We start from the raw sequence: 57671 nt of genomic DNA, 5'->3' as shown, positions 1-57671 counted from the left end.
AGAGGGTTGCTTTCCCATCCCCAAATTTTTCTGTCACGTAATTTGCAACAGAGGCAATTTGGGCATTATTGAGCCATGAATAGATTTCTGTATATTCCTCTGCAAATGCTGGCATGAGTGTTGTCACTTCATGGGTTTTTCCATCTTCGCGCATGACCCCTTGCATAATTTTCATGACAAGGTTGGTACGGTCTGAACGTCCAACGGTACTGTTATGTGTCAGTGCAGGCGTATGATGATCTAATGAACCTTCTCCATTAATGCCATGGCAGCTTGAACACGCTTGGTTATAGAGAATTGCACCGTCTAAGGTGGAGTGATCTCTATTAGCCTCTGATTGATTGTCCGTTGAAGGATAGTTCTCATAATCCGTCCAAATAACTTTCTCTCCCTTAAAGCTATATGCCGGAGCTTGTTGTGCTTTATTTGAGATCGCAGGTGTTTTTTGTAAATAGGCCACAACTGCCTCTAGGTCGCTATCAGTCATAAGAGAGAAACTCTTATCAATGGCTTCTGCCATAGGGCCGGCCGCCGATGATTTCCCCTCAGCTTTCCCTGTTTTGAGATAAGTAAAGAGTTCATCAAAACTCCAGCTACCAATTCCTGAGATTTTATCAGAGGTAATATTAGGCGCATGCCAACCACCTGCATCTCCACCTGATAGATATTGGCTGTAATCCTCTGCTAACATCTGATTGCGTGGAGTATGACAAGTAGAGCAATGCATTAAGCCATCAACAAGATATTTACCACGATTTTCTATTTCTGAAAGATTTGGATCCGGTGCAAAAGGTTTATTGTTGGCAAATAAGCTATTCCAAACAGTCATTGCTCCTGGAAGATTGAATGGAAACTTAAGTTTCGTGACTTGAGTCGGTGCTTCCTCAATAGGCTCTACTTGCTGCATAAAGTAAGTATAAAGTGCTTTAATATCTTCATCTGTCACGGTTGCAAATGCAGTGTAGGGCATTGCCGGATAGAGATGACTACCATCAGGGCGAACACCTTTACGAACAGCATTAGCAAATTCCTCTAATGACCAATTACCAATCCCAAATTCTTTGGATGGTGTGATATTGGTAGAGATAATTTCACCCATTGGCATTGCAAAAACAAGACCGCCAGCATAGGGCTTATCGGGAGATGTTGTATGGCAAGCGACGCAGTCACCGGCGATAGAGATCTGTTCCCCTTTTTTGATGAGCGCAGAATCAAGCCCATTATTGGCTTGAGCAAAAGAGAGACTCAGTGTTGATAAGCCAATGAGAGCGGTACCGGTTATCAGTTGTGTCAGTTTTGAAATTTTCATCGTTTATACCTCCCTTGCAATGATATCTGCGGTACGAATGCCGAGGGCAATTGCTGTTAATGTGGGATTAACAACCCCTCCTGCAGGAATTAACCCAACAGAGGCGATAAAGAGATTGTCATGATCAAATGTACGGCCTTCATGATTTGTGACAGAATCTTTCGGATTATCTCCCATAATGAGTGTTCCCATTAAGTGATCATGATTTTCCCAATCGGTATTAATCGTAAGAGATTCTCCACCCATTAAGCGCGTAATTAAGCGATATTGATCTTTTGCTGCTTCAGCACCACGCTGTACATAACTATCCACGTCATAATGGATCTTAATGCCTGGTAGACCAATACTATCTTTCCAATTTGGATTTGGCATAATTCGATTCTTAGGATCTGGTAATTGTTCAAAGAATGTGTAGATAGAGACCCAACGAGATGACCAATCCATGATCTTTTCATCAAGCTCTGTTCCCATATAACCTTGCGCAATTAATTTAGACGCAATATCTACCTGAGGGTTATTATTCGCAAAACTATGTTTATTCGCAGAGTATTGAGATCTAAAATCTCCTTCACGCCATTGATTAACAGTGGCTTGCTGTACAGGTCCACGCCCCATCCACATTGGTTCTTTTGCGAGGAAATTCATAGAGATACCGACGTGGTCCATGAGGTTTCGGCCGACCATATCTGATGAATTTGCAACATCATTCATCATCAGTAATTTAGCTGACTCAAAACTATGTGCCGCAATAACAAAGGCTTTAGCGGTTAAGGTATGTTCACTACCATCGGGTTTTAGATATTGAATTGCTTCAATTTTGTTATCTTTACCGACAATAATTTTATGAACAACAGCTTCTGTAATGAGTTGTGCGCCATTACGTACAGAACGCATTGCATGCACTGAGCCATTGTATAGCGTACCGATCGGGCAGATCTGATCACAGTTGTTATTACCTTGACAACCAGGACGACCATCGTAAGATTTTGGAATTCGCACAGTAGGCTCATGAATCACAGCAATACCTGCAGGCTCAAGCGCTTCTTTGATCTTTGTGGTCATATAGATATCTGCTTCAGGCTCAATTGGATAAGGTTTTGAGCGAGGTGGGAATGCTTTTCCCGGATTAACGCCAGATTGATCTTCAATATCATTGCCAGCAACACCGATCGCATATTCAGCACGAACATAATAAGGTTCTAAATCGTCATAGGTCATTGGCCAATCGCGACCGACACCATAGAGCGTTTTGATTTTAAAGTCACTAGGTGTATAGCGCCATGTAGCACCGCCCCAGTGAGCTGTTGTACCCCCTACAAGTTTGAGCATGCCCGGCATCATATTAAATGAACCGATATTCTCAAGATAGCCTTCTTGATTACTCGTAGGTGCCCAAGGATTATTGGGATAAGCGTTGTTACGATCATAGTGGCGACCAGAGTTTTTAAAGTTTTCAAGCAGCTTCCAGCGAGGAATACTCGGGCCTGCTTCTAGTAAAATAACCGATTTTCCTTTCATTGCGAGTTCATTCGCCACATTTGATCCCACTGCTCCGGAACCGATGACGATCACATCAGCATCATATATTTTTGTACTCATTGTTTCTATCCTCTATTGAGATTACTTAAGCTTTAGGCAATGTTGCCCAATAATTGGTCGTCCAATGGGAGTAGCCGGGAATGGGGGTATACTTCTGCGTTAGCTTATAGGTTTCAATTTCGGTATAAGTGACGAACTCGACACCATCATGGGCCCGTTGTTGAATAGGGGTGCCGGCATATCCTAAATAGAAAGTTGAGATAATATCTCTTGCAGTGTTTACATAACGCTGCTTAAATAGCGGGTCATTTTTTAAAGTATCGATACTAGAAAAACCTTTATCTTGAATATAAGCTGAAAGCTCTGCCGCATCTGTTTTGAAAGTACTGCTGACTTTTGAGAGAGCATCAAAGGCTCGAGCGACCAATTGAGGATCGAGTTGTTTATTAGTGAGGAAGTTAGCGAGCTTGAGATCTGCCTCTTGATGGACAAGATTTTGGGCGAAGGATAGAGGGCTTATTAACATTAATGCAGAAACTGCACAGCCACTCATCAAAAATTTCCGGCGGGAAGGATCGTTTGGAATATATTGATTCATAATTCATTATTCTCCATTTGTTGCAATTAAAATAATTAAAATTTTGTATGCATACATTAACAAGAGAAATATTGACCTTTGTCAATCAAAGGTAAATTAAAATATTTTTCGGTATGAGGGGATCAGCTCTTACTTATTTTATAGATAGAAAATAATCTTTTTCCTGTCGGGAATAAGAGATTTTCCCTCGAAGACATGCGAGTTGAGAATGCATATGCTATGCTGTTAACTTATTTAACTTTTTTGTTATAAAAAGTAATTTCATTAAAATATTGAATCACCCAATTGAATTCCGCCACTTTATATAGTGGTAGATTAAAACTACATTAGATTAGGAAGGCTCATTATGAAAAAACTAGGAATAAAGAGTATTGTAGCGACTACATTAATGTCGTTAATGTTAACGGCTAATGCGCAGGAAGTAACGACAGCAGTAGAAGTTATTGAAGTGGCACCGACGGCACTTGAAGCGCAAGCGGGGAGTTTTCGCTATACTTTAGAAGAGATGCAAGATATTGCGAGCGATACGAAATTAAAACATCGCGTATTCTATACAACGCCATCAACAGGGCCTGATGCGAAGTGGTTTGATGCGGTGAAGCAGGGCGATCTTGAAACAGTGAAGGCAATGGTTGCCAATGGGCAAGATATTGAGGCGAAAGATGTGGGAAGCCTTGATCAAACGGCACTTGGTTGGGCCGCATTTATTGGTTATGAAGATATGGTGGATTTCCTATTAGCGAATGATGCGAATCTTTGGGCGACCGATAAAGGCGATGTCTACCATACGCTTAAATCAGCGGTATTAGGGAAAAATGTCAATATCGTGAAAAAGCTACACGAAGCATTGAAAGATCAATATGATATTAATGATACCTCTTATGAAGATGATGGTGAATCATTAGTGATGGTGGCGGCGAGCAATAACCGGTTAGATGTGGTGCAATATCTCATCGATCAAGGGGCTGATCTCAATAAAGTGACTAGTGAAACAAACCCCGCGCGGCCCTCTTATAATCAGAGTGCATTAAGCTATGCATGTCAAAATGGTCATCAAGAGATGCAACAACTCTTAATTAAAAATGGTGCGATTAATCATCGTACCGGCGATGCCTCTTGCCAAGCGCAATGATTTTATCTGAATGAGTGTTGATCGATGATTTTATAGTCAATTTGGTTTAAGAAAATAAGAAAAATGTTTTTTATGTCGCTAGTGGCGCTTTAAAAGAATATCAAACCGTATTCAACAACACTTGCAAAATGCCGGATAGAATAGCTTCCTCGCCTAGATCAGCTGATGCGCCGGCGTTTGAATCAACTTATTTTGAACCGATATTACTATAAGTCGAGAAGTTTAAGGGCACCTTAGGGTGCTCTTTTTATGTAATGAGTGATGTCATAAGGCTGATCAAAGGCAGGAATCGTGATCGGTATCAGAGCGATTTATAATAGTCAGATCAAACCCCTGTTCTCTGAAATAAGGGTGTTATAATAGTGTGCTTAATGGATTAATTTTATAGTAAATTTGGTTTAAGGAAACTGATTTTAAACAACACTTGCAATATGCCGGATAGAATGGCTTCCTAACTTATTACAGCCGATTCGCCGGTATTTAAATAAGCTTATTTTGAACCGACATTACTATAAATCACATTTTACCGTAACGATTGATAGACCTAATCTCCGATTAGGTATCAGAGGAAAAGGAAAATAGATGGAACAGCAACCTCAAGCATCTCGTATAGAACCTGAAGATTCGGCTTTTGCCGTAGGGATGATTCGCCCAGATCTTTGGCGACAACTATTGGAAACAGTACAGCAATGGCAACATCAAACCATTACTAATGAAGCTGTGTTACGGGAGTTTGCCAAATTAGCCAATCTTGAGACATTTTATGCTTTCCCCGGCGCGAAACTGCTTGCGCAAATCGAAGAAGCGATTGAGGAAGATGATAGTGAATTAGCGGAAACCTTGATCTCTGAAGTCTCTTTGGCGATTTTAACGCGGGATTATAAATCAGAAGATTACACGCCCAATGAGTTTCAGCTTCATTCAGAGGAGCGGGAGCGTAAAAAGCAGGGGCATCATAATCGCCCTTACTTTGAAGTTTTAGTCGTGGCGAGTAATCAACATCGCTATGCAGAATCGTTACTCGAAGATTTTATGGAGCAACGCCGAAATGAAGATGATTTTATCTATGAAATTGTCTACGTAGAGAGCTATCAAGATGCCTATTCTGCGGTGATTCTCAATGGCAATATCAATAGCGTGATTATCTACGATAATATTGATTATGAAGCTAAGCATCCGGTTCCTTTTTTATTGCCGGCCTTGACCCATTTAGATGGGCAAGTAGATCAAACGGATGAAGCGCATTTAGCCTTGCAATTAGTAGATACCTTGAGCCATTATCGCCCTGAGTTAGATCTCTATCTCGTTTCTGATCGCTATTCAGAGGAAGTATCAAGCGATGAGAGAGCACAGCAGATTCGCCGAATTATCTATGCTTCTGAAGATGTGTTAGATCTGCATCTTTCGATTTTGGAGGGCATTCGTGATCGTTATCAAACGCCTTTCTTTGACAATCTCAAAGAGTATACCAAGCGGCCGATTAGTACTTTCCATGCATTACCCATTGCCCGAGGGAAGTCGATCTTTAATTCCGATTGGATTAGCGATATGGGAGAATTTTATGGTAAAAATCTCTTCTTAGCGGAATCCTCGGCGACAACAGGCGGGTTAGATAGTCTCTTAGAACCTACCGGTAATATTAAGATTGCCCAAGAGAAAGCGGCGCGAGCCTTTGGTGCCGATCATTGCTACTTTGTCACAAATGGTACAAGTACCTCTAATAAGATTGTGCTAATGGCGATAGCGAAGCCCGGCGATATTATTGTAGTGGATCGAAATTGCCATAAATCTCACCACTATGCGATGGTGTTAGGCGGATTGAAACCCTATTATGTGGAAGCGTACCCAATGAGGGAATACTCGATGTATGGGGCAGTTCCGCTAATTGAGATTAAACGGGCGCTCTTAAACCTCAAACGAGAAGGGAAGTTAGATCGAGTCAAGGCGGTCGATTTAACTAACTGTACTTTTGATGGTCACGTCTATAATACGCGCCGAGTGATGGAAGAGTGTTTAGCGATTAAGCCTGATTTGGTTTTCCTTTGGGATGAAGCGTGGTTTGGATTTGCGCATTGGTCCCCATTTTTACGGCCTCGTACGGCGATGGGCGCGGCAGAAGATATCGAATATTGGCTACAAACAGCGGAAGCAGAAGAGAGCTATCAAGCACAGCAGTTGCAATTAGGGGAGAATCCTAATGAGGAAGTATTGCTCAATACCCGACTAATTCCTAATCCAAAGCAGGTTAAAATTCGAGTTTATCAAACAAACTCAACACATAAATCGCTCTCGGCACTGCGACAAGCATCGATGATATTGGTAAAAGATGTGCAATTTTATGCTATTGAACCGCAATTGAAAGAAGCGATTTTTACCCACGCAACCACAAGCCCGAATCAGCAGATTATAGCAACACTCGATCTTGCCCGCCGGCAGATGGAGCTTGAAGGGTATCGCTTGGTATCTAATGCGTTACAGATCGCCTTAGATATTCGGACCCAAATTGCCAATCATCCTGTGATTGCTAAATATTTCTCAATCTTAACGCCGGCAGAGATGATTCCGCCAACGCTTAGGAGCACAGGTTATGAGGATTATTTTGCCACGAAAGATAATTGGCACAGTTTAGCGCAAAGTATTGCTGAGGATGAATTCTTCTTAGATCCCACAAGAATGACTTTAGTATGTGGTCGCGCAGGCTTAAATGGGACGGAATTTAAGAATCTCTTAGCCGATCGCTTTAATATTCAGGTGAATAAAACTTCTCGAAATTCGATTTTGATTCAATCAAATATCAATAATACTCGGAGTGATGTGGCGCATCTCATTAATGTACTCTTAACGATCTCGCTTGAGATTGAGGAGCAGATACGGCATTCCGGCCCTGATTTTGTGGCGCTCTTTGAGGAGAAAGTGGCAAGTTTAATGGAAGATGTGCCTGATCTACCTAACTTTAGCCATTTCGCCTCGCAATATCGGAAAGATGTCGCCGGCGCTGTTGCTGTCGAGGGAGATATTCGTACCGCCTTTTTCGCGAGTTGGGATGCCGAGCAGTGTGATTATATTAAGCTTTGTAGCGAGGAGTGTGATCAGCGCCTGATCAATGGACCTGAGATGATTTCCGCGAAGATGGTCATCCCTTATCCGCCGGGGTTCCCGATCTTAGTGCCGGGGCAGGTAATTACCCAAGATGCGATTGATTTTATGCGTAAACTCGATGTGAAAGAGATTCACGGCTATGATGAAGCGCGTGTTTTACAATTAATTCAAGCTTATCACAAGGTTGATTAACAGCATTTGATGGGCAGGATTGATAGATGGGGCGCAGAGTATAAAAAAAGTGGTTCAAAATAAGCATTATTTCAATGCCGGTGCATCAGCTGATCAAGGTAAGGAAGCTGTTCTATCCGGCATCTTGCAAGTGTTGTTTAGAACAGCTTTATCTTCTTTTTAAAATCGCATACGAATTGCTTAAAAACCATTTTTTATAAACCCAATTGACGATATACGAGAGCTAAAGATCTTCACGATTTTTAGCTCTTTTTGTGGATGATGATAAAAGGGGAATAAAAATATCTCAATCATTTGCGATCATTCTCAAATATTCTCAAATAAAATTATGAATCGCTCTTATTATTTATTAAAAATTGTTTTTATAAAAAGATATTTAAAAATATATAGTTATAATGGTATTTCGATGTTTATTTTAAGTATTTCTTAAGATTCACGCTTTAATCTAAAACTTCAGAAAATACTTTTGAAAATCACAATAATAGAGAGACCCTTATGCGCCGTGAGAAAACAATCATTATCGCCATTTTCCTATTTGCACTACTACTGTGGGGCGTAGATGTGCTGTTTCGGTTTCAAGCTTCTGATTGGGGCGTTTGGCTTTGGCGTAAGGAGTTGATCAATTTAACGGGGATACTCGCCTTTATTCCGATGGGGATTATTATGATTTTAGCGCTTCGTCCGCCGAAATTAGAGTGGCTCTTTGGCGGGATGGATAAGATCTATTATGCCCATAAATGGCTCGGAATTTGGTCCATTGTCTTTGTGATATTGCATTATGGGATGAAGCTCAGTAAAGGAATCTTAAAACCTTTTTTTGAACAAGGCCCCAAGCCGAAAGATCCGAAACTATGGATTTTTGATGGAATGCAATCTCTAGCAAAAGATATGGGGGAGATTCTCTTCTACGCCTTTGTCATAATGTTGGTAATGACGCTCTTAAAACGTTTCCCTTATCGCTTTTGGCGCTTGCTTCATAAATTGATGGGGATCTTTTTTATCGGCGTTGTCTTTCACGCTTTAGTCTTATCGCCGGCGCGCTATTGGACTGAACCGGTTGGGATTGTGATGTTGCTCTTAATGGCGTTTGGGATCTATAGTGCGATCATTGCGATATTGGGGCGAATTGGTCAAAAACGCCGTTATCAAGCGACGATTACGGAGCTCGACTTTGTCGCTAAAACGGCGGTAGTCACTTGTGAGATGCCGAGAGATTGGAATCATCAAGCGGGGCAATATGCCTTTGTACAGCACCCACAATATCGGGAGAAACATCCTTTCACAATCGCATCGATGACCCGAAAAGATCAGACGATCTGTTTTGCAATCAAAGCGTTAGGGCACTATACGCGGAAAATCGGCAAGCGTTGGCAAGTGGGCGATCAGCTGATTATTGAAGGCCCTTATGGCCGATTCTTCTCGATGAACTCAGATCTTCCCAAACAGCTCTGGATTGCCGGCGGTGTTGGAATTACACCCTTTATCGCTTGGTTAGAATCCTTGCAACGAGAGAATCGACAGAAAGAGAGTCGTCAAAAAGCCATTACCCTCTATTATTTGGTTCGTAATTCAGAGGAAGCACTGATGTTAACGGAATTACAAGCGCTTGCGGAAAAGGCGAATGTGACATTACATCTGCACTATAGTGATGATCAAGGGTTTTTAGATTTTGCAACACTACCTTTTGATGCCGATACTTCGGTTTGGTTCTGTGGCCCGACCGGCATTGCCAAAGCGATTAGTCGACAACTATCCCTTAAAGGATTAGCGCCTCATCGTTATCTACATTGTGAATATTTTGAAATGCGGTAATGGAGATCTCTCAATTAGAACGGATTGGTAAAGAATAGGATCTCTTGAAGGTGTCTAAAAATCTGCAAATTTTCTCGATTCTTAGTATCCTATAGCGCAGAGTATCAGTAGAAGATCCCGCAATTTGTGGGATCTTTCTAATTGATCTATCACTATTTTATTTTGAGTGTTGTTTGAATCCTATTTGAATTGTAGCGAGAAAGATGAGCCTTTTATCCCACGAATTAGAGTTATTAAGTCCTGCCCGTAATACTGAGATTGCAAGAGCGGCGATTATTCACGGCGCTGATGCAGTCTATCTTGGCGGCCCTGAATTTGGGGCTCGGCACGCGGCGGAGAATGATGTTGCCGAGATTGCGCGTTTAACGGAATTTGCTCATCGTTTTAATGCGAAGGTCTTTATTGCACTCAATACCATTTTGCACGATAACGAGTTGGAATCGGCCCGTAAATTGATCTATGAACTCTATGATGCCGGCGTAGATTCGCTCATTATTCAGGATATGGGCTTGCTTGAACTTGATCTACCGCCGATTGAACTGCATGCCTCGACCCAAACAGATATTCGCACACTGGATAAAGCGAAATTTATGGCTGATGTGGGCTTCTCTCAATTGGTACTTGCGCGGGAATTGAGCCTTAAAGAGATACGGGCGATTCACGAGGCGCGTCCTGATACCGCATTAGAATTTTTTGTTCACGGCGCGCTCTGTGTGGCATTCTCGGGGCAATGTTATATCTCACACGCAGAAACAGGACGTTCGGCCAATCGGGGTGATTGCTCACAAGCCTGTCGTCTTCCTTATACCCTCAAAGATAGTGAAGGGCGGGTGATTGCTTTTGATAAACATCTATTGTCGATGAAAGATAATAATCAATCGAATAATATTGATGCGCTTATTGAAGCAGGGATTCGCTCATTCAAAATTGAAGGGCGTTATAAAGATATGGCGTATGTGAAAAATATCACAGCCCATTATCGTCGCCTATTAGATCGCTATATGGAACAAAATCCGGCCTTTACGCGAGCCTCTTATGGCAAAGTGGTTCATCATTTTGAGCCTAATCCTGATAAGACCTTTAATCGTGGCAGTACCGATTATTTTGTCAATGCTCGTAAGGAGGATATTGGGGCTTTTGATTCGCCTAAATTTGTGGGCTTACCTATTGGGCATATTTTGGATGTCAAAAAGAACTTTATCGAAGTGAAAACCACAGAACCGCTGGCCAATGGCGATGGACTCAATATTCAAATTAAGCGGGAAGTAGTAGGATTTGCCGTTAATCGAGCGGATAAAATTGGGGAGAATCATTATCTTGTATATCCCAATGAGATGCCGGCAGAGTTTGTTACAGAGCGAGCGAATATTCAGAAAAAACATCCGCTTAATCGCAATCACGATCAAGTCTGGAGTCAGCTATTAACCAAAGATTCAGCAGAACGCCTGCTAGAAGTCTCTCTGAGCTTTAGTCAAGATGAGGCGGGCTATCGCCTTGAGCTCTTTACGCCGGAAGGGCATTATGGTTATGCAAGTCTGTCAGGGGATTTTGAATTAGCAAAAGATCCTGAAAAAGGGCTTGCGACGTTAGAGAAGAATTTACAGAAATTTGGAGGAAGTGGCTTCTTACTGCTCGATTATCAGATTCAGCTCTCTGAAATTCCTTTTATTCCGGTCAGTATGATTAATCAATTACGCCGGGAAGCCATTGAGGCCTTAGAGGCGGCGATTCGTCTCAATTATGTTCGTGGAAGTCGTAAAGCACCGGTTGATCCGCCGGCCATTTTCCCCTTTGAGGAGCTCAGTTTCCTAGCGAATGTCTATAATGATAGAGCGAGAGAATTCTACTTTAAACACGGCGTGAAGATGATTGAACCGGCCTATGAAGCCCACGAAGAACTTGGTGAAGTGCCGGTAATGATCACTAAACATTGTCTTCGCTTCTCTTATAATCTCTGTCCTAAACAGACAATCGGCGTAACCGGCGTACAAGGGCAGATTAAACCAACACCGCTAACCCTCTCGCACAAAGGGGAAGAGTACACGCTCAAATTTAACTGTCGCCCTTGTGAAATGCACGTAATGGGGAAAATGAAACCGCATATCGCTAAGCAAGCGCTATTAGGTGCGGAGTTGAAGTAGGGAGTTTCCCTCAGGGAGGATAAATCTACTATAATAAAACTCAGAAGTAACTAATGGATAGAGATATCTATCAATAGGCTAGGGTTTAGTATGAATTTAAGCCCAAATATTATATTCACTACAGATATAAGGCATGGAAGATTTGAAACAAGTATCTTTAGATTTATCTTTTTCTGAGGCATTGAATTCCCATCAATCAACGGTCATAGAGTTATTTGCTGGTGCTGGTGGTTTAGCTTTGGGATTAGAAAAAGCAGGATTTCACTCTTTAGGGTTAGTGGAATTTGATAGGTATGCTTGTGATACTTTGCGTAAAAATCGTCCTAATTGGAATGTAATACATGATGATATTGCGAATATCTCATCAAAGGATTTAACAGAAGTATTCGGGATAGCCAAAGGGGAATTAGATCTCTTATCTGGTGGCGCACCTTGTCAGGCTTTTTCTTATGCCGGTAAAAAGCTAGGGCTAGAAGATACACGTGGAACGCTTTTTTATCACTATGCGTTGTTTTTAAAGCAATTACAGCCTAAGGTATTTTTGTTTGAGAATGTGCGTGGCTTATTGAGCCATGATAATGGTAGAACTTATCAGATTATGAAGCAGGTATTCAAAGAAACCGGCTATTCCATTCAGGAAAAAGTATTAAATGCTTGGGATTATGGTGTTCCCCAAAAACGGGAGCGTTTGATTGTCCTCGGTGTGCGAGAAGATTTAGAGGATACTATCACTATCTCTTATCCTGAAGTACATAGTTATAAGCCTGTGTTGAGAGATATTTTGTTAGATGTGCCTGATAGTGAAGGCATGCGTTACTCTAAAGAAAAGGAAGCTATTTTTGCGCTAGTACCTCAAGGAGGATATTGGCGTGATATTCCCGAAGAGATTGCTAAGCCCTATATGAAAAGCTGTTGGGAAATGGGGGGAGGTCGGACAGGAATTTTAAGACGGATGAGCTTAGATGAACCCTCATTAACAGTATTAACATCCCCTTCACAAAAGCAGACAGAGCGGTGTCATCCATTAGAGAATCGGCCATTTACCATTCGGGAAAATGCGCGTTGTCAGACTTTTCCAGATGAATGGATATTTGAGGGAAGTATCATGCAACAGTATAAACAGATCGGAAATGCTGTGCCTGTCAATTTAGCGTATGAAGTGGGTAAAGAAATTCAAAAAGGGTTGGGGTATTTATAATGTGGGATCTTAATTTTATTAGTAAAGCAGATTTTACCAAGCATGTTGAAGAAACAATTAAGAAATATGGTGATAAGCTGATTCCTTATGATGTGAATAAATTTAATGCGAATATTGTAGACCCTATTAAATTACTTTTTGATAAAACAGTCTATCGTTTTTCTTGGGAAGAGATTATTAAAAATGAGATCTTCCGGCAAAGGGATAAGTCCAATAACAACGATATTGGCTATTTTCATCAAAATCTCTTTTCTTATATTCAAAACTGTACAGTACCAGACCAAGGTTGGGATGTAATCTATCATCAAGAGGGCGGAATAGCGCTTCCAGATAATGATCAAGTCAGTACCATTTATGTGGAATTAAAAAATAAGCATAATACAATGAATTCTGCTTCTGCCGGTAAAACTTACATTAAGATGCAACATCAACTTTTGTCAGATGATGATTGCGCCTGCTTTTTAGTGGAAGCAATTGCTAAAACATCTCAGAATATTAAATGGGAGACAACGGTTGATAAAAAGCGAGTAAGTCATAAAAGGATTCGCCGGGTAAGTATTGATCAATTTTATGCTTTGGTAACCGGGGATCCTCAGGCATTCTATAAAATATGTATGGCTCTACCCACTGTTATTGAGGAAGTGATGAAGCAGTCATCAGAGATCAAAACACCGGTTGATCAGGTTTATCAAGAATTAAAAGCGAAAAGCGAATCATCTAATAGCTCTTTTGAAATGGCGATTTTTCTTTTAGGTTTTAATCGTTATGAAGGATTTTCTGATCATCCTTAAAAGGGGAGAAGCGATAATTCAGATTCCCAATATTTCTCAATCTCAGTACGAAGATTGAGATCCTATTTAGAACTCGTTTTGATCTAATTTGTGAAATTCCTATCAATTTTTATATTAATATATATTTATTTAAAAATTTAATGATGTGAAATGGGGCTTTTTTACGAGGTTTTTTAATTTCAACATAATTTTTTGATGCAAAAGTGAATCATTTCGCTGTACTATACTGCCGGTTACAATATGTAAATATTAGTAGTTAATTGTAAAATATATTGTTTTAGCATCTCGTGATGTCGCAATACTATTTTACCGGCAAGATAATATTCACTTACAAGAGATCAAGGAATGAATAAAAACCTCGTAGCGCAAACTTCTCAAGAAAGAGAGTTACCCATTTCTAAACGGACGGTTACCAAAAACGGTAAAACAATGCGATCGAATAATCGCACGATTTTAAGTGTTAAATCGCTATTTACCGCGGGAACAGTTCTGTTACTGACTGCTTGTGCTTCAAGCCCTTATCCTTATGCGGTGGTGATTGATCCGCAATATCCGACAACTTCCATTCCTACAACCTCTGTAGGTGCATCACATTTTCCTGTGTCTGAGATTGAATTTCCTGAGTTTGATATGAGTCAACCTGGGGGAATGAATCAAACGACGACAACGGTAAAACGAGAAACGCGCTCTACAGCGCCGGCGGTCATTATGCCCTCAGGCCGTTATAGTGAATGGCATACCGATGGCCACAGCTCAACTTCTGGTAGTAGCAATACCCAATCATCAGGGGGATGCGTGACGCAGGAGGATCGTAGCGATCGGGATAATGGGAGTAGTACGGTACGCAGAAGTAGTTGTAATGGCAGCAGTCAAACGAAGAGCAGTAGCAAAACAAAGAGCCACTCAAGCGGTGTAGGATTTAGTGTCGATGGCCCTGTCGGCGCAGTACTAGGAATGATGCAGCAGATGGAGAGTATGAATCGTGCAGATGAAGCGCGGGCAGAGGAGATGTTTAAGGCCTTTGGATTGTAACTATTTGGGCTTTAGGATTTTTCCGGATATATTCCTTAAAGTTGAAATAATCTCGCCAATTTAATTGGAAACATTGAAAATAAGTAGCGATATATTGGAAGATTGGTTGGCGATTAAGAGAACGGCTATGATATTGATTTGTAGTCATTTTTTGTTGTTTTTTTAAAATATTCAGAAGATATTAGAAGAGGATGTTGTCTTTAATCAAATAATAAATTGGGTAAGGCGCCGTTTGAGATTGGGTGTGCTATGTTAAATCTTAATTGAGACGATGGCTCATTTGAAGTCGAGGAATCAAGAGAGAGTATATTGGGCATTGAAAAGAGGGCTTAGCTATGACGGTAACACTGATGGGCGCACTGATTGCGCTGATTTTGGCAATTATCTTAATCTTGAAAAAAGTACCGCCGGTATATGGGATGTTAATTGGTGCTTTTGTCGGGGGATTTATTGGATTAATTACGCAATATTCATTAGATCAAGCCTTGGTCTCTACGGTAAATATTATGATGCAAGGGGCTCAGGGCATTATGCCGGCAGTGTTGAGGATTATTGCGGCGGGCGTATTGGCCGGTGTCCTGATTGAATCGGGGGCGGCGCTTATTATTGCCGAAACGATTATCCATAAAGTGGGGGAATCTCGAGCACTATTAGCGCTCATTCTAGCGACCGCGATTTTAACAATGGCCGGAGTCTTTATTGATGTGGCAATTATTACGGTAGCCCCTATCGCATTGGCAATTGGGCACAAGGCCAATTTATCCAAAATGGCCATTTTGTTGGCCATGAGTGGCGGCGGTAAGGCAGGGAATATTATGTCGCCGAATCCTAATAGTATCGCGGTGGCAGACTTTTTTAATTTGGAATTGACAAGTGTAATGGCCGCAGGTGTTATTCCGGCGCTATTTGGGGTTATCGTGACCGTTTTTATCGCTAAAAAGTTGGTTAAAAAAGGGAGTGCAATTCAAGCGCAAGATTTAACCACGATCGATAATAGTCGTCTGCCTAATTTTTTCTGCGCTATTTTAGGGCCTTTAGTGGCTATTGGCCTTTTGATGTTACGCCCTTTAGCAAAGATTAGTGTTGATCCGATGATCGCACTACCGATCGGGGGCTTAGTGGGGGCGATTGCGATGGGAAGAGCAAAAGAGCTCAATCGTTATGTGATCTCAGGATTAAGCCGAATGTCTGGCATTGCCATTATGTTATTAGGAACGGGGACACTCGCTGGGATTGTCGGTTCTTCAGAGTTAAAAACAGCAATGGCAAGTATTATTCACGCCATTAATTTACCCGATTATATGTTAGCACCTATTTCTGGTGCCTTTATGGGATTAGCCACTGCCTCAACGACCGCAGGGGCGGCGGTGGCTTCTGCCTCCTTTGGGCAGATATTATTGGGCTTAGGTGTTTCGGCGTTAGGATCTGCAGCGATGATTCAAGCAGGGGCAACGATGTTAGATCATATGCCACACGGAAGCTATTTCCACGCAACGGGCGGTGCGACCAATATGGAGATGAGAGAGCGCTTAAAATTAATTCCTTACGAATCGTTAGTTGGGTTTACTTTAGCCGCCTTTTCAACCTTGATTTTTGGGGTCTTTGCCCTCTTTTAATCGCTATATTGTTGAATGCAATATAAGCGTGTTTAAAGATCGTTATAAGCGGATTACTAATAGAGCAACAATAGATCAACAACAGATCAAAAGCGGATCGAAAGAGAATGAAAGACCCAGATGGAAGTTAAGATCCGCTTTTGAGATGAGAAATAGAGAGGAATCGTATGAAAATTGTTATTGCACCTGATTCATTTAAAGAGAGTTTAACGGCGATTGAGGTTGCCAATGGAATAGAGCAGGGATTTCGCGAGATTTTCCCGGAAGCAACCTATATTAAAATTCCGGTGGCAGATGGCGGGGAGGGAACCTTACAGGCACTCATTGATGCAAAGCAAGGCACATTAATCGCTTGTGAAGTAGAAGATCCCTTAGGGCGCATTATTACGGCACATTACGGTTTAACGCCAGAGGGACTTGCGATTATTGAGATGGCTACGGCAAGTGGATTAGCTTTACTCACTACCGAAGAACGAGATCCGAGAATAACGACCAGTTATGGTACTGGGGAATTAATCAAAGATGCCCTTAATCGCGGTGCTAAGAGTATTATGCTCGCGATTGGGGGAAGCGCTACTAATGATGCCGGCAGTGGAATGTTACGTGCTTTAGGCGCTCGGTTCTTAGACCAAGCAGGAAAAGAAGTTGAAGGCGGTGGTATCGCTTTAAAATCGGTAGTAAAGATTGATCTTTCTGCTTTTGATACTCGTATTGAGGATACTCATTTCTTGATCGCTTGCGATGTGGATAATCCTCTTGTAGGAGAACGGGGGGCTTCTGCTATTTTTGGTCCGCAGAAAGGGGCAACGCCGGAGATGGTCACTGCTTTAGATGAGGCTTTAACTCACTTTGCGAAGGTAACCGCTTCAACGATAGGAATGGATTATGCCGATCGATTAGGAGCAGGCGCTGCCGGCGGATTAGGGTTTGCCGCATTGGCTTATTTAGCGGGAGAACTGCTGCCCGGCATTGATCTGGTAATGGAGATTGTTGAGCTTGAAAAGTATCTATTAGAGGCTGATCTAGTGATTACAGGAGAGGGGAAGATTGATGGGCAGACGATTTTTGGCAAAACCCCGAAGGGGGTTGCGCAATTAGCGAAACGGTATCATAAACCGGTCATTGGGATTGCCGGGGCACTAGGGGGAGATGCCGATGCGGTATATTCTCATGGCATTGATGCAGTTTTCACGATTACTCAACGACCGGAAGCGTTAGAAAAGGCGCTGTTAGAGAGCGAACGGAACTTAGTACATACCGCTAGAAATATTGCGAAACTCTATCAATTGGCACAAATGAATGCTTCGCAATAATGGCGGTAGAAGTACTTTAAACTATATTCCCTGACCGATTGAATGGCTCAAGCATTCTAATGTGCATTCATCCCTTGGATCTTTCTTTGAAGAGCGGTGATAATCTCAAGTGCAACATGGGCATCAGGCTTATTGATCAGCACATAGCTATTATAGACGGTATGAACGGGTTTAATACCGATGCCGGCTTTAGCAAGTGCGCTTGAGATAATAGCGGTTAGGCCTGTGCTGATCGGTTTAAATGGCACATTGAGGGTAATTTTGCAATATTCGCCCTCATATTTCAGGAAATTGTTATCTGCCTCTTCTTTGCGTAGAATGAGCGTGATTCCTTCACGTTCTTTATAAAATGCTAAGGGGTCAAAACCTAGCACTTTAAGAAGGGAATGATCAGCAAGACCGACATAGACATATGTTTCACTTGAGAGTACGGGGTCAATATTTTGTAACACATCTTGCAGTGAGTTTCTATGTGACATGGGTTTGGCCTCTTGTTTGATCTGTCCTTTAGTTACACGAGGTTGATAATATATCATTGAATCTTATTTTGATAGTAGATTTCTGTGTAATAATCACGGGATATTTATTGATATAATCATATGTTTAATCTTCTATAATTTTGAATTTTAATAAATAATTTTTATTTATGTTAATTGATATTTATTGAAATATTTTTATGTTAATCATGACTAATTTTAGGAAATGAGCCAACAACTATGCCTTTTGATGCAGACCATTTTTTAAAAAATGCACCCACGACTTCCGGCGTTTATGTGATGCGCGACAGTGCGGGCGATATCATCTATGTTGGAAAAGCCAAGAATCTTAAAAACCGCCTCACTAGCTACTTTAAGACCAAAAATCTTCCTCCTAAAACGCAAGCGTTAGTGGCAAATATAGATTCAATTGAAACGACCCTTACTGCTACTGAAAAAGATGCGCTTGTGCTCGAGAGCAATCTCATTAAAGCGCACCGCCCGCGTTACAATGTACGTTTAATTGATGATAAGAGCTATCCTTATATCTATCTCTCGGATCATCCTTTTCCTCGTTTTAGCTTCTATCGTGGCGCCCGTAAAAAACGGGGGCGAATGTTTGGGCCGTATCCCTCTTCATTAGCGGTGAAAGAGACGCTCAATTTGATGAAGAAGGTTTTTCGGGTGCGGGAGTGTGAGGATAGTTTTTTTGCCAATCGTACGCGCCCTTGTTTGCAATATCAGATTCAGCGCTGTAGTGGCCCTTGTGTCGAGAAGATTTCTCAGCAAGATTATCAAGAGAGTGTGGATGAAGCTGTGCTCTTTTTAACCGGCGAATCACAAAAACTGGTAGACCATCTTATTGAGAAGATGACACAGTTGAGTCAATCAATGGCCTTTGAAGAGGCGGCTATTGTCCGGGATCAAATTCAATATATTCGGGAGATTCAAGGGCGAAATCTAATGGAAGAGAGTCATGATTCCTTAGATATTATCGCTTATGCGGAAGCTGCGGAATTGGTCAATATTGAAGTGATGACCATCCGCGATGGCAGGGTGCTCGGCACAAGAGCCTATTTCCCTAAAGTGCCAAGTGGTACGCCGGCAGAAGAGGTGATGGAGGCATTTGTTAGTCAATATTATGGCGAACACCGTCTTCCCCCACGAACGATTATTCTCAATCGAACTTTGCCGAAAGAGGAAGAGAGTTGGCTCGTCACAGGGCTTGCCGAGATTAGCCCTTATGCGGTACAGCTGCAATATAGCCGTCATTTACGGGGGCGTAAACGGCAATGGCTTGAGATGGTGGAGAATAATGCCGAGCATTCCCTTAAAGTGAAATTAGCGAGCCGATCTCAAGTGGAAGATCGCCTCTTTGCACTAGGCGAAGTGTTAGGATTTGATAGAGCGATTCGCCGAATAGAGTGCTTTGATAACTCGCATAGCTTTGGGGAGCGAACCGTTGCGGCAGATGTTGTCTTTACCACTGAGGGCTTTGCGAAACAGCATTACCGGCGCTTTAATATTGAAGGGATTACCCCGGGCGATGATTATGAGGCGATGCGACAAGCCTTAACGCGGCGCTTAAAGGGCAAAGACCCGGCAGATTATCCGGATATCTTACTCATTGATGGTGGCAAAGGGCAGTTGCAAGTGGCGATTGAGGTGCTCGATGCGCTCAATATTACGTCAATTTTTCTACTTGCGATCTCAGAAGGAGAGGGTAAGGTTCGAGGTAAAGATATGATCTGGCTTCGGGATAAAACACGCTTACTGTTGAGTCCACAATCCCCGGCATTTCATCTTCTCACGCAGATTCGAGATGAAACACACCGCTTTGCCATTGAAGGGCATAGAGCACGCCGAGATAAAGCACGCCGGCGCTCACTGTTAGAGGATATTCCCGGCATTGGAGAAGCAAGAAGAACCGCACTCTTAACTCACTTTGGGGGCTTGGAATCACTGAAAAAAGCCGCAGTGAGTGACATTGAGAAAGTGCCCGGCATTAGTAAAAAGATGGCGGAGATTGTCTTTCAGGGGTTGCGACAAGGCTCATAATAAAAGGCGCAGCAGAAGAATTGTATCGGGGAATATTCTTGGGCAATGACCCTTGATGATATTTTTTCAGAGTATTCCCTAAACTAAGGTAAAATAGAGCCCATTTATCAATCCTCTATTATTCTCGCTTTATTCAATTGTTGTCTTATCAATGGTCTCATCGTTGTCTTATGATGGTGATGTCGATGCGGATAATAGGGGGGAATGAAGTGTTAGATACAGAATCAATCAAGGAGTTTTATTGTGGGCGTGAGTCGCTATTTTCATTTTCAAAAAGATGAGTTGCAGATGTTATTTGCCCTCACATTACCGATTCTTATTACCCAATGGTTTTTGGTGGGGATGGGCGTGACCGATATCGCGATTACCGGGCATTATGCCGATCATACACAGGCTTCTGTGGGATTGGGGGTGATGATCTGGAACCCATTACTACTTTTTAGTACCGGCGTTTTGATGAGTGTGGCGATCTTTAGTGCCCACGAATTTGGTAAAGGTAAGAGCGAAGATGTGGCGAATATTTGGCACAACGGGCTCTTGATTTCAGTTGTTCTTATGGTGGTTGTCCTGCTTGTAATGAATTTCTTCTCAGGGACGCTACTACAATGGCTACAAGTGGAAGCGGAACTCATTCTGGACTCGGTCTCTTATCTACGCGCTTTGAGTGTGGGGGTGCCAGCGATTTTTGTTTTTAATAGTTTGCGTGCCGTCTGTGAGGGAGTTGCACGCCCGGTGCCGATTACGATCGTATGTGGTGTCGGATTTGTAGTGAATGGGATTTTAAACTATCTCCTCGTCAATGGTTATGCACCGATTGGGCTACCAAGCTATGGGATTGTCGGTTCGGGGTTAGGCACTGCCTTAACTTTCTGGGTGATGCTCTTTTTGTTAGTGGGTTTTACCTTTATCGATCCTCGATTACGAAGCTTGCGTTTAGTGCGTAAATTAGAAAAGCCGGATGCGAGATTAAAAGAGATGGTACACGTAGGGTTACCGAGTGGCGCAACGTTCTTTGCGGAAGTGGCGATTTTCTCGGCGGCGGGTTTGATTTTAGGACAATTTGGGACGGTGGTGGTTGCAAGTCATCAGATCTCTTTGGCCATTACCTCAATGACCTTTATGATTCCACTCAGTACTGCAATGGCGATTACCTCGATGATCGGTCAGCGAATGGGACGAATGGATTATGAGAGTGTATTACGAGTGAGCAGAATGGGGCGCACAGTGGTGATCGCTTTGATGTTAGTGACAAGCTTGATTCTTTATGGCGCGCGTTACCATATTCCACAACTCTTTAATAGCAATCCGGCGATTATTGAGATGAGTGCGGGCTTAATTATCTACTCTATCTTCTTCCAATTGCCTGATGGAATGCAGATCTCAGCCAATGGCGTGTTGCGGGGAATGAAAGATACAAAAGTGCCGATGTTCTTAGGGATCGCCTCCTATTGGTTGATTGCTTTTCCACTCTGTTACTATCTTGGGGTGGTGAAACAGCTAGAAGCGCCCGGCGTTTGGATGGGCTTAATTGCCGGTTTAACTTTTGCGGCGATCTTTCTCAATATTCGCTTATGGTTGTTATCTAAAAAATTACCGACAGATCAAGCGCCGATAAAGTTAGGGCAATAATGATATGAGCGTAACAAGATCAGTATTACGGGGAATGTAATAAGATGGATAGGATGGCCTAAAAATGGCCGAAGAAATGGCAGAGAAAATGACAAAAAAAATGGATGAAATCTCACAAAAGACAGCGATGCAATGGATCTTCTCTTCAGAGAAAGAGACCGATTTATGGGCAAGAACATTGGCTAAATGGCTACAAAATTTAGCCATTACCGATTGTAAAATTTATTTAGAGGGGCAGTTAGGTGCGGGTAAAACTGCCTTTTCTCGCCACTTTATTCAAGCATTAGGGGTTAAGGGGGCGATTAAAAGCCCCACTTATACTTTGATCGAACCTTATGAATTGCCGGCGTTGATGGTACTTCACGCCGATCTCTATCGCCTTGCTTCGCCGGTAGAGCTCTTTGATTTAGGATTATTAGAAGAGAGTGGTATTTGGCTCATCGAATGGCCGGAGAAAGGGGCAGGTGTTTTGCCGGAAGCGGATATCGTGTTAAAGCTTTCTCGGGTCAGTGAGGAATTGACGGTTAACAGTGAGGCGCGCACACCCTTAGGTCAGCAACTGATGGCAAAAGTTGCCGAAGATTGGCAGTAGCGAATTCGCAACAGAGGTGAGTTAACCGCAGTCGATAGAGATCGATGGTGGTTGATAGAAAAAGCATTCAGGATCTTAGAAATCAATTCAAAATCACCGAATGAAGAATGAATGAATTAAGTGAGAATCGATCTAGTACGAATGAGAGGAAGATGAAAATGAATTTATCCTTGAATGAGTGATAGAATAGAGAATCAAAAATAGAGTAGTGCTAGAGGTAGAGATGAAAATTACAAAGGATGTTGTTGCAGGGATTATTGGTCAAGAAGTTGATCGTTATTTAGGAATGGATTTACGCTCAGCGGGTTGCGTTAAAGCAATCGAGATCGATGATGTACAAAAGAAGATTAGCGTGCAGATCGTCTTAGGGTTTTATGCCAAAGCCCATAGCGAAATGATCCAAACAACATTAAGTACTTTAATAAGTCAAGAGACGGGGTACAGCGCAACAGTAACCGTTGAGAGTAAAGTAGTCGCGCATAAGGTGCAAGGACAATTGCACGCAATGGCCAATGTGAAGAATATTATTGCGGTAGCTTCCGGTAAGGGCGGTGTCGGTAAATCTACGACAGCTGTTAATTTAGCGCTAGCGTTACAGCAAGAGGGCGCAAGTGTGGGGATTTTAGATGCGGATATCTATGGTCCTAGTCTGCCAACAATGCTCAATACGCACGAAAAACCGGTTTCTCTCGATGGTAAATCGATGGAGCCTATTATGGCGCAAGGTTTACAGAGTAACTCGATCGGTTATTTGATTGCACAAGCCGATGCAGCTATTTGGCGTGCACCGATGGCAGTATCTGCTTTGACACAGATGCTTAAAGAGACTGCGTGGAAAGCGCTCGATTATTTGATTATCGATATGCCACCGGGAACCGGCGATATTCAATTAACACTAGCACAACAGATTCCGGTTGCCGGCAGTGTGATTATCACAACGCCTCAAGATATTGCGTTATTAGATGCCCGTAAAGGGATCAATATGTTTGAGAAAGTGGGCGTGCCGATTCTGGGTATTATTGAGAATATGAGTTTTCATATCTGTAGCCAATGTGGTCACGAAGAGGCAATCTTTGGTACTCTAGGTGGTGATCATTTAGCAAAAGAAGCGAATGTTGCACTACTTGGGCAGATGCCGCTGGATATCTCAATTCGTCAAGAAGCAGATCGCGGCGCACCGACAGTCACTGCCGGCGGGCCATTAGCGGATCGTTATCGAGAGATGGCGATTAAGATGAGTGCCATTTTATCTTTAAGAGAGCGGGATCGAATGGCGGGCTTCCCGAAAGTCGTTGTACAGCAGTCACAAGGTAAAGAATTGAAATAGAATCTGTTGCCACTGCGTTATTGTAGAGTAGGGAAGTGGTTATCAAGATGAAATAATATTGAAGAAAAGCGCATAGACTAAATACGCACAGAATAAAAGGATAGAGAATGTCAATAAAAGCAGATCATTGGATTCGGGAACAGGCAGAGAAATATGGCATGATCGAGCCTTTTGAGCCTGGACAAATTCGGGAAAATGAGAAGGGACGGATTATTAGCTACGGCACATCAAGTTATGGTTATGATGTGCGTTGCAGTAATGAGTTTAAGATCTTTACCAATATTAATTCAAGCATTGTCGATCCTAAAAATTTCGATGAAAATAGCTTTGTTGATGTGGTTTCAGATGTCTGTATTATTCCCCCAAACTCCTTTGCGCTTGCCCGTACCGTTGAGTATTTCCGTATTCCTCGTTCTGTGTTGACCATTTGTTTAGGGAAGTCTACCTATGCACGTTGCGGTATTATCGTGAATGTCACACCACTAGAACCTGAGTGGGAAGGACACGTTACCCTTGAGTTTTCTAACACAACGCCGCTTCCGGCGAAGATCTATGCCGGAGAAGGTGTTGCACAGATGCTCTTTTTAGAATCCGATCGTGAATGTGAAGTTTCATATAAGGATCGAGGTGGCAAATACCAAGGACAGACAGGGGTGACTTTACCTCGCACATAACAATGTGCTCATAGACCTGCTTATAATGACCAACTGATAGAAACGACAGTGATCAATAGTAAACCTATTTATTAGGAGAAAAGAAAGGAACGATATGTCACAAATTTTTATTAAAGATGCACAACAAATTGAAGGTATCCGTAAAGCAAATCAAGCGGTTGCGAATCTCTTGAAGCGAATTAAACCTTATGTAAAACCGGGCGTTACCACTAAATCACTCGATGAGCTGATTCATAGTTGGATGTTAGAAGAGGGATTAGTATCGGGAAGTCTGAATTATGGTAATCCACCATTCCCCGGCGCATCGTGTATCTCAATTAATCATGTGGTCTGTCATGGGATTCCGGGCGATCGAGCCTTAAAAGAGGGCGATATTGTTAATATTGATATCTGTCTCTCTAAAGATGGTTATTTTGGCGATAGTAGTCAAATGTTCTGTGTTGGGGAAGTTTCGATCTTAGCGCAGCGCCTTGTAGATGTGACCTATGAATGTATGATGCTTGGTATTGAAGTGGTCAAACCGGGCGTGCCTTTCCGCGAAATTGGGCGTGTGATTGAAAAGCATGCGCATGCGCATAATTATTCAGTGGTGCAAGATTTCTGTGGTCATGGTGTAGGCTTAAGCCTACATGAAGCACCTCAAGTATTGCACTATGATTCGCCAATGGTGCGCGATATTATGGCACCCGGTATGATCTTCACGATTGAACCGATGATTAATGTGGGCAAACCTGGCGTTAAAGTGCTCAATGATGGTTGGACAGCGGTCACAAGAGATCGTTCATTGACAGCACAATGGGAACATGCCGTATTAGTGACTGAAACAGGTTATGAAATTTTAAGTCTACCTACAGAGTAGATCAATGTACTCATCTTGATGAATGGAAGCGTATAATTCTTATAGAGGATTATGACGCTTTTATTGTTATAGGGTGAGGGATTTCTACCTGAGATATTAAATAGAAATCAAAAAGATAAATATGGGCTTTAATTGTGATGTGTCAATATTCCATTGAGGAAGATCGTTACAATAGAGCGATATGTTATAGATCTAAATAGAGTGGGAAATTGGAAGATGGAAGGGTTAGAGAAGCGTATTTTAATTTCAGGGGCGGGACCGATAGGCCTCTCTTTCGCATTAGGATTGCAAAAGAGTCCATTATCAATTGTCGTCGTGGATCAACATAAGAAGCCTACAGCTGCTCTCTTAGAGCAAGATACGAGAATGATCGCGCTCTCTCATCGCTCTGTAAAATTTCTTGAGTCGATTGATCTGTGGCAGGCGCTTAAACCTTATGCTACTCCGATTGAGAGTGTGCATGTCTCTGAAAAAGGCTACGCAACGAAAGTAGAACTCTACGCCTCTGATCATCATCTAGAGGATTTTGGTGCGCTGATTCCGCTTGGGCGCTTAGTATTGGGAATGCATGAAGCAATTGAAGCTTGTGATAACATCATTTACTTAGATGAAACGCGTCTCACTGATTATCAAGTGGTGGACGGTAAAGCAGAATCTATTTTGCAATCACTGAGCCGAAAAGAGGCCGATACTTTTGATTGGATTATTGCAGCAGAAGGCATGCATTCTCACTTACGGATGCTCTCTGGTATTGAGTCTTATCATACTGATTATGATCAAGTAGCGGTTATTGCGCGCGCACGTTTTAATAAGCCCCATCGCAATATGGCGTATGAACGCTTTACGAGCGATGGGCCATTAGCCTTATTGCCTATTGGTAGTCATGAAATGGCAGTAGTATTAATTGCTGATCGTGCGGATAAAGAGATGTGGGAATCGGCGTCTAATGAACGATTTGCCGATGAGATTATCTATCGTATCGGCTATGAATTAGGCGATGTGGAAGCAGTCACAGATCGACATGTGTGGGAGCTATCTCTCATGATTCCTAAAACGGTCTGTAAATCTTGTTTAACACTGATTGGTAACAGCGCGCATTCGCTGCATCCTATTGCCGGGCAAGGGCTTAATTTAGGTTTTCGAGATTGCGAGTTGTTACTGCCTTATTTTGCAGGCGGGAATATTCCGACCTTAGAGACGCTTAAACCGTATCAAAAAGATCGTCGGAAAGATGTAGTGAAAGTCGTCGGTGCGACTGATTTCCTTGTACGAGGTTTTGGGATCGATATTCCGATTGCGCCACATATTCGTAATGTGGCATTGCGCTTAGTTAGTCATTTGCCACCCCTAAAGAAGCGGATTGCGCGTTTTGGCATGGGATATTAGGGGAATATCAGAGAAAAATCAGGGACGTATTAGAGTTTAGCGTAGTGATTTAAAATAATGATTTCAGAATAATGATTTCAGAATAACGATTTCAGAATGATGTTCTTAGAATGGAGAATTCAAAATTCTGGCTTCAAAAATATATAAGAGTGAGCGTGCTTGATGGATAAGCATTCATAGATAAAAGAGTCGAGGTATTGATATGAGTAACCGATTTGATGTTATTATTAATGGCGCAGGATTAGTAGGATCAAGTATTGCAATTGGTTTGGCAAAGGCCGGAATGAAAGTTTTAGTGATTGAATTTCATCCTCTTGCAAAGCTCTATCCTACAGATGATTACGGCCTGCGTGTGTCGGCTTTTACTCCGTCAAGTAAGAAGTGGTTGCAATATGTGGATGCTTGGGATGGATTGCAACATACAGGTCGAGTAACACCATTCTTACATATGCATGTCTGGGATGAAGGTGGCCGAGGGGAATTGACCTTTGATGCACAAGGCACTGGTTCTGATGCTTTAGGTTGGATTATTGATAATGAAGCAACGCAAGGCGTACTGCTTGATCGGGCGCAGAAGCTGGAGAATTTGACGATTCTAGATAATACGAAACTAGAATCTTTTGTACGTAAAGGCGATCTCGTTGAAGTAACGCTTAGTAATGGCGATACTTATGAAACGGAATTAGTCGTTGGCGCGGATGGTGGACGTTCATTGGTGCGGGATTGGGCGAATATTCCGACAACAGGCTGGAGTTATGGACAGAAAACTATTGTAGGTCAAGTTCGCCCTGAAAAGAGTCATGAAAATAGCTGCTGGCAACGATTTTTAGAAAATGGACCATTAGCGCTTCTCCCCCTTAGTGATGGTCGCTGTTCACTCGCTTGGCATACGACTTTCGAAGAGGCAGATGAATTATTAGCACTATCGCCGGAAGCATTTTCTGAACGGTTAACGAATGGTTTTGAAGGAAAATTTGGTAAAATTGAAGTTGCAGGCGAGTTAGGGGCTTTTCCGCTTCGTTTAAATCATGCGCAACACTATGTGCGAGCAAATTTTGCCCTTGCCGGAGATGCGGCGCATTCGATTCATCCGCTAGCAGGATTAGGGGTCAATATTGGCTATCTTGATTCGGCCACCTTGGTTGAGGAGTTAATCAATGCTAAAAAGGCAGGAATTTCGCTAGGGGATATGACCATTTTAAAACGGTATGAGAAACGCCGAAAAGCCCATAACCTATTGATTATGGGCTCTATGGATCTTTTTAAACGCAGTTCTACCAGTAAGTCTGGGTTTGTAAAAGGGGTTCGAAATCTCGGATTATCGGCAGCGGATAAGCTTCCTTTTGTGAAAAAACGTCTTGCAAGAATGGCAATGGGGTATTATGGAGATATTCCAAGTTTTGTTAAACCATAAAAGAGGGAATTAGATCGTGTCAGAGACAGTAAAAGCGGCATATGATATGCTTGAGAAGAAAATCATCGCACTAGGGTCGCAAAAAAATGAATTGAAAGTAGCATTACAAGAAGAGAAGGATCGTAATGCTGCTTTGCAAGCAGATATGGCTGCATATAAACAGACTGTAGAGCAAGAGAATAGTCGATTAGTCGCCGATAATGCGCTCTTATCTGAGAAACTCAATAAATTGATTTCTCGCGTTGAATCGATGCAACAAAATATGTAGGAGAAAAAAATGAGCGAAACAGTTGTAGTACCTATTCGAATTGCCAATGAAGAGTATCCTATTAGTAGCCCGGCTTCTGAGGTGGATGTGTTAAAAGAATCTGCAGCAAGATTAGATGCAGAGATCAGTAAATTACGGGAGAAAGGTCGCCTCTCTCTTGAGAAAGCGGCTGTCATGGCAGGCCTTATTATTGCGAGTGAATTAATCCGTGCGGAAAAAGGATCGGCGCTTGCAGATTTTAAATTCCGGGAGCAACTGATGGCGTTAAGTAAAACTATTGATCAGTTTCAAGAGTAATACTCAAAAGTAATACTCTAAAGATACTTAGCTAATATTTGATGATGAAGCGCTTAAGGATCATTTGAAAACTATTTGAAAGACCATTTGAAGATTATTTGAAGCCCAAGTTTAGAGAAGAATCTCTTTTGAAAATTTCAGAAGAGATTTTTTATATAGACACTATCTCATATAACTTTCGATATCTGTTTGATTCTAGTTTGATTCTAGTTTGATTTTATTTAAATTATTAACCATAATAAAAACAGATAACGGCTATAGATTGACGATAATTGCGATAAATTCGCCATTATAACTTCTATCATTTAAGGTTTAAAATCGCTGATATTAAGTGTTATTAGGCTATCCCTTGTACTATTTAAGGGTAGAAAAATACCCTTAAATAGGGGATATTAGTCTATCTATTATTTTTATAACGATGATCATGACCGTTAACAACTCAAGATAATTATCAAAGATAACAACTAAAGGAAAAGAATCATGCAGTTAAATGAAGAGTTAGCAAAAAATAGCCGTTTTGTCACAGACCTCCCTTTATGTGAAGTGCGTATTCAAAATGAAGCGCGCTTTCCTTGGATTATTTTGATTCCAAAACGGGATAATGTGGCAGAAATTATTGATCTCTCAATTGAAGATCAGGAGCAACTTCTGAAAGAGCTACGGATGGCTTCAAAAGTGATGCAGAGTGCATTTAATGCCGATAAGCTTAATATTGGTGCGCTTGGAAATATCGTTCGTCAATTGCATCTGCATGTAATTGCGCGTTATGAGGCGGATCTTGCTTGGCCAAATCCGGTATGGGGTTACTTTGAATTAAGTACACAATATGCCTCAGATGCCTTAAGTCGCCGTATCGCTCTAATCAAAGATGCATTCGATGAACTCGCGTAGAATTTTACTTTAGATTCCAAACGCTTTAACGAACAACATCCATTTATGAAAGCAATTATCGAAAAATTAGAAGCTTGGCTTTGGTCAAAAGAGGGATCCTGTTTTCTTTTTCGGCGTATTATTCAGATTATCTATCGTCTTGCGATTCAATATGAGCAAGCAAATTTTAAAGAGCGAGCGCAGGCATTGACCTATACGACAATGCTCTCAATCGTGCCGCTATTGGCGATTACCTTTTCGATTTTAGCGGGATTTGGCGTACACAATGAGCTTGAGCCCTTAATGCTTAAAGGGTTAGCCTTCTTAGGTGAGCAAAATGCCAATGATTTCGTCAATTTATTGGTGGGATTTGTGGAGAATACTCGAGGGGTGATTCTCGGGGGAGCGGGATTTGTGGTATTGCTTTATACTGCAATTAACCTAATGACGACAATTGAATCGGCCTTTAATCGTATTTGGCGCGTAGCAAAAGGGCGCTCTTTACGGGAGCGAATTCTCAATTATGTCGTTGTGATTTTAATTGGGCCGATCTTTGCTTTTCTTGCTTTCTCATTTCTTTCAAGTTCTATTGTGTTGCGTGTTAGCGGCTTTGTCTCTAATCCATTGATTAACTTTCTATTAGGTCAAGCTTTTACAATCGGCATCGTTACCTTTGTGATTTGGCTTGGATATATCTTTATTACCTACCGTAAAGTGGATATTATTCCTGCGCTTATCGGGGCGTTAATTGCTTCAAATGCTTGGTATTTTATCGGGAAGCTCTTTACCTATTTTGTGGTGATGTCAGGTAAACAATCACAGATCTATTCAGGTTTTGCGAGTGTCGTGCTCTTTATTATGTGGATGTATCTCTCTTGGCTAATTGTTCTGGTGGGAAGTCAAATAGCTTACTATTTACAATTTCCCGAGAAGATCTTGCAAGATGATGATGGGGTAGAAAAGGCAAGTCAGTTAGAGGTCACGCTCTGCTTAGAAGCGAAAGATATCGACCGACAAGAGTGGTTTGTGAAATCGATGAAGAGTGAATCCGTAGATGTTAATGTGCCAGTGAAAAATAATAAGGTGGAATCAATCCTGACACTGAAAAAAGTGAAAGAGGAGACTGTCCATCAGATTGCCAATGCAACTGTAGTGCAAACTGTAGAGGAGATCCCGCAAGATGCCTTTACGGGTGATGAAACGACTCATTCAGAGAAGCGCCCAAGTTAGATATTCTCAAGTTAGATATCATTTGATGATATATCCCCAACAAATAGAGTATCGAGAGAATCGTTGATACGTTTTCATCTCTTTTGCTGAAATAGACTATTTTATTGCTCGTAATGGTAGAGAGTTGCTTATAATGACGAGAATTTAGAAAGATTCTTAAGCATAGGTAAAAGGGTAGAAATAGAATCATGAGAGAAAAATTTTGGGAAGCGCCGCTCGAGTCATTATCGACTCAAGAATGGGAGGCGCTCTGTGATGGCTGTGGGCTCTGTTGTTTGAATAAGCTAGAAGATGAAGATACTGGTGAAATTCTCTATACACGTGTTGCCTGTAATCTGCTCGATACTTGTCACGGTGGCTGCCGGCAGTATCGGGTTCGCCATCAATATGTGCCGGAGTGTATCTCACTACAATTAGTAGATATTCCACAATTAGCCTGGTTACCTGAAAGTTGCGCCTATCGACTGCGTTATGAAGGGAAGCTACTGCCAAGTTGGCATTACCTCTTATCAGGAGATCGGACTTTAGCGAGAATGCGTAGTGGAATGGCGAATTTAGCTTTGATTCATGAGAATGAAATGGATGAGGATTGTGATCTAGAAGATTACGCAGTCGATGCGTCGGCATTTAAATAAGGCTTATTTTTTGAACTGATCTGAGTATATCATCAGCCGGTGGGGTTATGAGGATTTTCCAAGTAGCATAGGCTATAATAGAAAATTGATGAGAGATGTCTAAAAGAGAGAGAAATAGAATGGGAAAATCACAATTAACACATTTGAATGCGGCTGGTGAAGCACATATGGTGGATGTCAGTAATAAGGCTGTAACAAAGCGTATTGCTCTTGCGACAGGTTCAATTACGATGAATGAAGCTGCATTTACCGCACTAGTTGAAGAGAAAGTTTCTAAAGGTAATGTACTCGGTATTGCTCGCGTTGCAGCCATTCAGGGTGCTAAAAAAACCTCAGACTTGATTCCCCTTTGTCACCCTTTGCCTCTTACAAAAGTAAATGTGGAATTTGAATTAGTGGAAGCTGAACGTAAAGTGATTGCCGAGGTTGAGGTCTCGACAAATGGTGTTACAGGGGTTGAGATGGAAGCTTTAACTGCAACGTCGGTTGCCTTATTGACAGTTTATGATATGTTAAAGGCTATTGATAAACGGATGGAGATTTCATCGATTGCCCTACTTCGTAAACAGGGTGGTAAAAGTGGTGATTTTGTCCGTTAGCGAATGGATTTATTGCAAAAAAATATGCAATAGATTAATATATCCCTCTTTATTTAGAATTGATGGTGTTCTTTGAATTACTCTACATTATCCATATGGCAAGCCATTGAACATGGTTATGTGGTCGAAAATGACCATTTACCGAGTAAGTTCTTCCCTCGTTTAGAGGCAGCAGTTGAGAAGATCAATGGTGATATTGTGTTGTCATTTAGCGCAGGTCTCGATGAGAACCAACATCAAAGTATTATCGGCACAGCTTCTGTCAATGTTGACGTGGAATGTCAGCGCTGTCTTGAGCCTTTCCCCCTTGAAGTGGAGGTTCAATTTCGCTGGATTCCTGTAAAAAGTGAATATGAAGCGGAGCTTGTAGGCGATGATGCAGATGTGATTATTGTCGAAGAGGCAGATCCTGTCGGCTTTCTTTATCATGTAGAAGATGAGTTATTAATGGCATTGCCGATTATTCCTTATCATGAAGATGATGAACCTTGTGCGGGTCGGGATTTTCTAAAGAATCAGGAACATCTGGAAGAAGAGGATAAGAAAAATCCTTTTGCTATCCTGACAGATCTATTAGACCAAAAGTAATTGCAATAATGAATTTCGTAAATTCGCTATAGTAGTTTCTACCACTTAACAGAATTTGTATTTTAGGAGTTGTTAACATGGCTGTACAAAAATCGAAAGTAACCCGTTCAAAAAGAGGCATGCGTCGTGCGCATGATTTCTTAACTGCTCGTCCTGTGAGCATTGACAAGACTTCTGGTGAAACTCATTTACGTCATCACGTAACTGCAGATGGGTATTACCGTGGTCGTAAAGTGATCACTAAAAATGAACAAGTTATCGATCAAGAGTAATCCTCGTTGATTTAGGATCGATAGACATTTATCGAAAGACCTACGCATATATCTTGGATTGGAGATAGCGTAGGTTTTTTATTATTAAATAGGAAAATGAAGTAGGAATTGCAAAGTGATTAAGAATCATCAGATGCAAATTAAACTCGCTGTCGACATGATGAGCGGTGACAATGGTGCCCAGGAGTTCTTGCCGGCCGTTGTGAGTGCTCTTAATGTACATGATAATCTTTCTGTATTGGCAATTGGTAGAAGTGATGAACTGTTGCCATTGTTGGAGAAAGAACCTTTTTTTAAATCGGGAAGAATTACCTTAATTCCTGCAACAGAAGTGGTGGAGATGGATGATGCACCGCAAAGTGCATTGCGGAATAAGAAAGATTCATCTATGCGAGTTGCGATTGATTGTGTTAAAGATGGACGAGCGGATGCTGCGATGTCAGCCGGAAATACGGGTGCCTTACTAGCAACCGCTAAATTTGTCCTGAAAACGTTACCTGGCATTATGCGTCCGGCAATCTGTACTTCTATTCCTTCATTGAGAGAGCGGGGGTATGTTCATCTGCTCGATTTAGGCGCAAATGTGGATGTTACGCCTGAACACCTTTATCAATTTGCGAAGATGGGCGCATTACTCTCATCTGCAGTGAGTGGAGATCCCGAGCCTAAAGTATCACTCATGAATATCGGTACAGAAGCGATGAAAGGGAATGAGTTAGTTCGTGGTACGGTGCCTCTCATGGAAAATTCGGGGCTCAATTATATTGGTTTTACAGAGCCTGATGGAATCTTCTTCGATGATGTAGATGTGATTGTCTCAGATGGCTTTACCGGTAATATTGCGCTTAAGACGTTAGAAGGAACGATTAAAATGATCGTGAATCAACTCTCAAGTTCATTTAAGCGTAATCTTTTCACGAAATGTGCGGCGGTAGTATCGCTTCCTGTTATTAACGATTTGAAAGTAAAGCTCGATCCTCGCAAACATAATGGTGCGAGTTTATTAGGATTACGTGGTATTGTGGTAAAATCCCATGGCAATGCTGATCGAATCTCTTTTCAAAATGCAATAGAGATTTCGGTGAAGCTCGTGGAGCAAAAGATCATTGAGAAGATGCGTAAACAATTTGAAACTGCGGAGATGAAGCAGTCAGAAGAATAGGTTGGATAGGGATGAATTCAAGAATAATCGGAACAGGGCAATATTTGCCACCTAATATTGTCACTAATCAGATGTTATCTGAAACGGTTGATACGAGTCATGAATGGATTGTGGAGCGGACAGGTATCTGCCAACGCCATATAGCAGATGATGATGCAACGACTGCGGCATTAGCCTTTGAAGCGGCGAAAAATGCCTTAGCGGATGCCAATATTACAGCTGATGATATTGATCTGATTGTGCTTGCAACAACGACACCAGATCAGACTTACCCCTCTACAGCGACAATAGTACAAGAGATGCTCGGGAATCATCACGCTGCTTCCTTTGATATTAGTGCTGCATGTTCTGGCTTTATCTATGCGTTATCCATTGGGGATAATTTTATTAAAGCTGGTAGTGCACAGCGGGTATTGATTATTGGTTCTGAAATCTATTCTCGAATTTTAGATTGGGAAGATCGCACCACATGTGTGCTCTTTGGTGATGGTGCGGCAGCGGTTGTACTAGAAGCAACTGAGGATGAAGGGGTTATTGCGACACACCTACATGCAGATGGTCGTTATCAAGATCTCTTGTCTGTGAAAAAGAGCGTTATCTCTAAGCCCGATATCTATCCTTTTGTACAGATGAAAGGCAATGAAGTATTTCGGCATGCAGTCACAAAGCTTCATGAAATTGTCGAAGAGACTTTGACAGCAGCAAATCTTACAGGGAATGATATTGATTGGCTCATTCCTCATCAGGCAAATTTGCGTATTATGACGGCAACCGCAAAGCGCGCAGGTATGCCCAAAGAGAAGATGATTGTCACCGTTGATCAGCATGCCAATACCTCTGCAGCGAGTATTCCTTTAGCGCTTGATGTGGCGCGGAAAGATGGTCGTATTAAGAAAGGTGATTTAGTGTTGATGGAAGCTTTCGGCGGTGGTTTTACGTGGGGTTCAGCGCTAGTCAGAATGTAGTGATTAATATCCATAGATAGCTCATAAAATGATATCAGAATATTAGGCTGATGCATTGATTGATAGAGTTTGTCCCAAGTGGCGTGATATAGAAATTGAATAGGATCGTAATAGAGACAACATAGTGGTATTCTATTACGATCCTATAGTGTAAGAAGCCTCTGTTGCATTAAGAATGTCAAAGAGACAGCGTGTGCTAGCGAAAGGGTCGATACTCTTTATCGCAGTATTGTAATATCGACAGATTGATCAAAGTAATATTATTTATAGCTTAAGATTGAATTAAGCTAAATGAATTAAGATTAATTTATAGTAAAAGAGAAGAAGAGATGAGCGAGATTAATCAAACATTAGCATTTGTATTTCCAGGACAAGGATCTCAATCTGTAGGTATGATTGCAGATCTGTTAGATCATGCCATTGTTGAACAGACTTTATTAGAGGCTGATGAGGCTTTAGGTTTTTCTCTATCTGATATTATTCGCAGCGGTGATGAAGTTGCCCTTGGCAAAACAGAGATCACGCAACCTGCGATTTTAACTGTCAGTATCGCACTGTGGCGTGTATGGATCGCAGAAAATGGTGCAAAACCTGCTTTTTTTGCAGGTCATAGCTTAGGTGAGTACTCTGCCTTAGTCGCTGCTGGTGTTATGGCATTTAAAGATGCGGTACGATTAGTGCATTTCCGCGGACAATATATGCAAGAAGCAGTGCCGGAAGGAACAGGGGCAATGGCTGCAATTTTGGGATTAGATGATGCGGCTGTTATAGCGCTTTGTGAAGATTCAGCAGAAAAAGGTATTGTATCTGCTGTGAATTTTAATTCTCCAGGACAAGTTGTGATTGCCGGTCAAAAAGAGGCGGTAGCGGCTGCCTGCGATCTTGCAAAAGAACGAGGTGCAAAACGGGCGCTCTTGCTACCTGTTTCAGTGCCATCTCACTCTGTATTAATGAAACCTGCGGCAGAACGTCTTGCAACGATGCTAGATAACATGTTGCTAGCTTCACCGAGTGAAGTGGTGATTCATAACGTAGATGTGCAAGCCCATTATGATGTAGAAGAGATTAAAACAGCGCTGATTAGTCAGCTTTATGAGCCTGTGAGATGGACAGAAACGATCGAGCAATTAGTTCGTGAAGGGGTCACAACAATTGTTGAATGTGGCCCAGGTAAAGTCTTAACAGGGTTAATTCGCCGTATTGATAAAAGTTTAATCACTTATAATGTATTTGATGGAGCTTCCCTTGACCGAGTTATCAAAGAAATCTAAATATCAAGCCATCCCCCAGCTAATCTTAGGATTAGGAACCATTCTTTTTATTGCAATCTACCTCTTTTTTAATAAAGATTTAGTACTTGCGACGAAAGCACTTGTAGGCTGTGCCTTTATTGCTTTAGTTGTTTCTCTGATCTTTTTTCGCTATACGACAAAGCGTAAAGATTGGTTGATTCTTGTGGCTACGATTCTGTTCGGGGCGATGACGATCTATTTTGATAATGACATCTTTATTAAATGGCGCACGACGATTATTAATGTGGTGATCGCCTTAGGATTAGTTGGGATGTTTTATCTTAAAAAATCACCGATTAAGATGATTTTTGAGAAGCCTCTAGAATTAGAATTACCAGACAGTGAATGGTTACGCACTAATTTATGGTGGGCGGCTTATATGTTGATGATGGCGCTTCTCAATAGCATTATTGTCTTATTAGAGCTCTCAAATGATATTTGGATGACTTTTAAGATGATTATCAACCCTGCAATTACATTTATATTAGCCTTAACTCTAATTATCTATCTAGTCAAAAAGAGTAAGGCATATAAAATTGCAAAAGCGAGCATTGAACAACAGAAGCAAGAAGAGTAATACAGATCTCAGAAGGATGAAGATCTTCATTAGTATTTTAAGAAGCTGTTACTCGATAGGCTTATAATGTATACAAGTGGGAATTGGATTCCGCCGGTATATATGAGCTATAGTGAATATAAGTTATCAATATAAATTTTATTAGAGTTAAATAGTAATATTATTCTTTAATATTAAAAGAAAGATAAAAAAGATGAATAATCAAGCAAAATTAGATAAAATTAAAAGCTTGTTAATGGATTCATTGTCACCCTCTTATTTAGAGGTGATTGATGATAGTCATCTGCATATAGGACATGCGGGAGCACGCGGTGGCGGTGGGCATTTTACAGTGAAAATTGCCTCACCTAAATTAGAGGGATTGACATTAATTAAGCAACATCGCTTGATTTATCAAGCATTAGATACCATGATGCAAGAAGAGATTCATGCATTAAGTATTCAAATTATGACTCAAAAACCATGAGGAAAGAGTAAAAATGAGAAAATTATTCAAAACAACATTATTAACTACAGCATTAATGGGTGCATTTTCAATGGCGGTCGCACAACAACCTGCTGCGACAACTGCTGCACCTGCTGTCGCGGAAGAATCTGTATATGTATTTCAAGATCCCGTTGCTACAATTGATGGACGCGAAGTATCTAAGAGTGAATTTGAAAATTTCTTACTTCTCTCTCAAGGTGTTGAAGCTAATGCGGTCGAAAATGAAGCGCTTGCAAAGCAGTTGGTGCTCCTTTTAGGTACACAGGAAGCATTAGCAAAAGAAGCAACAAAGCGTGGTCTTGATAAAGACAAAGATTATCAAATGAAGGTGAAGTTAATTGGTGATCTTTTCTTATCTGACCTTCTGTTTCAAGATATGTTAGCAAAAGGTGAGATTTCTGATGCTGAGATTAAAGCACAGTATGAAGCCGCTGTTTCTCAACTTGAAAAACAAGAGTATGAAGCATCACATATCTTAGTTGAGACTGCAGAAGAAGCACAAGCAATCATCGATGCAATCAACAAAGAGCAAACACCTGAAGCTAAAAAAGCATTGTTCGCAAAAGATGCCAAAGAGAAATCACTCGATACAGCAACAGCTGAACGTGATGGCAGTATTGGTGGCTGGTTCCGTTTATCAATGATGGATCCAAGTTTTGGGGAAGCGCTTAAAACTATGAAAAAAGGTGAGATGAGTCAAAAACCTGTGCAATCACAATTTGGTTATCACGTGATTGTATTAGATGATGTTCGTGATCTTGATATCAAACCTTATGCTGATTTAGATGAAGCAACTAAATTACAACTTGCACAGCCTCTATTCCAAGAATATGTGAATAAAGTACAACAAGGCGTTAAAGTTGAGTTACCTGCTGAGAAAAAATAATATCGATCTAATAAACTAAAGCATTTAAAGTCAGCTTTGATAGAAAGATTAATCTATATTAAAAGTTGAATGCTTAAATTAGATAACGAATATTATTATTCTGCTACAATCTGTAGTTTAGTAGAGATAATACACATTTCAACCTGATTCTCTGAAAAGATGAATCAGGTTTTTTATCATTAGGTGATATAGATATATATGATTTATTTAATTGATTTTATTCTTTTTTTGGCAAAAACGGCGACCTTATTAGTAGGATTTATTGCCTTGATTCTCTTTTTGGTATCACTGCGTAATACGAATAGCGGCAATAGTGGCGGTAAAATAGAGTTTAAAGATCTCGGCGATCGTTTTACCCAAATTGAGGAAGGATTTTTAGAGTTTAGTAAACAAGATTCAGAAGAGAATGATCAATCTGACATATCAAAAAACAAAAAATCAGATAATGCTGATAGTGTAGATAAAGCAGAGAATAAGCAAGAAGCAGATAATGCTTCAGAGAGAGATAGCTCTGTAGGATCAGATCAGTCGACTCAATCAACACAATCAACACAATCAACACAATCTAATCAGAGTATAAAATCTGCAAAAACGGCTAAAGAGACAAAACCAAAGCGCTTCTGGCAATTCTGGAAAAAAGAGGAAGAGGAGGGTGTTGAGCCTAAATCGAAAACACTCTATGTATTAGAATTTGATGGTGATGTGCATGCAGAAGAGGTGAAGAATCTTCGGGAAGAGGTATCGGCACTTTTGCATATTGCTAAGCCGGAAGATGAAGTCTTACTGAAATTAACCAGTCCAGGTGGGGCGGTGAATAGCTATGGGCTTGCAGCTTCTCAGTTGGTACGTATTCGGGACAAAGGTCTTAAACTGACCGTTTCGGTTGATGAAGTCGCCGCAAGCGGAGGTTACTTGATGGCGTGCGTGGCGAATCATATTGTGGCTGCACCTTTTGCTATTGTGGGCTCTATTGGTGTCGTTGCGGCAATGCCAAACTTCCATAAAGTATTAAAAAAATATAATGTGGATTATGAACAGTTTACCGCCGGAGAATATAAGCGCACGGTGACAATGTTCGGTGAGAATACCGATGAGGCGAAAGAGAAATTTACCGAAGAATTAGTGGAAATTCATAAAGTATTTAAGAGCTTTGTACAGCAATATCGTCCTGAATTGGATATCGAAGCGATTGCAACCGGTGAATATTGGTTGGCGGTGAAAGGCTTAGAATTAAAGTTAGTGGATGAACTTAAAACAAGTGATGCTTATATTTTAGATGCTATTGACGATTATAATGTCTATAGCATTAAGTATGTGGAGAAGACAACGGTTCGCCAAGGACTCTCTCGTTTCTTGACGCGAATTATGAAGCGTATTCCATTCTAAATGAATGATTATTTAGGATTTCAGGGTTGTTTTAGAGCAGCGAATAGGGAATTTAAAAGGACATAGAGTCTTATTAAACACCACTTACACAATGCCGGATAGAACAGCTTTCTTACCTCGATCAGCCGATGCGCCGGCATTTAAATAATGCTTATTTTCAAATGATCTTACTATAAAACTGAGCATCTTCGGGCGCTTGGTTTTTTTATTGCGACAGTTTTATACAACAAAATGATCTTATAGGGATTTAAGACAGAGATGGTAAACTATACTCTGTTCACTATTCGGCAATTATGAGGAGAGGAGAGATTGATGGAGCAACCGGCAGATATTGTGGAAGTGGCTTTACCCTGTCCACTCTATAAAACTTTTGATTATCTAACGCCGATTCCTGTTAAAGAGGGCATTCGTGTAGAGGTCAATTTTGCTGGTCGCCGAGTTGTGGGTATTGTGATGACGGTAAAATCAGAGAGTAATTATCCTCGTGAAAAGCTCAAAGCCGTTACAATAATCCTTGATGAAGCCCCGATTTTACAGCCTCAGCTATTAGCATTGGCGAAGTGGATGGCAAGTTACTATCATGCTCCGATTGGGGAGGTGATTCAGCTATTTTTACCGGTATCACTTCGGCAAGGTCGTTCACTATTTGCCGCTGGGCTTAGCTATCAAATTACACCTACCGGCATGATGTGGCGAGAAGCCAAAGAGAATCAGAGGGCAAAGGCGAAGATAGCGATCCTTAAATCTCTTTCCCCTGGCAAACATTATAGCGAAGCGGATCTGTTGCATGCTTTCCCTAATTTCAAAAACCATTGCCGGGCTTTAGTCCAAGAGGGGCTGTTAGACGTTCAGGAACGGCTACATAATGAGATTGCTTCACCACAGCTTCCTACAAAAGAGCCCGCACATCAGCTAACAGAAGCACAGCAGTCGATTGTTGATTCTGTTGTGCATCAAGCGGTTGAAGCGCGAAGTCCTCAAGATCGAATCTCTTTTATTGAAGGCGTTACAGGTTCTGGTAAGACTGCGGTTTATACGGAGATTGCAAGGGCGGTATTAGCAAGAGGTGAGCAGGTCTTAATGCTAGTGCCGGAAATTGGTCTCACGCCACAATTTGTGAGTCGAATCGTTCAGGCTTTAGGCGTTCGCGTTGGAGTTATTCATTCACAAGTGACTGATAGCGAGCGATTTACCACTTGGCGAGGTGCTATGTTGGGGGAATTAGATCTAGTCATCGGAACTCGTTCAGCGCTCTTCACCCCTTTTGCACGATTAGGCTTGATGATTATCGATGAAGCGCATGATGGTTCTTATATTCAGCGAGATGGTGTACGTTATTCAGCGCACAATAGTGCTATTAAGCGGGCTATTTTAGAGTCTGTACCGCTTATTTTAGGGAGTGCAACCCCCACTTATGAGAGTATTTTAAATATTGAACAGGGGCGATTTCGTTACTATCCCTTGCCGGAGCGGGTATCTGGGGAAATGCCCGATTGGGAGATTATCAATTGTCATGAAGAGAAGGTCTATGATGGTATCTCTAATCGAGTATTAGAGGCGATTGAAGCAACTATTGTGCGTAAAGAGCAAGTCCTCATCTTCTTAAATCGCCGGGGATTTTCCCCGGTATTAGCTTGTCTTGATTGTGGTGTGATGCTTGAATGTGATCATTGTAGCTGCTATCTGAATTATCATCGAACAACGGGAAAGTTGCATTGTCATCAATGTGGCCGGCACTATCCTTATCCCGATCATTGTGCCGCCTGTGGTGGCAAGACTTTCAAAGAGTTAGGTGTGGGAACACAGAAGATTGAAAAGGTTTTAAGTGATGCATTTCCACAAGCGAATGTACTTCGTTTTGATCGAGATAGCGTCAAAAATAGTCGTGATCTAGAAGCGCACTTGACTCAAATAGGGGAGCAATCTGCCGATATTATTATCGGTACGCAGATGTTAGCGAAGGGGCACGATTTCCCCAATATCACGTTAGTAGTCCTACTGAATAGCGATGGACTCTTTTTTGCCAATGACTTTCGGGCAGATGAGAAGCTAGCACAGCTTTTAGTTCAGGTTTCAGGGCGAGCAGGCCGTGGTGAGAAACGAGGAAAAGTAATGGTGCAGACAATGTTCCCGGAGCATGCGCTTTTTCATCAGTTGCCGAAAGTAGGCTATCATGCTTATGCATTAGAGGCTTTAGCGATTCGAGAGCTATTAGAGTTGCCACCTTATGCTTACCAGATTTTAGTTCAAGTTGAAGCACGCAGTGAAATGGATGCTTATCACTATTTAGAGGGAATTATGGCCTTTTTGCCGGAAATGGAGGAGGTTGAAGTCACGCCAGTGATGCCTAATAACCTGAGCCGCCGGCAAGATTACTATCGGGTGCATACTATTTTAAAATCCCAATCTCGGGCAAAACTCCATCAAATGGCGCTGCAACTACGTTATATTTATGAGGCGAATGTACGTAAAGATATTCGCTTGTTGATCGAGGTTGATCCGATCGATTTTAGTTAGTGATAAAAAAGGTTACCTCTATTCGGTAACCTTACTTTATGAATATTGATTGTATTTGTTGTACTTATTGTGTTGATGATATTTCGAAAGATTTAGCCTCTATTTTGCAGGCATTATTGATTTGACAAATTCAACGACACGATCATTCTCCCAAACAATAGCTTCTTGATGTGATGCCTCAGGAACGATGACAAGATTTACTGCTTCTGAGCCTAATGATTTCAATCGTTCAGCAAGGATAGTTGTTACGCTGGCCGGAACATTGGTATCTTTTTCTCCTTGGATAATTAGAAGCGGTTTATCAATACGCTGTGTGCCCGGTTGGCTAATTTTGAAGAACTCTTGTAATACTGGATTATGCTCAAAGATATCGATATTAATGCCAGGGTAATCAGTTAATTGATGATTCGGGTCTTCGGCTAAAAATGCGCGGATATCTGCTTTCCAGAGTTCTCGTAATTCATTGAGGCAAAGTCCCGGTTGATTCTCATGATCTTCAGCTTTTGCAGCAAATGGTTGTGATCGAGGATAGAAGAGTGATTCATAATCAAAATCAGGATGATCAGCCTTAATACCGATCCCGACAAAAGCGCCATAAGAGAGAAGGGTGGCAAAAGAGTGAAGCGAGTTACGTTCTGGCATAGGGATCCCGGCATTGGCTTCAGCTTGATCGAGTTGTGTTAAGGCTTTCGGTGCGACAGTACCAATAATATAATCTAAACTAGAAGCGGGTGCGCCTGCGACAGCTCCTTTGAAATAAGGATCATCATTCGCATATTCAGCCGTACCGATCGCCGCTTGTCCGCCTTGAGATTGACCGACAACCATCCAATCGCCTTGAAAATCATCAGGGTTTGCTGCCTTTAACGCATTGACGGCATAGATGGCCGCATCAGCCTCACTTTTGAGATTTAGGTAAGGATGGATTCTCTGTTGACCTAAGCCCTCATAATCAGGTGCAACAATCACATAACCTGCATCTAAAAGTGATTGTGCAAGCACTTTAAAGTTATCATTAATGGGTTGTAAGCTCGGTGCACAGTTATTAGCAACACCTACAGTTCCATGAGTCCAGACAACAATTTTCCAACCTTCTTGCGGTTTTTCAGTTGCAGGGTAGAAAAGAAGCGCGCTTGCATTGGCCATTTCCCCTGTGCGATAAGGCATTGTATAGTGCATCACTTCAGTTTTGTTTGCAGCGCTTAAACTAGGAAAAGGATAAGCATCCATTTGAACTAGTTGGGCTTGAGGCATTTGATCTACATTTAATTGATCATCTGCAAAGAGCGGATTATGCAAGGTTGTCATTAAACTGACTCCTATTAGAAAGCTACTGAATAGTCGAGATAATGTAGGTCGGGATTGTTTCATAATAATTCCAGATAGTACAGAGGTCTATTTAAGACAAATATAATTAAGGCGCTATTTTAAAATAATTACCTTTAAACTGAAAAGGAATTCTTTTAATAATTATCATTAATCAAGGTTCTAACTTTAAAATAGCGACAACGTTATGATAATTATTAATATTTTTTAATAATTTGTAACATTTTGATGAGGAAAAAGTAAGGTTTTTAGGTAATTTGAAGAAAAAAGTAGGCAATAACGCTTTTTTCCCCATCGCTATTTGGGAAGGTCGTGTAGAAATGTGACCATTTCACAGGCAAAAAAAAGCCGAGCTCTAAAAGAGTCGGCAAAATAACCACCAAAGGAGGATATGGAGGAGAACGCTCGATTGCTCAAGCGTCCTGCATATCATAGTCGTTATTACTTACCTTGTCAAATGTATATCGTACTTTTAGCATAGAGATAATTGATTTATCTCATAGATAGTCTAAGGCATATTTTATATGGTTTTGATTATTAAAAATAATTATTGTGAAATAGAATAGAAACGCCTTCTCACTTTTATGTCTTGTTGTAATGTTACAAAAAGATAAAAAATGAAAAGGCGAGAATGACAACTATCAGTTTGCAATGAGTTAATTAAAATAACTTATTGAAATAAAATAAAAACCCCAAGAGTTTATTTGTGATCTCTTGGGGCTAAGTCTACTTTGGATTAGGACTATTTGGGCTTGACGCAATATTCTAATATTGTCATGAGGCCTTAATTACATGCCTGCAATTACAGTATTGAAACCACCATCGACATAGGTGATTTCCCCAGTGACACCTGATGCAAGATCTGATGAAAGGAATGCAGCAACATTCCCCACTTCTTCAATGGTGACACAGCGACCGATTGGAGCCGCTGCTTCAAAGGCTGAAAGCATGCTCTTAAAGTTTGCAATTCCTGATGCCGCAAGTGTACGAATAGGGCCCGCAGAAATAGCATTGACTCGGAAACCATCAGCACCCAGAGCTGCTGCCATATAACGGACATTGGCTTCAAGCGAGGCTTTTGCTAATCCCATTACGTTGTAGTTTTGCACTGTGCGTTCACTTGCCAGATAGGTGAGCGTTAAGAGTGAAGCGCCAGGACGGAGATAAGGGCGTGCTGCTTTTGCAAGCGCTGCGAAGCTATAAGAAGAGATATCATGCGCAATTTGGAAGTTTTCACGAGTGACAGTATCAAGGTAATTACCTTCAAGCGCTTCTCTTGGCGCGAAACCCACAGAATGGATCACAATATCAAACCCTTCAGGCCAAACCCCATGCAGAGATGTCATCAATGTCTCAATTTCACTATCGCTTGCCACATCGCAAGGGAAAACGATATTAGACTCAAGTTCCGCTGCCATATTACGGACACGCTCTTCTAATCGCTCGCCGTGGAAACTAAATGCTAAATCAGCGCCTTGTTCACGCATTGCCTTAGCAATTCCCCAAGCGATCGAACGATTCGATGCTAATCCTACGATAAGTGCGCGTTTACCTTGTAAAAATCCCATAAATTTACCTCTTGTATCAAGAATAAGGATTAAGACAAACAATGATTAAATAATGTTGTGAGCTATATCGATAGCCCATCACTCTATTGATTGTCTAATTAAAATAGAGCTATTTTACCATGAAAGTATGTAAAGTGAGTTTGCTATTTCTTCACTGACAAAATTGTTCTCGGCGAAAATCCCCTAAATCCGTAATTTTACCTAATCTTACTATTAAAGATCTTTAGTAGTAAGAGAGGAACATAATGGTTTCAGTAATTCATACTCGGGCATTAGATGCTCTGTCAGCACCGGAAGTGCGGGTTGAGGTACATATTAGTAATGGCTTGCCGGCATTTACGATTGTAGGAATGCCTGAGACGGCGGTGAAAGAGAGTAAGGATCGTGTGATTGCGGCGATTGTGAATTCAGGGTTTGAATTTCCGAATCGAAAAATTACCATTAATCTTTCCCCTGCTGATTTGCCTAAAGAGGGTGGGCGCTATGATTTACCCATTGCATTAGCGGTATTAGAAGCATCAGGGCAGATTGCTTCTGACGTCAGTCGTTATGAGTTTGTCGGAGAGCTTGCTTTAACAGGGGAACTGCGTCCTATTAATGGGTTACTCCCCACCGCCATTCAGGTCATGCAAGAAGAGGGAATTTTGATTGTGCCTAAAGAGCGATCAGAAGAGATTGGCTTTCTGCAATATGATCGTTTTTTAGTGGCATCTGATCTAAGATCTGTGGTGGATTTTATAGAGGGGAGAATTGATCTTTCACGCCCCCCGGAAATAACTGTAGAATCTTCGATTCAAAATCGTTGTTTTTCAGAAGTAAAAGGACAGTTTTTCGCAAAAAGAGCGCTAGAGATCGCAGCGGCAGGTGGGCATAATCTTCTTTTAATTGGGCCTCCGGGGACGGGGAAGACGATGCTTGCTTCGCGATTTATTACAATTATGCCGAGTATGACGCGGGAAGAAGCGATTGAGAGTGCGATGATTGCTTCTGTGAGTCGGCAAGGATTTCGAGCAGAACAATTTGGCGTTCGCCCCTATCGAACGCCTCACCATACGGCTTCTTCTGTGGCACTAGTGGGTGGGGGAACTTACCCTAAGCCTGGGGAGATTTCACTGGCGCATCATGGTGTTCTCTTTCTTGATGAACTTCCGGAATTTAACCGGCATGTATTAGAGGTTTTACGGGAGCCTATGGAATCGGGTTCTATTCATCTTTCTAGAGCGATGCAGCAGGTCACTTTTCCTGCTAAATTTCAACTGTTATCGGCCATGAATCCCTGTCCTTGTGGTTATTATGGTGATCCTGTACATGATTGTACCTGCAGTGATTATGCCATTGCCCGTTATCGTGGGCGTGTATCGGGACCTATGTTAGATAGAATTGATTTGCATGTGGAGGTGCCGAGAATTAGTACCGAGGAGCTACAAAGTAGTGAACAAGGGGAAACATCAGAGATGATTCGCGCTAGAGTAGAAAGGGCAAGGCAACAACAACTAACAAGACGAGGGAAGATGAATGCAGATCTTGCGGTGCGAGATATTGAGCAAGATTGTCATTTAGGAGAAACTGAACAGAAATTACTCGAAATGGCACAAAAACGGCTCAATTTTTCCCCAAGAAGTTATCATCGCATCTTGCGCGTTGCAAGGACGATAGCGGATCTTGAGGGGGAAACGAATATTAATAGTCGGCATTTAACAGAGAGTTTAGCTTTTCGAGCACTTGATCGTGGCTATCAAGCGAGTAATTAAATCGTGGAGAACGTCATCCTGAAAGGATGGAAAAAATGTTGAAGATATAGGGATATCTCCGTATTTATGGTCTATATAATTCATATTATCACTTAGTGATTGTAACATGGGGGTATAAGTGCGAATGGAAGAATGAATAGATGAAAATGAATAGGTGAAGCGTGTCATAATATTCAACATTCATATTCCGATTAATGAAAGTAAATGAGGAACATAAAGGAATGAGTAAGGGCGTAGAAAGAGGAGAGAAATCGATCATTCATCGTTGCCGGTGGTGTGGCGCACAACCACTCTACCAAGCTTATCATGATGATGAATGGGGTAATCCTAATAAGAGTGAATCTGAGTTATGGGAACTTTTTGCGCTTGAAACGCAACATGCCGGACTTTCATGGTGGACTGTGCTTTCAAAACGGGAGGCTTATCGTAAAGCTTTCAGAGGATTTGATCCGCTTTTGATGAGTCAAATGGATGATGTTGATATCGAACAACTCATGCAAAATGCTGGCATCATTCGCAATCGGCTTAAGATTAGCGCAATGATTCATAATGCCGAGCGTTATCTCTCTTTTTGTCAACAATATCGCTCTTTCAGTGATTATTTTTGGGGAAAAGTAGGCGGAAAACCGATCATCAACGTTTATCAGCCTGAAGCGTTAAGCCCTATTACGACACCTCTATCTGATGAAATTGCAAAAGAGCTCAAAAAGTTTGGATTTAAATTTTTTGGTAGTCGAACAGCCTATGCTTTTCTTCAAGCTGCGGGGATGGTGTACGACCATCTCGCTGAATGCGACCTGAGCGCAGATAAGATTGCGGATTGATAAGGGAAGCTTGATAAGCGAATATTGATGAGGTGCTTGCTCTCCTCATTATAGTAATATCGGTTCAAAATAAGGCATTATTGAAATGCCGGCGCATCGGTTGATCGAGGCAAGGAAGCTGTTCTATCCGGCATCTTGCAAGTGTCGTTCAATACGCAGTTTTATGTTCTTTTTAAAATCCGATGCTAGCTGCTTAAAAACTATTTTTCTTAAACCAAATTTACTATATTTATAGGGGATAGTTGTTATCTTTCAGTCGAAAACCGTTATACTACTTTCCGGCAATAGGAACAGTCATTTACAGAGTGAGGATATCCTGTGGATAACTTTGTAGATAACTCAGGGGAAAACGGTGAATAAGTCTATAATGATGATCGATATGGGGGTAAGATGATGGAGCAAAAGAGCGTATATCCAAAGAGCGTATATCCTTTTGAAATAATCAAAAAAGGATTGGAGCATCCTATTCAATTGCCCACCTCTTTAAAGATTGAATTACAAGATTTTGAGGCCTATTGCTTAGATCATACTTCACACTCGAATCAATCGGATATTAACCGTTTTATTTGGGATGGCGCACGATTTTATTGGCAAGATTTAGAAGCTGGGAATCTAGAGATCGATTTTACTTCTAAAAAGCTACAATATCGGATGCAAAAACTCAATAAAGCGCAAGAACCCTTGCTTCGTGCAGTAGGTTGGAAGAGTACGGAGCGGCAACGGATTTGGGATTTGACTGCAGGGCTCGGGCGGGATTCAGCGCTCCTCTATTTTGCAGGTTTACAAGTACTCATGTTTGAGCGTAATCCTGTACTGCAGACCTTACTACAGTATGGCTTAGCACAGCTTTCGCAACCTGTGGGGCAGGCAGATATTGGTACTGCAGTAGATCCATATCTATATTTAATGCCCGAAGATGCAATTGCTTTTTTGCAAAACAGAGATCATCAAGAGACGCAAATGAGTGATATAGCTGTTCCTTTAGCGGATGTGATTTATATGGATCCTATGTATCCTGAGCGGAAAAAATCGGCGCTAGTCAAAAAGGAGCTTCGGATTATTCGTAATTTAGTGGGTGCGGATTTAGATAATGAGTTGCTACTTAAAAATGCGCTTACAAGTGGTGTCCCACGTGTTGTTGTGAAGCGACCAAAGGGAGCGGAATTTGTGGCAGATTTAAAACCTAGCCACTCAGTTGAGTCGCCGAACACACGATTCGATGTTTATCTACAACATTCACTAGATACATTGAGTCGATAGTTAAGATCGGTTATGCTAAAGCGCTTATGATGAATGTATCATGACCATCATTGTTAACATCATAAAAGATCATAAAAAAGGAGTATCGCGTGGAACAACGTACAGAGCAGGGGAATATAGGAAAAGAGGGAAAATTAGCTTTCAGATCGCTTGCTAATTTTAAGCCAAGACCCCATTTATTTGATATTGATCTAGTGGTTGCAGAGTTGAATGCGGCTTCTGAGAAACTGGATAATATAGGCCCTTCTGTGAGTATTTTTGGTTCTGCGCGTCTCACTGAAGAGAGCCCTGCTTATCGATTAGCATTTGAAATTGCTGAAAAGTTGTCGAGAAGAGGTGTTGCGATTATTACGGGCGGTGGCCCTGGGATTATGAAAGCGGGTAATAGCGGCTGTAAAGCAGGAAATGGTCTTTCTATTGGACTTAATATTAAGCTCCCTAAAGAACAGTTTCCGAATGAGTATCAAGATCTCTCTCTCTCTTTCGAGCATTTTTTAACGCGTAAAACGATCTTTATGGCCTATTCTGAAGCTTATATCTGTCTGCCAGGAGGCTTCGGTACTTTAGATGAACTGATTGAAGCCATTACTTTAATGCAGACGAAAAAGATGGCTGTTAAACCGATTATTCTCGTGGATAGTGCTTTTTGGGCACCGTTATTTGCTTGGTTTAAAACCACATTAGTCACTGAGGGGTTAATTGCTGAGAATGATCTCAATAAATTTCAGATTGTAGATAGTAGTGATGAAGTCATTGATGCACTTGAAATACTGTGGGCAAAAGAGAATAGTGAGGAATAGATCTATCGTAAATTTGGTTTAAGAAAAATGGTTTTTATGTAGTTAGTGTGGAACTTTAAGAGAACATCAAATCGCACTAAACAACACTTGCAAGATGCCGGATAGAATGGCTATCTTTCTTTTTACAACCGATGTGCCGGCATTTAAATGGGCTTATTTTGAGCCGACCTTACTATAAATCATGATTCATGAAAAAAACACCCTGAATTTTTCAGGGTGTTTCTATTTCGATGACTCATTATTAAGCTTACAACTATAAGTGTGACCTATAAAATCACGTTTCTTAAATTAGTTTGCTTTATGAAGAATTTGTTGTACGAGTAACTGAATCGTTGCTTCTGGCACATGTAAGTTAGGAGCCATAGGAATAGGTCCCCAAACACCTGAACCACCTGTTTTTACTTTCTCAACGAGATAAGCTTCAGCACCATCATCATTTTGATATTTCTCATAAACTTCATCATAGCTAGGGCCGATGAGTTTTTGATCTTGGCGGTGACAAGCAAAGCAACCTGAAGCGCTTGCAAGTTCAGGATCAACCTGTGCAAAAGTTGGGGCAGTCAAAGCTGCAAATGCAGCAGCAACAACGAGTAATTTTTTCATACTAAGCTCCTTATGAGTATGCTATTTACTGAAAATTAAGCTGCTTCAATAAATGATTTTTGCTCAGCACACTTATTCGATACAGCAATGTGTAATAAATCTATATTAGCGTCATTATATCATCAAAGATAATGAGCATGTATAACTTTATAATTGACTTATGATCTAAAACACAATCCCATTCACTAGATAAAGATTTTTAATATCAAAATGTTATATCTTTATTAGATTTATTCGATGGATGATGGTGTTATTTGATGAATTTATTTCTCTTTCTCAAGGATCTCTAGACGATTACGAATCAGCGTATGTGCTTTCACATCTTTGGGAACAATCGCCCCCGCAGCCGTTGAAGCATGATCACCAATAGTAACCGGTGCGACTAGTGAGCTATTAGAACCAATAAAGACATGATCGCCGATAATAGTGCGATGTTTTAAAGTACCATCATAATTGCAGGTAATAGTACCGGCCCCAATATTACTCTCAACACCGATAGTTGCATCGCCAAGATAAGCAAGATGACCTGCTTTTGAACCATTTCCAAGAGTGGTATTTTTAGTCTCTACAAAGTTCCCCACGCGTGTATGATCGCCGAGTTTACTATTTTCTCGTACGCGAGCAAATGGTCCAACATCCGCATTTTTACCAATGGAAGCCTTCTCAATAACAGAGTAAGGATGGATTGTCGTATTATCGCCAATCACAACATCTTTCAGAACAGAGCCGGTACGAATCGTGACATTTTTACCGAGGACAATATTTCCCTCTAATATAACATTCGGTTCAATATGACAATCAAGGTCATTCTTTATTGTACCTCGAATGGTTAATGATTCCGGATCATCGATCGTAATGCCATTGAGCATCAATTGTTTGGCCATCTCTTTTTGATAGTAACGCTCAAGGGTTGCGAGTTGTACGCGATCGTTGACGCCTTGAATTAGGGCAGGATTCTCTTCAAAGGTATGTATTGTAATACCATTTTTGACTGCAAGTTTGGCAACATCTGTTAGATAATACTCTTGTTGTTGATTGTTATTATTGATCTGAGGAAGCGCTTCTTTTAAGAAACTTTGGCAGATGGCAAAAATACCGGTATTGATCTCTTTGATCTCTTTTTCGGTCTCATTTGCATCTTTCTCTTCGATGATCGCAATCATATGATGGTTATGGTCGCGGATAATCCGGCCATAACCCATTGGATTTTCGACAGTGGAAATAAGCCAATTAAGACGTGTTTTCTCGGCATTATCGATGAGTTTTTGTAAGGTAGGTGCTTGAATCAATGGGGTATCCCCATAGAGTACTAATACGGTTGAACCTTCGATCGTATGTGGGAGGGCATATTTCATTGCATCGCCAGTACCTTCAAAAGTCTCCTGTTTAGCCCAAGTAATATCATCATGATGGGTAAAAGCAGCTTTAAGTTCCTCTCCGCGATGACCATAAACCACAATTAACCGATCAGGATTTAATTGGCGCGCGCAGTGGAGCACATGCTCTAACATTGGTTTTCCACCAATTTTATGAAGCGGTTTTGGAAGCTCTGATTTCATACGAGAGCCCAGTCCTGCAGCCAAAATAACAATCGAGAGTTGTTTCATAACATAAATCCTTCTGCGAGCATCTCGGCATCAATGCCGGGATATCTATTTTTTAATATAGTTATTGATTTTAAAATTGTTGATTAAATTTTGTTTATCATATTTACAAATTATCTTATCACAAGCAATTTCTACTAATTTCTACTTTTTGCAAGAGATTTAAGCCTTATCGCTTTTTTATAACACTATAATAACTTGATATAACTCACTCATATCAGCAGATCGAGTAATTGTTGAATGGCATTGAGTCTAATGTCGGCATTCTCTAATGGAATTTGATAACGTAAGGCTTCTTGTCCTTGAAGTTGATAAAACTGTGGTTTTTCTTGAATCAGTTTAATCAGCTTTTGTGGATTAATTCGTGGTTGATCTCCAAAAATAATGCGAACACCACGACTTGTGGCTTCAATTTTTTTCAGATTGAGCGGTTTTGCTTTCAGTTTGAGCGCTGCAATTCTAAAGAGACGTTTGGTGCTATCCGGTAACAGACCGTATCTATCAATCATCTCTACCTGAATTTGATCAAGGTCATCACTATTTTTACAACTTGCAATGCGCTTATAGTAAGAGAGTCGCTGTGATACATCGAAGAGATAATCCTCTTGAATTAAGGCCGGGGCGCCAATGGAGATCTCTAGACCTTTATTAAAAGGATCCGCCACATCAAGCTTACCGCCGCGTTTTACCATTTCAGCCGCTTCACTTAAAAGTTCCATGTAGAGAGAGAAACCAATGGCATTAATCTCCCCGCTTTGCGCATCGCCGAGCAGTTCTCCAGCCCCTCGAATCTCAAGATCATGATTCGCTAGCATAAAGCCTGCGCCTAAGGTATCTGTTGTGGCAATCGCTTCAATACGCTTTTTCGCATCTGAGGTCATAGCTGCAGATTCAGGGATAATTAAGTAACAAAAGGCACGATGATGGGAGCGGCCTACACGACCACGAATTTGATGTAATTGTGCAAGTCCTAAATGATCGGCGCGATTAATAATAACAGTATTAGCATTGGGGACATCGATCCCTGATTCTACAATAGTGGTACAGAGGAGGATATTCACGCGATGATGATAAAAATCGAGCATCACCTGCTCAAGCTCTGTTTCATGCATCTGCCCATGGGCAATACCGATATTAATATCGGGCATCAGCTCAAGTAGGCGTTGTTGTACTGCTTCAATCGTTTTCACTTCATTATGAAGAAAGTAGACCTGTCCACCACGCTTAAATTCCCGCATACAAGCCTCGACAATCAGTTCATCGCTCCACTCATTTACAAAGGTCTTAACAGCAATACGATTTTCCGGCGGTGTTGCAATGATGGAGAGTGCTTTTAAGCCAGTGAGTCCCATATTGAGGGTTCTAGGAATAGGCGTTGCGGTCATCGCCATGAAGTTGACCTCAGCTCTTAATTCTCGTAACCGTTCTTTCTGCTTCACTCCAAAACGATGTTCCTCATCGACAATGACCAATCCAAGTTTGTGAAAGGTGGTATCTTTTGAGAGTAATCTATGTGTACCGATGACAATATCGATCTGCCCTTCGGCAACAGCAGTAAGAATCTCCCGAGTCTCTTTCGTTTTACGAAAACGAGAGAGCGCCGTGATCTTAATAGGCCAATCGGCAAAACGGTCTTGGAAAGCTGCAGCATGTTGTTCTGCTAATAGGGTTGTCGGTGCTAAAATGGCGACTTGATAACCATTCATCGCGACCATAAATGCAGCCCTCATTGCGACTTCTGTTTTCCCAAAACCTACATCTCCACAGATAATACGATCCATTTTCCCCCGTTCAAGATCCGCAATCACTTCATCAATTGCCCGCTGTTGATCGGGCGTTGTATTGTAGGGGAATTGTTTGGCAAAGAGTTCATACTCTATGGGAATGTGCATCGCTTTGCCGGTTTGAGCTTCCCGTCTTGCATAGATATCGAGAAGTTCGGCCGCAGTATCATTGGCTTTTTCCGCGGCTTTCCGGCGCGCCTTATCCCATTGATCTGTGCCAAGCTTATGCAGTGGTGCCATCTGTTTTTCGCTGCCGGAATATTTCGAGAGTAAGTCGAGAGAAGTGACCGGCACATAGAGCTTGGCATTATCGCGATATTGAATAACCACAAGTTCGGTGTCATCAATGATATCCATACCGACATAACGGCCGACGCCATGATTGATATGAATAATCGGATCGCCAATCTCTAAAGTATCGAGATTAGTAAGTATCGCTTCAATATCCGCTACTTTCCCTTTAGCGCGATAGGCACGAGGTTTAATCCCTAAGAATTCTGCTTCAGTAATAAAGCGAAAATCAGGATTGTGATTACTAAATCCTTGGGTTAAAGGTCCTGTTACCAGCATTAAGGGGTGAGGAGCGTGAAAGGCTTCAGCGATATCTTGAGCCATTTTAGGCTTGATAGATTCATTTTCTAAACGGTTGAGTAGATTCTCTCGGCGCCCTGAGGTTTCCGCCGTTAAGATATAAGGAGCAGAACCCCTTTCAACTTGTTGTTGTAAGGTTTCTAAATTAACCAGTGGTTGGAATTTGGTAGTCCATTGTAATAAGACTTGCGGATATTGTGTTAAGTGACCCTCTAGCATCTTGGGTGTGAGATAGAGCCGAGAAGGGGTTAAGATCGGGCGTTCTTGATCATGTCGATAGCGCTCAAATCGGGTTTCCACTAATTGATGGAAGCTCAGTCCTTCTGTATTAATATCAGGGAAGAGCATTAATGTACTCGTTGCCGGCAGATAGTCAAAGAAAGTGGCTGTTTCCTCAAAGAAGAGCGGAAGATATCCTTCAATGCCGGAGGGGAGATTACCCTTAAGCGTGTCTTGATAGAGATAGGCGCGCTTCAGGAGCGCTGGATCATCGGAAAAGGTAGCTTGGTATTTCTGTGTAAAGGTCGCAAGGCCTCGTTCACTGGTATCTAATTCCCGAGTCGGAAGCAGGGAGATTGAGGGGAATGTGGCTAAGGTATCACCAGTTTCAGGATCAAAAGTGCGAATAGAATCGATCTCATCATCGAAGAAATCGATTCGAAGCGGCATCTTTTCTCCCATCGGGAAGAGATCAAAGACCGAACCTCGGGCAGCAAACTCACCTGGAGATAAAACCTGTTGTACATTGAGATAACCAGCAGCTTCCAAATTGGCACGAAATTGCTCACGATCGATCTGATCATCTTTTTTGAAAATAAGCACCGATCCATCGAAGAAACTTCTGGGTGCTAGTCGCTGCATCAAAGTTGGAATGGTAACGATAATGAGAGAAAGCTGATTCTCTTTGAGGCGATAGAGTACAGAGAGGCGTTCTGAAATGATATCAATCTGTGGAGAAAAGGTGTCATAGGGCAGTGTTTCTGTATCTGGGAAAATCACTGCTTCTCCGCCAAAGAAGTGACAATTAGTAGCTAAATCTTCAGCTTGACGCATATCATTCACAATAACAACTAAGGTTCGGTCACTACTTTTAGCCGAGTGAACAAGATGCAGTGCAAAGTGGGCGCTATTTTCCATCTGCCATTCAACTGTGCGTTTCTGTGCAGGGATAGGCAGGGTCTTAAGCGAAATCTTTTTCATAGGATAGAGTTTTTGTGAAGATGAATATAGAGTCGTATGAGTGGATTGGGGTAGGTGATTAGGAACGATATGATTAAAAGATCGCTATCGTATGTACCGCACTATTTTTTTGGTTTTTTCGGTAACTGAATAATTTCGGTTCCTGAGAGCCGATCATGCCAAGCAAGCCTTGTCGGTGAGACTAAAATCCACCAATAACCTAAACCGAAAGGAATCCAACTTAATATGGCACAAAAGAGGCGAATAATGGCTTTAGGTGCAGTAATAGGCTTCTCATCGAGTGTTTGAATCCGTAATCGCCAAGCACGCATGCCGGTCGTATGCGCGTCTCTTAGCCAAAAGAATATAAAGTAGAGAAAGGGAACAATGGCAAAACAGGTCTGCTGCGCTTTATAGAGTGGGTGTCCTTGAGTAATGGCTTCTCCACTATTAAAGAGTAAGAAGATCGCACCCACAACCATTTCAAGGGCAACAATGCAGAGAATATCGTATAAAAGCGCACCAAGTCGGCGATGCAACTGTGCACGAGGGTAAGTGATCATAACAGTTAATCTCAAGATGAATAAATGATCGTTATTTTAGCATATTGCTTGTGAGGTTAGGTGTTCTTTCCATTGCCTAGCCTTCAATCATAAAAATAATTAGATGGGAATTTACGCTTTTTCAAGGTTCAAGATATTAAAAAACATTTGAAGATATATCAATAATATTATTGTTGATTATGGCTGATTATAGCGAGATCTTTACATTGTTTATCTATGATTTTTTAAGGATTTAATTTAACATTGTTGTCACAAATTAAGGATGAATTTAATGATTAATATTTCCCTTAAAATCTCTTAAATAGATCTACTTGGCTAAGCGATGTTCTCGATGAGATCTGCTATGAAATCTATGACAGAGATCTATTTCAATCTATGAAAGGATGCTTATAATGATAGAAGAGACAAAAGATCGTGCTGTAATGCTTGATGATGAGCCATTAGTCAAAGATAACTTCCATCGTATTGGTTCAAAAGGAATGGTTTCAGTTGAGAATGCTGTTGACTCACAAAATACCCCGGCTCAAATACAAAAACAACAGCCGCAGAGCCATGTGCCTCATTCTGTACCCAATATAAATAGAGGCAAGGATCTGTCTGAGGGCTATCCGAGGTCTACATTGCCCAAATTGGCAGCTGCAACAAATACGATCGGCTTAATAGGGTTGATTGTGGCATTAATTTCACTATTTGCAGGCTGGTTCCCTATTTTAGGTTGGCTTGGCTGGTTTACAGGTCTTATTCTCTCATTAGTAGGATTAACACAAAAACCTAGAGGACTTGCGATTGTCGGATTACTAATTAGTATCATCTCTTTAGTCGTGATTGTTGCTATCAATTACTATATGTTACTGTTAGCGGGTGTGAGTAATCCTTCATTAAGTTTCTTATGGTAAAATTTTAAGATGAAAATTTAACTCAATATCTGAGGTATTTCACCGCATTACGAATACTCATAGAAAGGGATGGTTGCCATTAAAGCTATCCCTTTTCAAGTATCAGTAGATTGATTAAATCAATTAGATAGATAATGGAGGCTCATTTCATTATCATCTTGAAGAGTATTATTTGATTATAATATTTGTTTGGCTTGTTCCGCCTCGTGTTTTTATAACCTCTATCCGCGCCGGCAATGTCTGCTTGAGCTCTTCAACGTGAGAGATCACCCCGATCATTCTACCGGAGGCTTGTAGTGCAATGAGTACATCAATGGCTTGCAGTAGCGATTCTTCATCGAGTGCCCCGAAGCCTTCATCAATAAAGAGCGTTTCGATCGAAATCCCTCCTTTATGGGCTTGAATCACATCGGCCATACCGAGAGAAAGACTCAGAGAGGCCTTAAATTTTTCCCCACCGGATAGGGTTTTCACATCTCGGTTTTCACCGGTGTAGGCATCGTAAACATTAAGATCAAGACCACTTTGCACATTTCTAGACGCAATCTCTTCGGAGCGAATAAACTGAAATTGACCATGGGTCATCTGTTCTAGGCGAATATTCGCGGCATGAATAATCATCTCGAAATACTCAATGAGAATAAAACGCTCTAATGAGATACGGTGCCGATTTTGTCCTCGAACCAGGTCATATACTTCTACGG

Annotated in this window: 49 protein-coding genes (2 of these 49 cut by a window edge); 38 read left to right on the top strand and 11 right to left on the bottom strand. The window is 41.4% G+C overall.

Features of this window, described 5'->3' with window-relative positions; translation table 11 throughout:
* The 3 genes in view from WMO13_RS08475 to WMO13_RS08465 are tightly spaced (at most 25 nt apart) and all read right to left on the bottom strand, a layout consistent with a single transcriptional unit that may run on beyond the window.
* Positions 1-1309, bottom strand: partial view of a cytochrome c gene (locus WMO13_RS08475; protein WP_026878172.1) — the 5' portion only. Its footprint begins 146 nt before the window's first position; the window shows 1309 of its 1455 coding nt (coding positions 1-1309); it begins with the start codon at positions 1307-1309; the stop codon falls past the left edge of the window.
* Positions 1310-1312: 3 nt separating this feature from the next.
* Entirely contained in the window at positions 1313-2908 is a 1596-nt protein-coding gene (locus WMO13_RS08470) for a GMC family oxidoreductase (RefSeq protein ID WP_026878171.1), read from the bottom strand.
* A gap of 25 nt (positions 2909-2933) precedes the next feature.
* Complete coding sequence (locus WMO13_RS08465) at positions 2934-3446, bottom strand: sugar dehydrogenase complex small subunit (protein WP_051396042.1); 513 nt, start codon at positions 3444-3446, stop codon at positions 2934-2936.
* Between the two features lie 346 nt (positions 3447-3792).
* Between WMO13_RS08465 and WMO13_RS08460 the strand changes: the two genes are divergently transcribed.
* The 9 genes from WMO13_RS08460 (at position 3793) to WMO13_RS08420 (ending at position 17772) form a co-directional block, all read left to right on the top strand.
* Positions 3793-4578, top strand: a complete 786-nt coding sequence (locus tag WMO13_RS08460) for an ankyrin repeat domain-containing protein (RefSeq protein ID WP_084331397.1) — start codon at positions 3793-3795, stop codon at positions 4576-4578.
* Positions 4579-5160: 582 nt separating this feature from the next.
* Entirely contained in the window at positions 5161-7869 is a 2709-nt protein-coding gene (locus WMO13_RS08455) for a decarboxylase (protein WP_051396040.1), read from the top strand.
* A gap of 495 nt (positions 7870-8364) precedes the next feature.
* Positions 8365-9681 (top strand): ferredoxin reductase family protein, encoded by a 1317-nt coding sequence (locus WMO13_RS08450; protein ID WP_051396039.1) that lies wholly within the window; start codon positions 8365-8367, stop codon positions 9679-9681.
* A 203-nt stretch (positions 9682-9884) separates the two neighbouring features.
* Positions 9885-11822 carry a peptidase U32 family protein gene (locus WMO13_RS08445; RefSeq protein WP_026878168.1) on the top strand — a complete coding sequence of 646 codons (1938 nt, stop codon included), beginning with the start codon at positions 9885-9887 and terminating at the stop codon, positions 11820-11822.
* A gap of 181 nt (positions 11823-12003) precedes the next feature.
* The gene (locus tag WMO13_RS08440) at positions 12004-13020 is read left to right on the top strand and encodes a DNA cytosine methyltransferase (RefSeq protein ID WP_026878167.1); all 1017 of its coding nucleotides are present in this window, start codon (positions 12004-12006) and stop codon (positions 13018-13020) included.
* Entirely contained in the window at positions 13017-13811 is a 795-nt protein-coding gene (locus WMO13_RS08435) for an Eco47II family restriction endonuclease (RefSeq protein WP_026878166.1), read from the top strand. The genes WMO13_RS08440 and WMO13_RS08435 overlap by 4 nt, the downstream gene beginning before the upstream one ends.
* A gap of 345 nt (positions 13812-14156) precedes the next feature.
* Entirely contained in the window at positions 14157-14843 is a 687-nt protein-coding gene (locus WMO13_RS08430) for a hypothetical protein (protein WP_051396037.1), read from the top strand.
* A gap of 335 nt (positions 14844-15178) precedes the next feature.
* Positions 15179-16459, top strand: a complete 1281-nt coding sequence (locus WMO13_RS08425; RefSeq protein WP_026878165.1) for a GntP family permease — start codon at positions 15179-15181, stop codon at positions 16457-16459.
* A 167-nt stretch (positions 16460-16626) separates the two neighbouring features.
* Entirely contained in the window at positions 16627-17772 is a 1146-nt protein-coding gene (locus WMO13_RS08420) for a glycerate kinase (RefSeq protein WP_026878164.1), read from the top strand.
* Positions 17773-17828: 56 nt separating this feature from the next.
* On the opposite strand, the gene WMO13_RS08415 is transcribed toward WMO13_RS08420, so the two are convergent.
* Positions 17829-18308: an ACT domain-containing protein gene (locus tag WMO13_RS08415; protein ID WP_026878163.1), complete on the bottom strand. Its 480-nt coding sequence runs from the start codon at positions 18306-18308 to the stop codon at positions 17829-17831.
* A gap of 180 nt (positions 18309-18488) precedes the next feature.
* On the opposite strand from WMO13_RS08415, the gene uvrC reads away from it, so the two are divergent.
* The 24 genes from uvrC to priA all read left to right on the top strand — a co-directional run bounded on the left by uvrC (position 18489) and on the right by priA (position 42218).
* Positions 18489-20306 (top strand): excinuclease ABC subunit UvrC, encoded by a 1818-nt coding sequence (gene uvrC / locus WMO13_RS08410; protein WP_026878162.1) that lies wholly within the window; start codon positions 18489-18491, stop codon positions 20304-20306.
* Positions 20307-20555: 249 nt separating this feature from the next.
* On the top strand, positions 20556-21935 hold the full coding sequence (locus tag WMO13_RS08405) for an MATE family efflux transporter (RefSeq protein WP_026878161.1): 1380 nt from the start codon (positions 20556-20558) through the stop codon (positions 21933-21935).
* Positions 21936-21999: 64 nt separating this feature from the next.
* Complete coding sequence (gene tsaE / locus WMO13_RS08400; protein WP_051396036.1) at positions 22000-22527, top strand: tRNA (adenosine(37)-N6)-threonylcarbamoyltransferase complex ATPase subunit type 1 TsaE; 528 nt, start codon at positions 22000-22002, stop codon at positions 22525-22527.
* 223 nt (positions 22528-22750) lie between these two features.
* Positions 22751-23854, top strand: a complete 1104-nt coding sequence (gene apbC / locus WMO13_RS08395; protein ID WP_026878159.1) for an iron-sulfur cluster carrier protein ApbC — start codon at positions 22751-22753, stop codon at positions 23852-23854.
* A gap of 107 nt (positions 23855-23961) precedes the next feature.
* A complete protein-coding gene (gene dcd / locus WMO13_RS08390; protein WP_026878158.1) occupies positions 23962-24528 on the top strand; it encodes a dCTP deaminase in 567 nt (188 codons plus the stop codon).
* 70 nt (positions 24529-24598) lie between these two features.
* Positions 24599-25387 (top strand): type I methionyl aminopeptidase, encoded by a 789-nt coding sequence (gene map / locus WMO13_RS08385; protein ID WP_270049090.1) that lies wholly within the window; start codon positions 24599-24601, stop codon positions 25385-25387.
* Between the two features lie 216 nt (positions 25388-25603).
* Positions 25604-26773, top strand: a complete 1170-nt coding sequence (locus WMO13_RS08380) for an FAD-dependent monooxygenase (RefSeq protein WP_026878156.1) — start codon at positions 25604-25606, stop codon at positions 26771-26773.
* Positions 26774-26975: 202 nt separating this feature from the next.
* The gene (locus WMO13_RS08375; protein ID WP_026878155.1) at positions 26976-28187 is read left to right on the top strand and encodes a UbiH/UbiF/VisC/COQ6 family ubiquinone biosynthesis hydroxylase; all 1212 of its coding nucleotides are present in this window, start codon (positions 26976-26978) and stop codon (positions 28185-28187) included.
* Positions 28188-28203: 16 nt separating this feature from the next.
* Entirely contained in the window at positions 28204-28455 is a 252-nt protein-coding gene (locus WMO13_RS08370; protein WP_026878154.1) for a hypothetical protein, read from the top strand.
* Positions 28456-28464: 9 nt separating this feature from the next.
* Complete coding sequence (locus WMO13_RS08365; RefSeq protein WP_026878153.1) at positions 28465-28752, top strand: cell division protein ZapA; 288 nt, start codon at positions 28465-28467, stop codon at positions 28750-28752.
* 480 nt (positions 28753-29232) lie between these two features.
* On the top strand, positions 29233-29643 hold the full coding sequence (locus WMO13_RS08360) for an HIT domain-containing protein (RefSeq protein WP_026878152.1): 411 nt from the start codon (positions 29233-29235) through the stop codon (positions 29641-29643).
* A gap of 45 nt (positions 29644-29688) precedes the next feature.
* The gene (locus WMO13_RS08355) at positions 29689-30852 is read left to right on the top strand and encodes a YihY/virulence factor BrkB family protein (RefSeq protein WP_051396034.1); all 1164 of its coding nucleotides are present in this window, start codon (positions 29689-29691) and stop codon (positions 30850-30852) included.
* Positions 30853-31040: 188 nt separating this feature from the next.
* Positions 31041-31487, top strand: coding sequence for a YcgN family cysteine cluster protein (locus WMO13_RS08350; RefSeq protein WP_026878151.1), 447 nt, complete (start codon positions 31041-31043; stop codon positions 31485-31487).
* Between the two features lie 119 nt (positions 31488-31606).
* Entirely contained in the window at positions 31607-32086 is a 480-nt protein-coding gene (moaC, locus tag WMO13_RS08345; RefSeq protein WP_026878150.1) for a cyclic pyranopterin monophosphate synthase MoaC, read from the top strand.
* Positions 32087-32158: 72 nt separating this feature from the next.
* Positions 32159-32674 carry a YceD family protein gene (locus WMO13_RS08340; RefSeq protein WP_084331395.1) on the top strand — a complete coding sequence of 172 codons (516 nt, stop codon included), beginning with the start codon at positions 32159-32161 and terminating at the stop codon, positions 32672-32674.
* A gap of 77 nt (positions 32675-32751) precedes the next feature.
* Positions 32752-32946 carry a 50S ribosomal protein L32 gene (rpmF, locus tag WMO13_RS08335; protein WP_026878149.1) on the top strand — a complete coding sequence of 65 codons (195 nt, stop codon included), beginning with the start codon at positions 32752-32754 and terminating at the stop codon, positions 32944-32946.
* A gap of 133 nt (positions 32947-33079) precedes the next feature.
* Positions 33080-34108: a phosphate acyltransferase PlsX gene (gene plsX, locus WMO13_RS08330; RefSeq protein ID WP_026878148.1), complete on the top strand. Its 1029-nt coding sequence runs from the start codon at positions 33080-33082 to the stop codon at positions 34106-34108.
* Between the two features lie 11 nt (positions 34109-34119).
* Positions 34120-35073, top strand: a complete 954-nt coding sequence (locus WMO13_RS08325; RefSeq protein ID WP_026878147.1) for a beta-ketoacyl-ACP synthase III — start codon at positions 34120-34122, stop codon at positions 35071-35073.
* Positions 35074-35402: 329 nt separating this feature from the next.
* Positions 35403-36344, top strand: coding sequence for an ACP S-malonyltransferase (fabD, locus tag WMO13_RS08320; protein ID WP_026878146.1), 942 nt, complete (start codon positions 35403-35405; stop codon positions 36342-36344).
* Complete coding sequence (locus WMO13_RS08315; protein WP_026878145.1) at positions 36319-36942, top strand: inner membrane-spanning protein YciB; 624 nt, start codon at positions 36319-36321, stop codon at positions 36940-36942. The genes fabD and WMO13_RS08315 overlap by 26 nt, the downstream gene beginning before the upstream one ends.
* Before the next feature lie 193 nt (positions 36943-37135).
* Positions 37136-37408 (top strand): BolA family protein, encoded by a 273-nt coding sequence (locus tag WMO13_RS08310; protein ID WP_026878144.1) that lies wholly within the window; start codon positions 37136-37138, stop codon positions 37406-37408.
* Between the two features lie 13 nt (positions 37409-37421).
* The gene (locus WMO13_RS08305) at positions 37422-38315 is read left to right on the top strand and encodes a peptidylprolyl isomerase (protein ID WP_026878143.1); all 894 of its coding nucleotides are present in this window, start codon (positions 37422-37424) and stop codon (positions 38313-38315) included.
* A gap of 198 nt (positions 38316-38513) precedes the next feature.
* Positions 38514-39701 (top strand): protease SohB, encoded by a 1188-nt coding sequence (gene sohB, locus WMO13_RS08300; protein ID WP_051396032.1) that lies wholly within the window; start codon positions 38514-38516, stop codon positions 39699-39701.
* Between the two features lie 312 nt (positions 39702-40013).
* Positions 40014-42218, top strand: coding sequence for a replication restart helicase PriA (gene priA / locus WMO13_RS08295; RefSeq protein WP_051396031.1), 2205 nt, complete (start codon positions 40014-40016; stop codon positions 42216-42218).
* A 99-nt stretch (positions 42219-42317) separates the two neighbouring features.
* Here priA and WMO13_RS08290 read toward each other — a convergent pair whose 3' ends face one another.
* Complete coding sequence (locus WMO13_RS08290) at positions 42318-43526, bottom strand: alpha/beta hydrolase family protein (protein ID WP_051396030.1); 1209 nt, start codon at positions 43524-43526, stop codon at positions 42318-42320.
* A gap of 806 nt (positions 43527-44332) precedes the next feature.
* Positions 44333-45112 carry an enoyl-ACP reductase FabI gene (locus WMO13_RS08285; RefSeq protein ID WP_026878141.1) on the bottom strand — a complete coding sequence of 260 codons (780 nt, stop codon included), beginning with the start codon at positions 45110-45112 and terminating at the stop codon, positions 44333-44335.
* Positions 45113-45354: 242 nt separating this feature from the next.
* Here WMO13_RS08285 and WMO13_RS08280 point away from each other — a divergent pair, with 242 nt between their 5' ends.
* From WMO13_RS08280 to WMO13_RS08265, 4 genes are all read left to right on the top strand, one after another.
* Positions 45355-46863, top strand: coding sequence for a YifB family Mg chelatase-like AAA ATPase (locus WMO13_RS08280; protein WP_026878140.1), 1509 nt, complete (start codon positions 45355-45357; stop codon positions 46861-46863).
* Positions 46864-47084: 221 nt separating this feature from the next.
* Complete coding sequence (locus WMO13_RS08275) at positions 47085-47687, top strand: DNA-3-methyladenine glycosylase I (protein WP_169727756.1); 603 nt, start codon at positions 47085-47087, stop codon at positions 47685-47687.
* Between the two features lie 390 nt (positions 47688-48077).
* Complete coding sequence (locus WMO13_RS08270; RefSeq protein WP_051396029.1) at positions 48078-48947, top strand: class I SAM-dependent methyltransferase; 870 nt, start codon at positions 48078-48080, stop codon at positions 48945-48947.
* 89 nt (positions 48948-49036) lie between these two features.
* On the top strand, positions 49037-49747 hold the full coding sequence (locus WMO13_RS08265; protein WP_051396028.1) for a TIGR00730 family Rossman fold protein: 711 nt from the start codon (positions 49037-49039) through the stop codon (positions 49745-49747).
* 288 nt (positions 49748-50035) lie between these two features.
* Here the strand turns inward: WMO13_RS08265 and WMO13_RS08260 are convergent, their stop codons facing one another.
* From WMO13_RS08260 to WMO13_RS08245, 4 genes are all read right to left on the bottom strand, one after another.
* Positions 50036-50350, bottom strand: coding sequence for a c-type cytochrome (locus WMO13_RS08260; protein WP_026878138.1), 315 nt, complete (start codon positions 50348-50350; stop codon positions 50036-50038).
* 263 nt (positions 50351-50613) lie between these two features.
* Complete coding sequence (gene glmU, locus WMO13_RS08255; protein WP_026878137.1) at positions 50614-51957, bottom strand: bifunctional UDP-N-acetylglucosamine diphosphorylase/glucosamine-1-phosphate N-acetyltransferase GlmU; 1344 nt, start codon at positions 51955-51957, stop codon at positions 50614-50616.
* 209 nt (positions 51958-52166) lie between these two features.
* Positions 52167-55529, bottom strand: coding sequence for a transcription-repair coupling factor (gene mfd / locus WMO13_RS08250; protein ID WP_026878136.1), 3363 nt, complete (start codon positions 55527-55529; stop codon positions 52167-52169).
* 101 nt (positions 55530-55630) lie between these two features.
* Positions 55631-56071: an RDD family protein gene (locus WMO13_RS08245; protein ID WP_026878135.1), complete on the bottom strand. Its 441-nt coding sequence runs from the start codon at positions 56069-56071 to the stop codon at positions 55631-55633.
* A gap of 392 nt (positions 56072-56463) precedes the next feature.
* On the opposite strand from WMO13_RS08245, the gene WMO13_RS08240 reads away from it, so the two are divergent.
* Entirely contained in the window at positions 56464-56967 is a 504-nt protein-coding gene (locus WMO13_RS08240) for a hypothetical protein (protein ID WP_051396027.1), read from the top strand.
* Positions 56968-57135: 168 nt separating this feature from the next.
* On the opposite strand, the gene WMO13_RS08235 is transcribed toward WMO13_RS08240, so the two are convergent.
* A protein-coding gene (locus tag WMO13_RS08235; protein ID WP_026878134.1) for an AAA family ATPase crosses the window boundary here: on the bottom strand, positions 57136-57671 show its end. The gene runs 2728 nt beyond the window's last position; 536 of the gene's 3264 nt are visible here — the last part of the coding sequence; its start codon lies off the right edge, out of view; its stop codon occupies positions 57136-57138.

The organism is Ignatzschineria larvae DSM 13226, from assembly GCF_038500265.1.
GTDB lineage: Bacteria > Pseudomonadota > Gammaproteobacteria > Cardiobacteriales > Wohlfahrtiimonadaceae > Ignatzschineria > Ignatzschineria larvae.
Note: the sequence above shows the minus strand (reverse complement) of the source record. Positions and strands in the feature narration are given on the sequence as shown.

Excerpts from the sequence above, each read along its gene's own strand:
- WMO13_RS08470 (WP_026878171.1), bottom strand. The coding sequence starts at position 2,908 with ATGAGTACAAAAATATATGATGCTGATGTGATCGTCATCGGTTCCGGA.
- WMO13_RS08465 (WP_051396042.1), bottom strand. The coding sequence starts at position 3,446 with ATGAATCAATATATTCCAAACGATCCTTCCCGCCGGAAATTTTTGATG.
- WMO13_RS08460 (WP_084331397.1), top strand. The coding sequence starts at position 3,793 with ATGAAAAAACTAGGAATAAAGAGTATTGTAGCGACTACATTAATGTCG.
- WMO13_RS08455 (WP_051396040.1), top strand. The coding sequence starts at position 5,161 with ATGGAACAGCAACCTCAAGCATCTCGTATAGAACCTGAAGATTCGGCT.
- WMO13_RS08450 (WP_051396039.1), top strand. The coding sequence starts at position 8,365 with ATGCGCCGTGAGAAAACAATCATTATCGCCATTTTCCTATTTGCACTA.
- WMO13_RS08445 (WP_026878168.1), top strand. The coding sequence starts at position 9,885 with ATGAGCCTTTTATCCCACGAATTAGAGTTATTAAGTCCTGCCCGTAAT.
- WMO13_RS08430 (WP_051396037.1), top strand. The coding sequence starts at position 14,157 with ATGAATAAAAACCTCGTAGCGCAAACTTCTCAAGAAAGAGAGTTACCC.
- WMO13_RS08425 (WP_026878165.1), top strand. The coding sequence starts at position 15,179 with ATGACGGTAACACTGATGGGCGCACTGATTGCGCTGATTTTGGCAATT.
- WMO13_RS08420 (WP_026878164.1), top strand. The coding sequence starts at position 16,627 with ATGAAAATTGTTATTGCACCTGATTCATTTAAAGAGAGTTTAACGGCG.
- WMO13_RS08415 (WP_026878163.1), bottom strand. The coding sequence starts at position 18,308 with ATGATATATTATCAACCTCGTGTAACTAAAGGACAGATCAAACAAGAG.
- uvrC (WP_026878162.1), top strand. The coding sequence starts at position 18,489 with ATGCCTTTTGATGCAGACCATTTTTTAAAAAATGCACCCACGACTTCC.
- tsaE (WP_051396036.1), top strand. The coding sequence starts at position 22,000 with ATGGCCGAAGAAATGGCAGAGAAAATGACAAAAAAAATGGATGAAATC.
- apbC (WP_026878159.1), top strand. The coding sequence starts at position 22,751 with ATGAAAATTACAAAGGATGTTGTTGCAGGGATTATTGGTCAAGAAGTT.
- dcd (WP_026878158.1), top strand. The coding sequence starts at position 23,962 with ATGTCAATAAAAGCAGATCATTGGATTCGGGAACAGGCAGAGAAATAT.
- WMO13_RS08380 (WP_026878156.1), top strand. The coding sequence starts at position 25,604 with ATGGAAGGGTTAGAGAAGCGTATTTTAATTTCAGGGGCGGGACCGATA.
- WMO13_RS08375 (WP_026878155.1), top strand. The coding sequence starts at position 26,976 with ATGAGTAACCGATTTGATGTTATTATTAATGGCGCAGGATTAGTAGGA.
- WMO13_RS08365 (WP_026878153.1), top strand. The coding sequence starts at position 28,465 with ATGAGCGAAACAGTTGTAGTACCTATTCGAATTGCCAATGAAGAGTAT.
- WMO13_RS08360 (WP_026878152.1), top strand. The coding sequence starts at position 29,233 with ATGCAGTTAAATGAAGAGTTAGCAAAAAATAGCCGTTTTGTCACAGAC.
- WMO13_RS08355 (WP_051396034.1), top strand. The coding sequence starts at position 29,689 with ATGAAAGCAATTATCGAAAAATTAGAAGCTTGGCTTTGGTCAAAAGAG.
- WMO13_RS08350 (WP_026878151.1), top strand. The coding sequence starts at position 31,041 with ATGAGAGAAAAATTTTGGGAAGCGCCGCTCGAGTCATTATCGACTCAA.
- moaC (WP_026878150.1), top strand. The coding sequence starts at position 31,607 with ATGGGAAAATCACAATTAACACATTTGAATGCGGCTGGTGAAGCACAT.
- rpmF (WP_026878149.1), top strand. The coding sequence starts at position 32,752 with ATGGCTGTACAAAAATCGAAAGTAACCCGTTCAAAAAGAGGCATGCGT.
- plsX (WP_026878148.1), top strand. The coding sequence starts at position 33,080 with ATGCAAATTAAACTCGCTGTCGACATGATGAGCGGTGACAATGGTGCC.
- WMO13_RS08325 (WP_026878147.1), top strand. The coding sequence starts at position 34,120 with ATGAATTCAAGAATAATCGGAACAGGGCAATATTTGCCACCTAATATT.
- fabD (WP_026878146.1), top strand. The coding sequence starts at position 35,403 with ATGAGCGAGATTAATCAAACATTAGCATTTGTATTTCCAGGACAAGGA.
- WMO13_RS08310 (WP_026878144.1), top strand. The coding sequence starts at position 37,136 with ATGAATAATCAAGCAAAATTAGATAAAATTAAAAGCTTGTTAATGGAT.
- WMO13_RS08305 (WP_026878143.1), top strand. The coding sequence starts at position 37,422 with ATGAGAAAATTATTCAAAACAACATTATTAACTACAGCATTAATGGGT.
- sohB (WP_051396032.1), top strand. The coding sequence starts at position 38,514 with ATGATTTATTTAATTGATTTTATTCTTTTTTTGGCAAAAACGGCGACC.
- priA (WP_051396031.1), top strand. The coding sequence starts at position 40,014 with ATGGAGCAACCGGCAGATATTGTGGAAGTGGCTTTACCCTGTCCACTC.
- WMO13_RS08290 (WP_051396030.1), bottom strand. The coding sequence starts at position 43,526 with ATGACAACCTTGCATAATCCGCTCTTTGCAGATGATCAATTAAATGTA.
- WMO13_RS08285 (WP_026878141.1), bottom strand. The coding sequence starts at position 45,112 with ATGGGATTTTTACAAGGTAAACGCGCACTTATCGTAGGATTAGCATCG.
- WMO13_RS08275 (WP_169727756.1), top strand. The coding sequence starts at position 47,085 with ATGAGTAAGGGCGTAGAAAGAGGAGAGAAATCGATCATTCATCGTTGC.
- WMO13_RS08270 (WP_051396029.1), top strand. The coding sequence starts at position 48,078 with ATGATGGAGCAAAAGAGCGTATATCCAAAGAGCGTATATCCTTTTGAA.
- WMO13_RS08260 (WP_026878138.1), bottom strand. The coding sequence starts at position 50,350 with ATGAAAAAATTACTCGTTGTTGCTGCTGCATTTGCAGCTTTGACTGCC.
- glmU (WP_026878137.1), bottom strand. The coding sequence starts at position 51,957 with ATGAAACAACTCTCGATTGTTATTTTGGCTGCAGGACTGGGCTCTCGT.
- mfd (WP_026878136.1), bottom strand. The coding sequence starts at position 55,529 with ATGAAAAAGATTTCGCTTAAGACCCTGCCTATCCCTGCACAGAAACGC.
- WMO13_RS08245 (WP_026878135.1), bottom strand. The coding sequence starts at position 56,071 with ATGATCACTTACCCTCGTGCACAGTTGCATCGCCGACTTGGTGCGCTT.
- WMO13_RS08240 (WP_051396027.1), top strand. The coding sequence starts at position 56,464 with ATGATAGAAGAGACAAAAGATCGTGCTGTAATGCTTGATGATGAGCCA.